Annotated in this window: 56 protein-coding genes and 1 riboswitch (2 of these 57 cut by a window edge); of the genes, 20 read left to right on the plus strand and 36 right to left on the minus strand. The window is 35.8% G+C overall.

What is annotated here, in order from left to right:
• The 5 genes from BUA89_RS12435 to BUA89_RS12455 all read right to left on the minus strand — a co-directional run.
• Window positions 1–140 carry the 5' portion of an LpxL/LpxP family acyltransferase gene (locus BUA89_RS12435; protein ID WP_072958170.1) on the minus strand. It extends 745 nt beyond the left edge of the window, so 140 of the gene's 885 nt are visible here — the first part of the coding sequence; its start codon is at window positions 138–140; its stop codon lies off the left edge, out of view.
• Window positions 141–258: 118 nt separating this feature from the next.
• Window positions 259–513: an acyl carrier protein gene (locus tag BUA89_RS12440; RefSeq protein ID WP_072958602.1), complete on the minus strand. Its 255-nt coding sequence runs from the start codon at window positions 511–513 to the stop codon at window positions 259–261.
• A gap of 4 nt (window positions 514–517) precedes the next feature.
• On the minus strand, window positions 518–1,738 hold the full coding sequence (locus BUA89_RS12445; RefSeq protein ID WP_072958173.1) for a beta-ketoacyl-[acyl-carrier-protein] synthase family protein: 1,221 nt from the start codon (window positions 1,736–1,738) through the stop codon (window positions 518–520).
• Between the two features lie 74 nt (window positions 1,739–1,812).
• The gene (fabG, locus tag BUA89_RS12450; RefSeq protein ID WP_072958176.1) at window positions 1,813–2,544 is read right to left on the minus strand and encodes a flexirubin biosynthesis SDR family reductase FlxB; all 732 of its coding nucleotides are present in this window, start codon (window positions 2,542–2,544) and stop codon (window positions 1,813–1,815) included.
• A gap of 79 nt (window positions 2,545–2,623) precedes the next feature.
• On the minus strand, window positions 2,624–4,144 hold the full coding sequence (locus BUA89_RS12455; RefSeq protein WP_072958179.1) for a flexirubin biosynthesis tyrosine ammonia-lyase FlxA: 1,521 nt from the start codon (window positions 4,142–4,144) through the stop codon (window positions 2,624–2,626).
• Window positions 4,145–4,242: 98 nt separating this feature from the next.
• Between BUA89_RS12455 and BUA89_RS12460 the strand changes: the two genes are divergently transcribed.
• Entirely contained in the window at window positions 4,243–5,490 is a 1,248-nt protein-coding gene (locus tag BUA89_RS12460; protein WP_072958182.1) for an NAD(P)/FAD-dependent oxidoreductase, read from the plus strand.
• 32 nt (window positions 5,491–5,522) lie between these two features.
• Here BUA89_RS12460 and BUA89_RS12465 read toward each other — a convergent pair whose 3' ends face one another.
• The 3 genes from BUA89_RS12465 to BUA89_RS12475 all read right to left on the minus strand — a co-directional run bounded on the left by BUA89_RS12465 (window position 5,523) and on the right by BUA89_RS12475 (window position 9,333).
• Window positions 5,523–6,128, minus strand: a complete 606-nt coding sequence (locus tag BUA89_RS12465; RefSeq protein WP_072958185.1) for a hypothetical protein — start codon at window positions 6,126–6,128, stop codon at window positions 5,523–5,525.
• Between the two features lie 96 nt (window positions 6,129–6,224).
• Entirely contained in the window at window positions 6,225–7,517 is a 1,293-nt protein-coding gene (locus tag BUA89_RS12470; RefSeq protein WP_072958188.1) for a flexirubin biosynthesis putative acyl-CoA ligase FlxY, read from the minus strand.
• Window positions 7,518–7,656: 139 nt separating this feature from the next.
• A complete protein-coding gene (locus BUA89_RS12475) occupies window positions 7,657–9,333 on the minus strand; it encodes a M23 family metallopeptidase (protein WP_072958192.1) in 1,677 nt (558 codons plus the stop codon).
• 465 nt (window positions 9,334–9,798) lie between these two features.
• Between BUA89_RS12475 and ileS the strand changes: the two genes are divergently transcribed.
• The 8 genes from ileS (at window position 9,799) to BUA89_RS12515 (ending at window position 17,176) form a co-directional block, all read left to right on the plus strand.
• Window positions 9,799–13,254, plus strand: a complete 3,456-nt coding sequence (gene ileS, locus BUA89_RS12480; protein WP_072958195.1) for an isoleucine--tRNA ligase — start codon at window positions 9,799–9,801, stop codon at window positions 13,252–13,254.
• A gap of 59 nt (window positions 13,255–13,313) precedes the next feature.
• A complete protein-coding gene (locus tag BUA89_RS12485) occupies window positions 13,314–13,694 on the plus strand; it encodes a TraR/DksA family transcriptional regulator (protein ID WP_039369928.1) in 381 nt (126 codons plus the stop codon).
• An 81-nt stretch (window positions 13,695–13,775) separates the two neighbouring features.
• Window positions 13,776–14,021, plus strand: coding sequence for a DUF6576 domain-containing protein (locus BUA89_RS12490; RefSeq protein ID WP_072958605.1), 246 nt, complete (start codon window positions 13,776–13,778; stop codon window positions 14,019–14,021).
• Between the two features lie 15 nt (window positions 14,022–14,036).
• A complete protein-coding gene (locus tag BUA89_RS12495) occupies window positions 14,037–14,228 on the plus strand; it encodes a DUF2683 family protein (RefSeq protein WP_072958197.1) in 192 nt (63 codons plus the stop codon).
• Complete coding sequence (locus BUA89_RS12500; protein WP_072958200.1) at window positions 14,228–14,869, plus strand: lipoprotein signal peptidase; 642 nt, start codon at window positions 14,228–14,230, stop codon at window positions 14,867–14,869. Before BUA89_RS12495 ends, BUA89_RS12500 begins: the two co-directional genes overlap by 1 nt.
• 15 nt (window positions 14,870–14,884) lie before the next feature.
• Window positions 14,885–15,529: a SanA/YdcF family protein gene (locus tag BUA89_RS12505; RefSeq protein WP_072958202.1), complete on the plus strand. Its 645-nt coding sequence runs from the start codon at window positions 14,885–14,887 to the stop codon at window positions 15,527–15,529.
• Between the two features lie 248 nt (window positions 15,530–15,777).
• Window positions 15,778–16,746: a tryptophan--tRNA ligase gene (gene trpS, locus BUA89_RS12510; protein WP_072958204.1), complete on the plus strand. Its 969-nt coding sequence runs from the start codon at window positions 15,778–15,780 to the stop codon at window positions 16,744–16,746.
• A gap of 67 nt (window positions 16,747–16,813) precedes the next feature.
• Window positions 16,814–17,176: a hypothetical protein gene (locus BUA89_RS12515; protein WP_072958207.1), complete on the plus strand. Its 363-nt coding sequence runs from the start codon at window positions 16,814–16,816 to the stop codon at window positions 17,174–17,176.
• On the opposite strand, the gene BUA89_RS12520 is transcribed toward BUA89_RS12515, so the two are convergent.
• The 3 genes from BUA89_RS12520 to BUA89_RS12530 all read right to left on the minus strand — a co-directional run bounded on the left by BUA89_RS12520 (window position 17,177) and on the right by BUA89_RS12530 (window position 19,647).
• Window positions 17,177–18,460 carry a sensor histidine kinase gene (locus BUA89_RS12520; RefSeq protein ID WP_072958210.1) on the minus strand — a complete coding sequence of 428 codons (1,284 nt, stop codon included), beginning with the start codon at window positions 18,458–18,460 and terminating at the stop codon, window positions 17,177–17,179.
• Window positions 18,461–19,132, minus strand: a complete 672-nt coding sequence (locus BUA89_RS12525) for a response regulator transcription factor (protein WP_072958213.1) — start codon at window positions 19,130–19,132, stop codon at window positions 18,461–18,463.
• A gap of 65 nt (window positions 19,133–19,197) precedes the next feature.
• Window positions 19,198–19,647, minus strand: a complete 450-nt coding sequence (locus BUA89_RS12530) for a PepSY-like domain-containing protein (RefSeq protein ID WP_072958218.1) — start codon at window positions 19,645–19,647, stop codon at window positions 19,198–19,200.
• Window positions 19,648–19,672: 25 nt separating this feature from the next.
• Here BUA89_RS12530 and BUA89_RS23410 point away from each other — a divergent pair, with 25 nt between their 5' ends.
• Window positions 19,673–19,804: a hypothetical protein gene (locus BUA89_RS23410; RefSeq protein WP_262487544.1), complete on the plus strand. Its 132-nt coding sequence runs from the start codon at window positions 19,673–19,675 to the stop codon at window positions 19,802–19,804.
• Window positions 19,805–19,830: 26 nt separating this feature from the next.
• On the opposite strand, the gene BUA89_RS12535 is transcribed toward BUA89_RS23410, so the two are convergent.
• The 5 genes from BUA89_RS12535 to BUA89_RS12555 form a co-directional block, all read right to left on the minus strand.
• Window positions 19,831–20,538, minus strand: a complete 708-nt coding sequence (locus BUA89_RS12535; RefSeq protein WP_072958221.1) for a YjjG family noncanonical pyrimidine nucleotidase — start codon at window positions 20,536–20,538, stop codon at window positions 19,831–19,833.
• A 204-nt stretch (window positions 20,539–20,742) separates the two neighbouring features.
• Window positions 20,743–21,333 carry an RNA polymerase sigma factor gene (locus BUA89_RS12540; protein ID WP_072958608.1) on the minus strand — a complete coding sequence of 197 codons (591 nt, stop codon included), beginning with the start codon at window positions 21,331–21,333 and terminating at the stop codon, window positions 20,743–20,745.
• A gap of 198 nt (window positions 21,334–21,531) precedes the next feature.
• Window positions 21,532–22,023: a hypothetical protein gene (locus BUA89_RS12545; protein WP_072958224.1), complete on the minus strand. Its 492-nt coding sequence runs from the start codon at window positions 22,021–22,023 to the stop codon at window positions 21,532–21,534.
• An 85-nt stretch (window positions 22,024–22,108) separates the two neighbouring features.
• Window positions 22,109–23,389: a methionine adenosyltransferase gene (metK, locus tag BUA89_RS12550; RefSeq protein WP_072958228.1), complete on the minus strand. Its 1,281-nt coding sequence runs from the start codon at window positions 23,387–23,389 to the stop codon at window positions 22,109–22,111.
• 241 nt (window positions 23,390–23,630) lie between these two features.
• Complete coding sequence (locus tag BUA89_RS12555; protein ID WP_072958231.1) at window positions 23,631–24,581, minus strand: LysR substrate-binding domain-containing protein; 951 nt, start codon at window positions 24,579–24,581, stop codon at window positions 23,631–23,633.
• A gap of 132 nt (window positions 24,582–24,713) precedes the next feature.
• Here BUA89_RS12555 and BUA89_RS12560 point away from each other — a divergent pair, with 132 nt between their 5' ends.
• The 5 genes from BUA89_RS12560 (at window position 24,714) to BUA89_RS12580 (ending at window position 28,977) form a co-directional block, all read left to right on the plus strand.
• Window positions 24,714–26,201 (plus strand): catalase, encoded by a 1,488-nt coding sequence (locus BUA89_RS12560; RefSeq protein ID WP_072958234.1) that lies wholly within the window; start codon window positions 24,714–24,716, stop codon window positions 26,199–26,201.
• Window positions 26,202–26,307: 106 nt separating this feature from the next.
• Window positions 26,308–27,075 (plus strand): enoyl-CoA hydratase-related protein, encoded by a 768-nt coding sequence (locus BUA89_RS12565; protein ID WP_072958238.1) that lies wholly within the window; start codon window positions 26,308–26,310, stop codon window positions 27,073–27,075.
• A 46-nt stretch (window positions 27,076–27,121) separates the two neighbouring features.
• Window positions 27,122–27,544 carry a deoxycytidylate deaminase gene (locus tag BUA89_RS12570; RefSeq protein WP_072958241.1) on the plus strand — a complete coding sequence of 141 codons (423 nt, stop codon included), beginning with the start codon at window positions 27,122–27,124 and terminating at the stop codon, window positions 27,542–27,544.
• A gap of 6 nt (window positions 27,545–27,550) precedes the next feature.
• A complete protein-coding gene (xerD, locus tag BUA89_RS12575; RefSeq protein ID WP_072958244.1) occupies window positions 27,551–28,465 on the plus strand; it encodes a site-specific tyrosine recombinase XerD in 915 nt (304 codons plus the stop codon).
• A complete protein-coding gene (locus tag BUA89_RS12580) occupies window positions 28,462–28,977 on the plus strand; it encodes an NUDIX hydrolase (RefSeq protein WP_072958247.1) in 516 nt (171 codons plus the stop codon). The genes xerD and BUA89_RS12580 overlap by 4 nt, the downstream gene beginning before the upstream one ends.
• A gap of 62 nt (window positions 28,978–29,039) precedes the next feature.
• Here the strand turns inward: BUA89_RS12580 and BUA89_RS12585 are convergent, their stop codons facing one another.
• The 4 genes from BUA89_RS12585 to BUA89_RS12600 all read right to left on the minus strand — a co-directional run bounded on the left by BUA89_RS12585 (window position 29,040) and on the right by BUA89_RS12600 (window position 33,601).
• On the minus strand, window positions 29,040–29,498 hold the full coding sequence (locus tag BUA89_RS12585) for a heme-binding domain-containing protein (protein ID WP_072958250.1): 459 nt from the start codon (window positions 29,496–29,498) through the stop codon (window positions 29,040–29,042).
• A 3-nt stretch (window positions 29,499–29,501) separates the two neighbouring features.
• Window positions 29,502–31,241: an Ig-like domain-containing domain gene (locus BUA89_RS12590; protein WP_072958612.1), complete on the minus strand. Its 1,740-nt coding sequence runs from the start codon at window positions 31,239–31,241 to the stop codon at window positions 29,502–29,504.
• Between the two features lie 25 nt (window positions 31,242–31,266).
• Complete coding sequence (locus tag BUA89_RS12595; RefSeq protein ID WP_072958255.1) at window positions 31,267–32,529, minus strand: serine hydrolase domain-containing protein; 1,263 nt, start codon at window positions 32,527–32,529, stop codon at window positions 31,267–31,269.
• Window positions 32,530–32,671: 142 nt separating this feature from the next.
• Window positions 32,672–33,601, minus strand: a complete 930-nt coding sequence (locus BUA89_RS12600; RefSeq protein ID WP_072958615.1) for a 2-hydroxyacid dehydrogenase — start codon at window positions 33,599–33,601, stop codon at window positions 32,672–32,674.
• 95 nt (window positions 33,602–33,696) lie between these two features.
• On the opposite strand from BUA89_RS12600, the gene BUA89_RS12605 reads away from it, so the two are divergent.
• Window positions 33,697–34,056 carry a hypothetical protein gene (locus tag BUA89_RS12605; protein WP_072958258.1) on the plus strand — a complete coding sequence of 120 codons (360 nt, stop codon included), beginning with the start codon at window positions 33,697–33,699 and terminating at the stop codon, window positions 34,054–34,056.
• Here BUA89_RS12605 and BUA89_RS12610 read toward each other — a convergent pair.
• The 4 genes from BUA89_RS12610 to BUA89_RS12625 form a co-directional block, all read right to left on the minus strand.
• Window positions 34,046–34,573, minus strand: a complete 528-nt coding sequence (locus tag BUA89_RS12610; protein ID WP_072958261.1) for an acyl-CoA thioesterase — start codon at window positions 34,571–34,573, stop codon at window positions 34,046–34,048. The two genes, BUA89_RS12605 and BUA89_RS12610, sit on opposite strands and share 11 nt — an antisense overlap.
• On the minus strand, window positions 34,573–35,328 hold the full coding sequence (locus BUA89_RS12615; protein WP_072958264.1) for a hypothetical protein: 756 nt from the start codon (window positions 35,326–35,328) through the stop codon (window positions 34,573–34,575). Before BUA89_RS12615 ends, BUA89_RS12610 begins: the two co-directional genes overlap by 1 nt.
• Before the next feature lie 341 nt (window positions 35,329–35,669).
• On the minus strand, window positions 35,670–37,775 hold the full coding sequence (locus tag BUA89_RS12620) for a TonB-dependent receptor (RefSeq protein WP_072958267.1): 2,106 nt from the start codon (window positions 37,773–37,775) through the stop codon (window positions 35,670–35,672).
• A 219-nt stretch (window positions 37,776–37,994) separates the two neighbouring features.
• A complete protein-coding gene (locus BUA89_RS12625) occupies window positions 37,995–38,765 on the minus strand; it encodes a WG repeat-containing protein (protein ID WP_072958619.1) in 771 nt (256 codons plus the stop codon).
• Between the two features lie 387 nt (window positions 38,766–39,152).
• Here BUA89_RS12625 and BUA89_RS12630 point away from each other — a divergent pair, with 387 nt between their 5' ends.
• On the plus strand, window positions 39,153–41,933 hold the full coding sequence (locus BUA89_RS12630; RefSeq protein WP_072958270.1) for a bifunctional aconitate hydratase 2/2-methylisocitrate dehydratase: 2,781 nt from the start codon (window positions 39,153–39,155) through the stop codon (window positions 41,931–41,933).
• Between the two features lie 277 nt (window positions 41,934–42,210).
• The gene (locus BUA89_RS12635) at window positions 42,211–44,481 is read left to right on the plus strand and encodes an aconitate hydratase (RefSeq protein ID WP_072958273.1); all 2,271 of its coding nucleotides are present in this window, start codon (window positions 42,211–42,213) and stop codon (window positions 44,479–44,481) included.
• A gap of 52 nt (window positions 44,482–44,533) precedes the next feature.
• Here BUA89_RS12635 and BUA89_RS12640 read toward each other — a convergent pair whose 3' ends face one another.
• Both BUA89_RS12640 and BUA89_RS12645 read right to left on the minus strand, forming a co-directional pair.
• Window positions 44,534–45,220, minus strand: a complete 687-nt coding sequence (locus tag BUA89_RS12640; RefSeq protein WP_072958276.1) for a LytR/AlgR family response regulator transcription factor — start codon at window positions 45,218–45,220, stop codon at window positions 44,534–44,536.
• Window positions 45,213–46,223, minus strand: a complete 1,011-nt coding sequence (locus BUA89_RS12645; RefSeq protein WP_072958622.1) for a sensor histidine kinase — start codon at window positions 46,221–46,223, stop codon at window positions 45,213–45,215. The genes BUA89_RS12640 and BUA89_RS12645 overlap by 8 nt, the downstream gene beginning before the upstream one ends.
• 158 nt (window positions 46,224–46,381) lie before the next feature.
• Here BUA89_RS12645 and BUA89_RS12650 point away from each other — a divergent pair, with 158 nt between their 5' ends.
• Together BUA89_RS12650 and BUA89_RS12655 are read left to right on the plus strand one after the other, a co-directional pair.
• Window positions 46,382–47,221 carry a DUF5694 domain-containing protein gene (locus BUA89_RS12650; protein WP_072958280.1) on the plus strand — a complete coding sequence of 280 codons (840 nt, stop codon included), beginning with the start codon at window positions 46,382–46,384 and terminating at the stop codon, window positions 47,219–47,221.
• Window positions 47,222–47,350: 129 nt separating this feature from the next.
• Window positions 47,351–49,546, plus strand: coding sequence for a TonB-dependent receptor domain-containing protein (locus tag BUA89_RS12655; protein WP_072958283.1), 2,196 nt, complete (start codon window positions 47,351–47,353; stop codon window positions 49,544–49,546).
• 63 nt (window positions 49,547–49,609) lie between these two features.
• Here BUA89_RS12655 and BUA89_RS12660 read toward each other — a convergent pair whose 3' ends face one another.
• The 10 genes from BUA89_RS12660 to BUA89_RS12705 all read right to left on the minus strand — a co-directional run.
• On the minus strand, window positions 49,610–50,320 hold the full coding sequence (locus BUA89_RS12660; RefSeq protein WP_072958286.1) for a HesA/MoeB/ThiF family protein: 711 nt from the start codon (window positions 50,318–50,320) through the stop codon (window positions 49,610–49,612).
• Window positions 50,321–50,331: 11 nt separating this feature from the next.
• The gene (gene thiH / locus BUA89_RS12665; RefSeq protein WP_072958290.1) at window positions 50,332–51,450 is read right to left on the minus strand and encodes a 2-iminoacetate synthase ThiH; all 1,119 of its coding nucleotides are present in this window, start codon (window positions 51,448–51,450) and stop codon (window positions 50,332–50,334) included.
• Between the two features lie 107 nt (window positions 51,451–51,557).
• A complete protein-coding gene (locus tag BUA89_RS12670) occupies window positions 51,558–52,334 on the minus strand; it encodes a thiazole synthase (RefSeq protein ID WP_072958293.1) in 777 nt (258 codons plus the stop codon).
• Window positions 52,334–52,945 carry a thiamine phosphate synthase gene (gene thiE / locus BUA89_RS12675; protein ID WP_072958297.1) on the minus strand — a complete coding sequence of 204 codons (612 nt, stop codon included), beginning with the start codon at window positions 52,943–52,945 and terminating at the stop codon, window positions 52,334–52,336. Before thiE ends, BUA89_RS12670 begins: the two co-directional genes overlap by 1 nt.
• A 3-nt stretch (window positions 52,946–52,948) precedes the next feature.
• Window positions 52,949–53,686, minus strand: a complete 738-nt coding sequence (locus tag BUA89_RS12680; protein WP_072958300.1) for a hydroxymethylpyrimidine/phosphomethylpyrimidine kinase — start codon at window positions 53,684–53,686, stop codon at window positions 52,949–52,951.
• Window positions 53,662–54,246 (minus strand): thiamine phosphate synthase, encoded by a 585-nt coding sequence (locus BUA89_RS12685; protein ID WP_072958303.1) that lies wholly within the window; start codon window positions 54,244–54,246, stop codon window positions 53,662–53,664. The genes BUA89_RS12680 and BUA89_RS12685 overlap by 25 nt, the downstream gene beginning before the upstream one ends.
• A complete protein-coding gene (thiC, locus tag BUA89_RS12690) occupies window positions 54,243–56,054 on the minus strand; it encodes a phosphomethylpyrimidine synthase ThiC (protein ID WP_072958307.1) in 1,812 nt (603 codons plus the stop codon). The genes BUA89_RS12685 and thiC overlap by 4 nt, the downstream gene beginning before the upstream one ends.
• A 21-nt stretch (window positions 56,055–56,075) precedes the next feature.
• Window positions 56,076–56,282, minus strand: a complete 207-nt coding sequence (gene thiS, locus BUA89_RS12695) for a sulfur carrier protein ThiS (RefSeq protein ID WP_072958624.1) — start codon at window positions 56,280–56,282, stop codon at window positions 56,076–56,078.
• Window positions 56,283–56,343: 61 nt separating this feature from the next.
• Window positions 56,344–56,444: riboswitch (TPP riboswitch) on the minus strand.
• Between the two features lie 123 nt (window positions 56,445–56,567).
• Window positions 56,568–57,155, minus strand: a complete 588-nt coding sequence (locus BUA89_RS12700; RefSeq protein WP_072958310.1) for a glycoside hydrolase family 19 protein — start codon at window positions 57,153–57,155, stop codon at window positions 56,568–56,570.
• A gap of 118 nt (window positions 57,156–57,273) precedes the next feature.
• Window positions 57,274–57,671: the 3' portion of an RluA family pseudouridine synthase gene (locus tag BUA89_RS12705; protein ID WP_072958313.1), read on the minus strand. It continues 283 nt past the right edge of the window; only the last 398 of its 681 coding nucleotides appear in the window; its start codon lies beyond the right edge, outside the window; its stop codon occupies window positions 57,274–57,276.

Raw genomic sequence — 57,671 nt, forward strand, 5'->3', positions numbered from 1 at the left:
TTTTTCTCGAATAGAAAATAATAAAAAGCAACAAAATAAAGCACAAAATATGAACTTCGGATCCCGATATTTCTAATGCACCAAACGAAAATCCTGTAGCCCAGTATCGTCCCTTTAGATTTACCTTTCCACTTGTTCATAGTATTAATTTAGCAATGTATCAATTTAACAGTATAACAATTATTAGACTTAAAACATTGGTAAACTGTTAAATTGGTATATTGTTATATTTAATTTAGAGTAAATTTAAGTCGATAGTTATGCATTTTTTTCAGCGATTTTGTTTTCGATAGTCGAATAGAAGTCATCAAACGTGACCATCTTTTTGAAGTCTGCTTCCCCTAATTTCACACCAAAATTAGATTCGATCACCACAACCATATCAATATAATCTAAGCTGTCTAAGCCCAGTGTCGTTTTTAAGTTGGCTTCATTGCTGATCTCATCGCCGTCTACTTCGAATTCATTTATTAAAAAGTCGTTGACGATCGCAACAATTTTTTCCCTTTCCATGTTTTTAATTAAATTTTTTAACAATTAATGCCGAATTTGTTCCTCCAAATCCAAAAGAATTCGACAAAAATACGTCAATTTTTTGACTTTTTGTTTCCGCTACCACATTTATCCTTTTCGCCTCATCGTCAGGGTTTTCCAGATTGATATTCGGTGCAACGAAATCGTTTTGCATCATCAAAATAGAGTAAATAACTTCACTTGCGCCCGCCATCCAACATTCGTGGCCTGTCATGGATTTTGTGGAGCTTACCGGAACTTCACCTCCGAAAATTTCGTAGATTGCTTTAGCTTCATTCGCATCACCAAGCGGTGTAGATGTCGCATGAGCATTAATATAATCGATATCTTTCGCCGTTAAACCAGATTGTTTCAAAGCTCGGTCCATTGCCAAAGCTGGCCCGTCGACATTTGGTGTAGAAATATGCCCTCCGTTTGAAGAAAAACCGTATCCAACGATTTCAGCGATGATACTAGCACCTCTTTTCTGTGCCGATTCTAAACTTTCAACAATTAAAGAAGCCGCTCCACCGCTGGGAATTAAGCCGTCTCTGTCTTTATCAAAAGGCCTTGATGCTTTTGCAGGTTCATTTTCTCTTACAGAAAAAACACCCAATCCGTCAAAGCTCGCCATGGAATATTTGTTGGTTTCCTGCGCTCCACCACAAACAATCATGTCCTGGAAACCGTTTTTAATCATCATATAAGCCAGTCCCAAAGAATGGGAACCACTTGCACAGGCTGCACTGATAGTTAAATTAATTCCTCTTAGTTTAAAAATCGTAGAAAGATTCATCGTCACCGTAGAGTTCATCGACTTAAAGATTGCTCCCGAACCCATTAAAGTAGTATCTTTTTTTTCTCTTGCAATGTCGATAGATTCCACAACTGCCTGAGAAACACTGTCGTTTCCGTATAAAATTCCGACTTCGTTATTGTCTAAGAAGTCTTGGTCGATATTGGCCTGTTTTAAAGCGTCTAAAGTTGCGATGTAAGCGTATTCGCTTTCTTCGCCCATACTTACGCGCTGTCTGCGGTTCAAAAGATTTTTTAAATCAGGTTTCGGAACAACGCCCGTTAATCCCGATCTGAAACCAAATTCTTTTCTTTCATCCACTAAAACAATTCCGGATTTTCCCTGAAATAAAGATTCTTTCACTTCCTCCAAAGAAGTTCCGATGCAGGAATAAATTCCCATTCCGGTAATGACAACCCTATTTTCCATGTAGTGTTTGAGGTTTTAGGTCGCAGATTTTAGGTTGCAGCTAATACCTGCTATCTTATATCTGCTACCTGATTTTATGAATAGATTCCTCCGTTAATATTAATCACTTCACCTGTAATGTACGATGATTTTTTAGACGCTAAAAACGCAACTAAATCTGCCACTTCTTCCGCCTCACCGAATCGGTTTGCAGGAATCATTGCTTTTAGTTCATCTTCATTGAACTCTTGCGTCATGTCTGTTTTAATGAATCCCGGTGCGACTGCATTTACAGTAATATTTCTTTTTGCAACTTCCTGAGCCAAGGCTTTTGTAGCTCCAACAACAGCGCCTTTTGCTGCAGAATAATTGGTTTGTCCAGCCGTTCCTTTTACTCCTGAAACCGAAACCATGTTGATAACTCTGCCGTATTTGTTACGCAACAATTTTTGAATAAAGAAATTCGTCACGTTAAAAAAACCATTTAAACTGGTATTAATCACAGCGTTCCAGTCTTCACTTGGCATCCACATAAATAATCCGTCTCTTGTGATTCCGGCATTGTTGACGATCACCTCAACGATAGATTTTGGGTTGTTTTCCTGCCATTCTGTTAAAACTTTTTGGGTTTCTTCTGCATTTCCGACATCAAATTTCAGGATTTCTCCGGTAGCACCCAATTCTTCCACTTTAGCTAAAGTTTCTTTTGCTGCAGCTTCGTTTGAAGTATAGTTGATTAAAATATGATAATTTTTCTCTTCAGCCAGTTTTATACAGATTGCTCTTCCAATTCCCCTTGAGCCGCCTGTGACGATTGCACATTTCATGTGTTGCTTATGTTAGTTTTAGTTTTCAAGTATAATTCTTTCTATCCCTTTTATTATGACAATTAATTTTAATAAAAAATTACATTGCCTTTAAATATTTTTTTACTTCCTCCAGATATGGATACATTACCATATCATTGGAGAACGCAGGAATGATCTTTCTTATTTCATTGTACAATTCTTTTGTTGACGTTGAAACTTTATCTTTAAATTCAAGATATTCAATTGCCTGAACGATGGTGATCGCTTCAATTGCCAGTACCTCGAAAGCATTTTCGATTACTTTTCTGCAAATTACGGCAGCATTGGTACCCATGCTCACAATATCCTGATTGTCATTATTATTCGGAATACTGTGTACATACATCGGATTCGATAGCATCTGGCTTTCCGCCGTTGTAGAAGTCGCTGTAAACTGAACGCCCTGCATCCCGAAATTGAAACCTAATTTACCTAAATTCACAAAAGGAGGCAAGATTTCGTTGATCTTAGCATTCAAAAGATAATTTAATTGTCTTTCAGCTAACATCGTCAGTTTTGTGACAACAATTTTCAGTTTGTCCATTTCCAGAGAAATATAATCTCCATGGAAATTTCCGCCATGGTAAACGTGCTGATCCTCAACGTTAATGATCGGATTGTCATTTGCTGAATTGATCTCGTTTTCCAACACTTTTTCAGTGTATTCCAAAGTATCTAAAACAGGTCCCAAAATCTGAGGAACACATCTTAAAGAATAATATTCCTGAACTTTTTCTTTGAAAACCTTCTCCTGCTCTTCAAAGTGAGTATATAAATGGTCGGCTCTTTTTCTGATCAATTTGCTGTCAGATAAATGAGCACGCATCTTTGCTGCAATTTTCTGCTGTCCAGCGTGAAGTTTTGTTCCGTTCAAAACTTCTGACAAATGGTCATCGTAAGCCTGAACAATTTCGTTGATAGCACAAGATAATTTAATGGAAATATCTGTCAATTGATTCGCTTTATGAGCATTGACAACACCAATTCCCGACATGACAGAAGTTCCGTTCATTAAGGCAAGGCCTTCACGGATTTCAACCTGAATAGGTTCTAAACCTTCAATTTCGAAAACTTCTTTCGTTGATTTTCTTTCACCTTTATAGAAAACCTCACCTTCACCTATTAAAACCAAAGCCAAGTGCGCCAATTGTACCAAATCTCCACTCGCTCCAACTCCACCGTGTTCAAAAATCAACGGTGTAATATCTCTGTTTATTAACTCTTTAAGTAAATTAACAACTGACTGGTGAACTCCTGATTTCCCTAATGACAATGTATTCATTCTTGCTAACATGCAAGCTTTTACCTCATCGGCAGGAAGCGGATTTCCAATACCAGAAGAGTGACTTCTGATTAAGTTATATTGTAATTGATGGGTATCTTCATCGCTGATCTTGAACTGTGCCATGGGTCCAAAACCTGTATTCACACCATATATTACTTTATTTTTGGAAAAATCTTTCAAAAACTTAAAACTTTCATCCACTCTGGCAAGAAGTGATTCATCCAGTTCTATTTTTTCATTATTAATGATGATTTTTTTAAAGTCGTTCAGTTCTAAAAAGTTATTTATTTTCATTAATTAAAAGTAATAAATAGATAATATTGTAATTATTAATTAATTGTCATTAATTTTGCGGCAAAGATAGAAGTTATTATTAAAATAAAAAATCAAAGATGAGTAAAGAATTTGTTGACGTTCTTGTAATCGGTGCCGGACCGTCCGGTTGCGTATCTTCTTCATACTTAAAGAAGAACAACGTCAACGTAAAAGTTGTTGAAAAAACAAAATTTCCAAGATTGGTTGTAGGCGAAAGTCTTATTCCGCGTGTAATGGATCATTTTGATGAAGCCGGACTCTTTCCCGCGCTTGATAAAATGGGCTTTGAAAAGAAATTGGGAGCACGTTTTTTAAGAGGCAACGAAGTCTGTATTTTTGATTTCAGCAATAAATTCGGTGATGGATGGGATTGGACTTGGCAGGTTCCAAGAGCTGATTTTGATAATGTTTTAGCCCAAGAAGTCATTAATAAAGGTATTGATCTTGAATTTGAAACCGAAGTAATCGGCATTGAATTTAATGGAACAGATTCTGTTACGACGGTAAAAAATAAAGACGGCGAAACGAAAGAAATTCATGCCAAATTCGTCATTGATTCCAGTGGTTACGGAAGAGTTTTACCAAGACTTTTAGATTTGGAAAAACCTTCAAAATTATCGCCTCATTCTGCGATTTTCTCTCATGTAGAAGATATCAACAGAGAAGAAGGAACGGAAGGAACTTTGATTTCTTTTGATATTATTGAAACTGAAGTCTGGCTTTGGGTTATTCCTTTTTCAAACGGAAATACGAGTGTAGGAATTGTCGGCCCGACCGAATATATTGATAAGCTTTCTGAAAACGGAGATACTGCTGAAGCTTTGAGAAAAGCTATTTCTCTCTCTGATTATTATGTTAAGCGTTTTGGAAACGTGGACTTCCTTTTTGAACCGAGACATTTGAAAGATTATTCTTGCTCTGTAAAAAAATTATACGGAGACGGATTTGCGTTGACAGGAAATGCCTCTGAATTCTTAGATCCGGTTTTCTCTTCAGGAATGGCATTTGCAACCGAGGGCGGAATGACCGCAGCAAAATTGGCTTTAAGACAGCTTAATGGCGAAAAAGTAGACTGGCAGACCGAATTTGCAGATTATATTTTATATGGTGTTGATGTTTTCACCACTTACGTAAAAGAATGGTATACCGGAAATCTTCAGGAATTATTTTTCCACCAACCGGAAAATCCTGATGTGAAAAGAAAAATCTGTGCAGTTTTGGCAGGCTATGTATGGAACAAGAAAAATACTTTTGTGAGAATACACGATACTGCGATAAAAAATCTTGCAGAGTTTATTAAAACAGAAAAACAACAACAAGCATAAAAAACGGTCTGAATTGTCAGACCGTTTTTGTTTTATTTTAAAGCATTTTTAATTTCTTTTCCTAATTTTTTCCCTGTCACTTCATACGCAGCAGCGATTCTTCCGTACTCCCAATTAAAATCTCTGTTCATCTGCTTTCCCTGAATTTTATCAACCTGCAATCTCATGACAACATTCGATGGATTATCTGTTTCTACAAAAGTTAAGTTTGCTGTTAATTTTGCTTCCTGCGAACCAATCATTCCACCGTACCAGCCTGCGTAAATCCATTTTGCATCAATAATTAACGTATACTTCGCTTTCACATCGTTCCTAAAAGTTACTTTCTTCGATTTCGCATTTATTCCTTTAAAAAAATACTCCAAATATTCTGTCGATTTGAATCTGTCCCACTGATAAATCCAATTTTCCCAAACTTTTTCACTTTTCTTAGCCGTGATATCTGCTTTTCTGTTTTCGATATACTGAACTTCTGTGAGGTTCTTTTCCTGATAAGTAGCATTATCAAACTTCAACTGAACATTTACTTCCGTTTGATCTTTAAGAAAATCAAAGTTTCCTGATTGAAAATTAATTTGGTTTTGAGCAATCGCCGTCGTCGCAATTACCATAAAAAGCATTAGAAATAATTTTTTCATAGTTTATTAATTAAAATAAGTTCGCAAATATATTGTAAAAAAGCAGCTCAAATGAACTGCTGTATTTTTATTTTCTGTTAAATTTTAAAAATCAATTTATCTTAAATCCGTAAACGTAATCGGCTTTCTGCTATTTGGATTAAATACGATTTTAGACAAAACATCAAAATCAATTAATTCAATTTTCGGACTTACCCTCAATTTTGCACGAAAATGATCTCTCACTTCATTCACAAAATTTTCGGAATCACTGTCTGTGCTGAGTTTAATGATAATTTCATCCAACCCAATTTCATTCGACTGAATAACGATCTGATAACACAAAATATTGTTGAAATCATTTAAAATATCGTTCATTGCAGGTGGATACAAAGTTGTTCCTTTGTATTTTATCATCTGCTGTTTTCGCCCGATCACAGGACCCAACCTCATCGTATTTCTTCCACACTGGCAAGGTTCGTAATGTGCTTTTACAATATCTCCTGTTTTGAATCTTAATAAAGGAATTGCTTCAACGCCTAAAGTTGTAATGGTTAACTCACCACTTTCTCCTTCTTTTACCAGATTTCCTTCGTCGTCCAGAATTTCCGTGATAATTAATTCAGGATGATGATGTCCTCCGATTTGCTGTTCGCATTCTGTGAAAGCTGTGCTCATTTCTGTGGAAGCATAGGTGGAAAATAATTTAATATCCCACTTTTCTTTAATCTTTTGAGATAAAATATTGTCTGTAAAATCCTGATTTTTGATACTTTCCCCAATGCAAACCGCTCCATAAACACTGGAATTTTTATAATCAATCCCATGTTTCTCAGCGTAATCGATCATTTTTAACAAAAACGACGGAACGGTAATCAAATATTTAGGTTTATATCTAAAAATTGAATCCCATTGCAGCTCCGGAATTCCGGGTCCCATCCTCACAACGCTTGCTCCCATTTTTCTTAATCCTAGAAAATAAGCAAGTCCGGCCATGAATCTTTTGTCAATCGTTGTAATCATCTGTACAACATCGCCCTTCTGTATTCCTGCACAGGCGAAAGAAATTGCTTCGTTGTAAGCCAATCTTTCCAGATCATTGTCTGATAATCCAAAAGTTACAGGATCCCCTAAAGTTCCTGAAGTGGTGCTGTAATCCACAATTTTATCGGGCGTGATACAGAAGAAATCATCGTTATTTTGCTGAATATCGTTCTTCGTTGTTGTCGGGATTTTCTTTAAATCTTCCAACATCTGAATATCCGAAATATTGATATTATTTTCTTTGAATAATCTTTGATAAAAAGGTGAATGATTTTCAAGATAAGCCAAAAGCTCCTGAAGTTTTTGCTCCTGAAACTTTTTTATTTCCTGACTTTCTGATTTTTCGATTGATGTATAGAATTCCAATGTTTTTTTTATTTTAAAGGACAAATTTATTGGTTTATTTTTTATTCTTGCTGATTTTACAGATTATGCTGATTTATTTTGCCACGAATTTTTATAAATGAATACATTTTACTTATTCGTGAATTCGTGGCAAAACAGTTTATCTTTGAAAAGTAAAAGTCTGTGTATTTGCATTTCCAGCTGTATTGGTGGTTATCACTTTCAACGTATGAGAACCCGAGCCTTTCGGGCATTTTTCATCAAAAACATACACAAAATCATCTTTTACTCTTGCAAAACGAAGCCATTTTCCATCCAATTCTGCTCTAAAAGATTCTATATCGCCTATTTTTGCAGCTCCTTTTAATCGTAATGGGCCTGAGGTTATCAATGTTCCCTCTTTCCAGCTTGGAGAAACAGATGGCAAACCATTATCCAATAATAATCTTGCTGTTCCAAGTCTGTTGAATTGTCCTTCTGCCCAATCGCCATTCCATTTTGCCTTGATGGTATTCTTATCGCTTCCGTAATTGAGTTCGATAACCGTTTTATCTTTTTCTTCGCTGGTTAATTTTCTGTTAGTTTTAATTTTTAAACTAAAAAAATCATGAATCGGAATGTAAGGGTTATTTAAAACAATCGAATTTGAAACCGCTTCTGCATCTGGCTTTTCATACATATTAAAGTTAACAACATCGTAAACCGCGTTTTTACTTAAACTGATTTCTGCATTTTCTGATTTCATTGTTTTTGATTCGTTTGGAGAAACGGTTCTATTGTTTGATGAAACTTTTTCTGATGAATTACTCAACTGAACTTTTGTTGTCAATCGACTTGTATTTCCATTGACATCTTTTAAAATAATTTCAATATTGTGAACTTCATTATCCGAAAGATTGATAATTCCGTCCGAACCGGAACTATAATTCGGCAATTTCATTCCCGGCAAATTCGATAAATGTTGAATGCTTATTTTATCGCGGACAAATTTTGTATAATCTACGCAGCCATTGATATATCGTGTATCATTATAATGAATTCTGTCAATTTTAAAACTATAAACGAGTTTTCCATCCATCAATAATTCTACGTCGTAAATTCCTAGATTAAAACCCTGATTGGCTTTATCCACCGCTTTTATCGCAAAACTTATCTGAGGAGAATTCACTTGAATTACATTTGAAGTATAAACACTTCCTGTTTTTTTAACAACAATTCCATTGGCTCCGGGTTCATAGGTGCTGAAACGACGGTCATACCAATACAATCCACTTATAATCGGAGCAATTCCGTCGAGAATATTAAATCCGAAAAGCAAAGGATTGATACATTCTTCTGTTTTTGTATCTCTTATTTCAAAATGCAAATGTGGTCCCGCCGAACCGCCTGTATTTCCGCTTAAAGCAATGAGCTGTCCTTTCGTCACAGGAAATTGGTTAGGCGAAAAACTAATATTCTGTTCCCATTTTTCGTCTTTATACTGTTGGTCTTTTACGTATTCATCGAGTTTATCGAAATATTTGTTTAAATGAGCGTAAACTGTTGTATAACCATTCGGATGAGTAACATAAACTGCATTTCCAAAACCGTATCGTTCGACCTTTATACGGCTTACATAACCATCTGCTGCGGCAACGACAGGCAAATTTTCCTGACTGTTAGTTCGGATATCTAATCCCATGTGAAAATGATTGGAGCGGACGGCTCCGAAATTGGCTGCGAGGTTGATGGGAATATTTAAAGGATTTCTGAAATAACCTTGTGGATAGTTTTGGGCAAATATTATAATGCTATTGATTAGGCAAATAAAAATAATCAGTCGGGAAAAGATTTTCATACAAATTGTTTTGCGTTTTATTTAAAATTACGAAATTTTTGTTTTATTTCCCACAGATTCTCAGATGAAATTGTTGATCTTTATTTACAAACTTTGAGAATTTATATAAGTAGAACGGCTTTGTGAAGCTTAAAAAGGTTTATTGTAAAAAATTTAGTGGACTTTGTGTTCAAAATTACAGGAAAACACAGCTTCATCAAATCAACTTGTTGATTAATTCTTTGCTCACTTAGGAAATAAATCTTTAAATAAAATCTTTGCGTTCAAATCTGCTTAATCTGTGAGAGAATATTTAAAAACTTCAAATCAAAAAAGTATTCAACAATTCATAAAAATTAATACCAATATTTATATTTCTGAAACAGAACTTTTTAATTGGAAATATCAAAATAAAACATATATTATAAACCGACAAATTTTAGTAAATTTGCCAACTTAATTAATCAACGATATTGATATATTACAATGAGCCAATTTAAAGAATACAAAAACCTCAACCTTATTGACGTAGCAGAGAATGTAGCGGAATTCTGGAAACAGAACAAAACTTTCAATAAGAGTGTTGAGATTCGTGAGGGGCAACCCGAGTTTGTTTTTTATGAAGGTCCGCCTTCAGCAAACGGTATGCCCGGAATTCACCACGTAATGGCCAGAGCGTTGAAGGATATTTTCTGTCGTTATCAGACCCAGAACGGAAAGCAGGTTTTCCGTAAAGCGGGTTGGGATACACACGGACTTCCGGTAGAGCTTGGCGTGGAAAAAGAATTAGGAATCACTAAAGAAGATATTGGCAAAAAAATTTCTATTGAAGATTACAACAAAGCGTGTCGTGAAGCAGTAATGCGTTATACAGACGTTTGGAACAACCTTACCGAAAAAATCGGTTACTGGGTTGATCTTGACGATCCGTATATCACGTACAAATCAAAATACATGGAAACGGTTTGGTGGCTGTTGAAGCAATTGTACGATAAAGGATTATTGTACAAAGGTTACACGATCCAACCCTATTCTCCAAAAGCAGGAACCGGACTTTCTTCTCACGAAGTCAACCAGCCGGGAGCTTACCGTGATGTTTCTGACACAACTGTGGTTGCGCAATTCAAGACATTACCGGAAACTTTGCCTTCATTCTTACAAGGTTTTGGAGACATACATTTCTTGGCATGGACGACAACTCCTTGGACGTTGCCTTCAAATACAGCTTTAACAGTAGGTCCGAAAATCGATTATGTTTTAGTGAAAACTTTCAATCAATATACTTTTGAACCCATTAATGTTGTTTTGGCTAAAGCTTTGGTTGGAAAACAGTTTGCTAAAAAATATACGGAGGGAACAGACGAAGATTTTGCAAATTACACTTCTGAAACGAAAGTTATTCCTTATCAGATTTTGGCAGAATTCAAAGGAGCTGATTTAGTTGGAATTAAATACGAGCAATTATTACAATATGCTCTTCCTTACCAAAACCCTGAAAATGCGTTCAGAGTAATTTCCGGAGATTTCGTAACGACAGAAGACGGAACAGGTATCGTTCACACGGCTCCGACTTTTGGTGCTGATGACGCGAAAGTAGCTAAAGAAGCCCAACCAGAAGTTCCGCCGATGTTGGTGTTAGATGAAAATGAAAACCCAATTCCATTAGTAGATTTACAGGGAAGATTTTTATCTATTGTAAATGATGAAATCTATGGTTTCGCCAATGAATATGTAAAAGGAGAATACCTTAGCGAAGACGAAAAAAATACGGAATTAAATATTCAGAAAGAAAATTTAAAGTCAATCATTGCAGATTTGAAGGCTTATCTTTCTGTAGATGAAAGAATTGCTTTAAAATTAAGAAAAGAAAACAAGGCTTTCAAAGTGGAAAAATATGTTCACTCTTATCCGCACAGCTGGAGAACAGATGAGCCGTTACTATATTATCCGTTGGATTCTTGGTTTGTGAAAATGACCGCTGTAAAAGACAGATTGGTAGATCTAAACAAAGAAATCAACTGGAAGCCAAAAGCAACAGGAGAAGGACGTTTCGCGAACTGGTTGGAAAACGTAAACGACTGGAATCTTTCCCGTTCAAGATATTGGGGAATTCCGTTGCCGATCTGGAGAACAGACGATTTGAAGGAAGAAAAAATCATCGGTTCCGTTGAAGAAATTTACAACGAGATTGAAAAGTCGATCGCAGCGGGATTCATGACAGAAAATCCATTCAAAGATTTTGTAATCGGAGATATGTCTGAGGAAAATTATGCTTTGGTTGATTTGCATAAAAATATTGTTGACCAAGTAATTTTGGTTTCGGATTCAGGAAAAGCGATGAAGCGTGAGAGCGACTTGATCGACGTTTGGTTCGATTCTGGTTCCATGCCTTATGCGCAATTGCATTATCCTTTTGAGAATAAAGAATTAATCGACAACAATAAAGCTTTCCCTGCAGATTTCATCGCGGAAGGAGTTGACCAGACTCGTGGTTGGTTCTACACTCTTCACGCGATCGGAACGGCGGTTTTCGATTCTGTTGCTTATAAAAATGTAATGAGTAACGGACTTGTTTTGGATAAAAACGGCATTAAAATGTCGAAATCCAAAGGAAATGGAATTGATCCATTTGAAACCTTAGCGGTTTACGGGCCAGATGCTACGCGTTGGTACATGGTTTCGAATGCGAATCCGTGGGAAAACCTGAAGTTCGACATCGATGGAATTGATGAAATCAGAAGAAAATTCTTCGGAACATTATACAATACGTATTCATTCTTTGCCTTATATGCGAATGTTGACGGATTCAATTATTCTGAAAAAGACGTTGAAAACAGACCGGAAATCGACAGATGGATCTTGTCTGAATTAAATTTATTAATTCAAGAAGTTAAAGCATTCTACGAAGATTACGAGCCGACAAGAGTGGCAAGAGCAATCAACACTTTTGTGAACGATAACTTATCAAACTGGTACGTAAGATTGTGTAGAAGACGTTTCTGGAAAGGAGATTATTCGGATGATAAAATTTCAGCTTACCAGACTTTATATACTTGTCTGGAAACGGTTGCTAAATTATCTGCGCCAATTGCTCCGTTCTTTATGGATCAATTGTATCAGGATTTAAATAAAGTAACAGGAAAAGAAACTGCGGAATCTATTCACTTGACAGATTTCCCAGTTGCAGATGAAAGCTTAATTGACACTGATCTGGTTGAAAAAACACATTTAGCACAAACTATTACAAGTTTAGTATTATCCATCAGACGTGCAGAAAGCTTAAAAGTAAGACAGCCGCTTCAAAGGGTATTAATTCCTGTCCTAGATTCAAAAACTGAGAAGCAAATTGCTGCGGTTTCAGAATTGATTAAGCAAGAAGTAAATGTTAAAGAAATTCAATTAATCAATGCTGAAGAAGCATCTGATTTAATTGTAAAACAGATAAAACCGAATTTCAAAGCGCTGGGTCCTAAGTTAGGAAAAGATATGAAAGTGGTTGGTGGAGAGATCGCTAATTTTAATGCAGAACAGATTTCAACATTAGAAAAAGAAGGAAAACTAGACGTTCAGGGATACGAAATTACATTGGATGACGTAGAAATTTCGACAAAAGATATTCCTGGATGGACCGTAACTTCTGATGGAAAAACAACTGTGGCATTAGATTTGACGTTAACAGACGAATTAAAATCTGAAGGTATCGCAAGAGAATTCATCAACAGAGTTCAGAATCTGCGAAAAGATAAAGAATTTGACCTGACAGACAGAATATCCATCACATTGGAAGAAAATTCTCCGTTCTTAAATGATATTAAGAAAAATGAAGAATATATTTCGTCTGAAGTCTTGTCAAATAAAATAGAAATTGTATCTTCACTTTCAAATTTTAACGAAATCGAAATAGATGAGGTTAATTTTAAGATAAATGTTGAAAAAAATTAACATATAGTTATTGTTTTTCAAATTCCATTTCATAATTTTATTAAAAAAGAGAAAAGAACATGTCAGACGAAAGAGTAAGATACAGTGATGCTGATTTACAAGAGTTTAAAGCAGTAATCAAGGAAAAAATAGAGAAAGCAGAAAACGATTTGAAACTCATCAGAGAAAGTTTCATCAACGACCAGAATAATGGGACAGATGATACCTCTCCGACATTTAAGGCGTTTGAAGAAGGTGCTGAAACTTTAAGCAAAGAGCAGAATTCTATTTTAGCCGGAAGACAGGAAAAATTCGTGCGTGACCTTAAAAATGCTTTAATAAGAATTGAAAATAAAACGTATGGTATCTGCAGAGTAACAGGAAAATTAATTCCTAAAGAAAGACTTTTGGCTGTTCCTCATGCTACATTGAGCATCGAAGCGAAAAACATGCAAAAATAACCACTAGGTTAGTTACAATAAATTTGGGTTTATATCGTATTTCAAGGAATACTTTATAAACCTAATTTTTAATATATGCCCATGAGCGAAATATTAATTTTAGGAATTATCATTATTGCAGTATTGGCGTTTTTCAATAGAGAATGGATCAAAAACAGATTCTTTCCCAATGAAAAGCGAAATTATACAATTGATGATCAATTTAATTCCGATAAACGCGACAGGGAAAAAGAAATCGATCATCTTCTCAGCAAGATGGGGAAAAACGGAATAAACGATCTGTCGGCAAAAGACAGAAAAAGACTGGATGAGCTGTCCAGAAAATAAATTTAAATTAAAGCAATGGAATCTATAATTGTACACACCAAAAATGCAATGGAACTGAACGCGCTGAAAAGTGTGCTGAAAGAAATGAATATCAAATTTGAAAAATTCCATACCAAAAACACTCACCACAACCAGAAGACGATCAAGAAAATCGTTGATCAAAAAAACGAAAAAATAGGGAAACCGACTAAACCAAAAGGATTGTAATGAAGAAGATAGCATTTGTAACCTTGCTTATTTTATTGATAGATCAGGCTTCAAAAATTTATGTAAAGACAAACTTCGAACTCAATGAAAGCATTCCTGTTATTAATGGTTTTTTCAACAAAACTTTTGTAGAGAATCCAGGGATGGCCTATGGTTTTCAGTTTGGAGGAATTATTGGTAAATATTTTCTTGTTATTGTAAGAATTTTCCTGATTGGGGGAATGGTTTACCTTTTCAGAAAATGGTTAAAACGCGGTGAATCTAATTACCTGCTTATTCCAATGGCCATGATTTTTGCAGGAGCCATCGGAAATTTAATTGACGGAATGTTTTATGGAATGATTTTCGACAGCGGTACAGTCTTCGATGAAAGTACCGGAAGATGGATCGGCTATGGAGGAGTCTCCAAATTTGTTCCTTTTGGACAGGGATATTCTACATTCATGAAAGGCTGTGTAGTGGATATGCTTCATTTTCCGTTGGTAGACTGGAACGTTCCGGAAAGCTGGCCTTTAATCGGAGGAAGACATATTGAATTTTTCAAATATATTTTCAATGTGGCAGATTCTGCGATTACAGTAGGTGCCGCTTTATTATTGATTTTCAGAAAAAAAGCTTTTCCAAACGGTCTGGAATTTTAAAGAATAACACACCCGATGAAAAAATTAATTAAAAACATTTTTAAAATTTTCCTGCTGCTTTTTGTTGCAGGAATTATTTTTATTACCTGGGCGAACTACAGCATTAAAAAAGACAGCGATCCCAAAGTCTTTTATGATATTGCAGATCTGCCAGCAACGAAAACCGCACTACTGCTTGGAACGGGTAAAAATCTAAGCAACGGGCAGCCCAATGCTTATTTTTATAATAGAATTAAGGCAACTGCAGACTTATATAAAAGCGGAAAAGTTCAGTATATCATTGTAAGTGGCGACAACAGTCAGAAAAATTACAACGAACCGGAAGACATGCAGCTCGCATTGATTCAATACGGAATTCCTAAAGATAAAATCTTCCTTGACTTTGCTGGATTCCGAACGTTGGATTCTGTTGTACGAGCGAAAGAAATTTTTGGACAGAAAAAATTGATCATTGTTTCGCAAAAGTTTCATAATGAAAGAGCAGTATTTTTAGCCAAACAGAACGGAATGGAAGCTTTCGGTTACAATGCTCCCGATGTTAATAAATACGCAGGTTTTAAAACCAATATAAGAGAATATCTGGCTAAGGCAAAGGCTTATTTGGATTTGATTTTAGGTGTGAAGCCAAAATTTGGAGGAGACAAGGTTTTGATTCCTTGATTTTCACTCGCTGATTTTGCAGATTATGCAGATTTTTTTCATTTAGAATAATTTAAAATTTGGGCTAAAGCCTAATCTGTGTGCTTATTTTAAAAGCGGACTAAAATCTACTCCTATTGATACACGGATATCAAATTTCTTCCGTAATTAAAAATTACCATGTAAACATCTGTGTAAATTCGTGAAATCTGTGGGAGAATTAACTAAATTTGCAATTCATTAATTTTTTTAAATATAAATTTTAAACAATGTCAAGAATTCTTACCGGCATTCAAGCCACCGGAACACCACACTTGGGAAACCTTTTGGGTGCAATTATTCCTGCAATTGAGCTATCAAAGCAAGAAGGAAACGAATCATTTTTATTTATTGCAAATCTGCATTCTCTTACGCAAATCAAAGATGCGAAAGAACTGAAACAAAACACCTACGAGATTGCTGCGGCTTGGCTTGCTTGTGGGCTAGATACCGAAAAAACATTTTTTTACAGACAAAGCGACATCCCTGAAACCTGTGAACTTTCTTGGCATTTATCATGTTTTTTTCCTTATCAGAGATTGACGCTGGCGCATTCTTTTAAAGATAAAGCAGACCGTTTGCAGGATGTAAATGCAGGGTTATTTACCTATCCGATCTTGATGGCTGCCGATATTTTATTGTATGATGCTGAAATCGTTCCTGTAGGAAAAGATCAGCTTCAGCACTTGGAAATTGCGCGTGATGTAGCTTCAAGATTCAACAATCAGATGGGTGAAGTTTTTGTTTTGCCACAATCGGAGCTTCAGGAAGACACTAAATATGTTCCCGGAGTGGATGGACACAAAATGTCTAAATCCAGAGGAAATATCATCAATATTTTCTTACCTGAGAAAGAGCTGAAAAAGCAGGTCATGAGCATCGAATCCGATTCTAAAACATTGGAAGAGCCTAAAGATCCTGAAAATGATAAAACATTTGCCATCTATCAACTGATTGCAACGCCTGAACAAACTGAAGAGTTAAGAGCGAAATATTTAGCAGGAAACTTCGGTTATGGTCATGCGAAAAAAGAGCTTTTGGATTTAATTTTAGTAAGGTTTGAAAAAGAAAGAGAATTATTTTCTTATTATATGAACAATCTTGAGGAACTGGAAGCTAAGCTTCAGGAAGGAGCGGCAAAAACGAGAGTGATTGCTACGGAAACGATTAAAAGAGTGAGAGAAAGTTTGGGAATTTAATTCAAATTTTTAAAAATATTAAGAAAGCCTTTCAGATTGAAGGGCTTTTGTTTTCTATTTTTATTTAATGAAAAATTTTTGCTTAGTAATTATTCTAATTTTGTCTTCTTGTAAAAAAGAAGATCAGTATTTTAATGTAAAGGATGATTTAATTTATAAATATAAAAATGAATTATTTTTAAAACACACAATAATTCTTAAAAATAGAAATCCTAAAAATTCAGGTAAAGTAATACGCTTTTTTAACGATGTTGCTCACAAGAACAAGGTTCTTAAATTAAAAGATTTTATTGATACAAAGACCTTTCATCAAATAAAAAACAATTATCAAGACAGATTTATTAAAGATGTATATGAAGATTCTAAATATCAATATATTTTCAGGGACCACCCAGCTTCTTCACCATATATTTTAATAAAAAGTAGATAATTACTTATTGTCTTTTGAAAGAATAAAATAATGCATTTCATCCCCAAATTCATACGAAATATTCCAATTTGGATATTGTTTGATGATCGACATAATAATTGAAAGTCCTAATCCTGTAGAAGTATGATCCGAGCTTTGCTTATAAAAACGGCTGAAAATTTTCGATGAATCCAAAGCTGTTTTAGAACCTGAATTTTGGAAAATCATTCTTTCTTTTTCAATAATGATATTAATATTTCCGTTTTGATGATTGTATTTCACCGCATTTTTCAACAAATTTGATAGTAAAACATTCGCCAGATCCGGATTAAAATCTGTGACGAAATTTTCCTTTTCGAAGACATTTACTTTAATATTTTTGAACTCAATAAAATCTTCATATTCTTTCAGTAAATCATGGATCATGTCATTGAAATTAACGATCTGAATTTTATTGAACTGACTGTTTTCAATTTTAGAAAGCATCAACAAAGATTTATTAATGGCGACCATTCTTCGCAAATCATTCTTTACTTCCACGAAAGAATTCATGCTTTTTTCTTCCAAATCTTCGTTCTGAATCATTAAATCAATTTTATTAATGACAATCGCCAAAGGGGTCTGCAACTCATGCGAAGCATTTTCTATAAATTGCTTCTGTTGATGAAAAGCCAATTCGTTTCTTTCGATCATTTCATCAATTTCAACATTCAATTCTTCAAATTCCTTGATTTTATACTCTTGCGGAACTGCTGTTGTAGCAACCCCAAACTGGTATTTTTTAAGTTTATCTAAAATCTTATAAAACGGTCGCATCGCCTTGCTCAACAAAAATCCGTTGACGAAAAGAATACTTACCACCAAGAAAAAATAAAGCACAACCAAAGCAATACTTAAGTCATAAATCAGTTCATCCTCTTCTACCGTCGATGTCCTGACCGTTAATTTTCTGTATCCGCCAAATTGGTCTTTAAATCCTGTTTCCAACACACGATACGGTTCATCATCATCGTCGTACTCCATGTAATATGTTCGGTTGTAAAACTTATTTCTGTTGTTGTATTCTGCTTCCGAAACAGGAACTATCTTAAATTCATTGAAAGCAAAATCAGTATTATTAAGCAATTTTTCATCCTGATAAACCGCCTTGATCAACTGTATTTTTCTGTTTTTCAGTCCGTCATCCACATTATCATACACTTCATCCAAAATAAAGGCATAAAACAAAGCCGCCCAAACCGCAATAATCAGCAGCAAGGCAACAATAAGGTATTTTATCGTGTAATATTTTAACGAACTTTTCATTTAAATCAATTTATAACCAATTCCGTAAACCGCCTGAAAATCGGCTTCTGAATTGGAATTCTTTAATTTTTTTCTAAGATTTTTAATTTGAGAATAAATAAAATCCAGACTGTCCGCCTGATCGATATAATCTCCCCAAATTGCTTCCGCCAAAGTAGTTTTCTGCAACGTTTTTTCAGGCTGAATCACAAAATAATACAACAAATCATATTCTTTACGATTCAAAACCAATTCTTTATTATTGATTAAAACTTTTCTGTTTTCCGGATCGATGTTGATATTTTTATAAGAAATTGTATTTTCTCCGTCCTGTTTTTTCCTTCTGATAACAGATTTTATTCTCGCCAATAATTCAGCCAAATGGAAAGGTTTAGCCAAATAATCATCTGCACCAATCTCCAGACCGGCAACTTTATCATCCACAGAATCTTTTGCCGACAAAATAATCACTGGATCTTTTTTGTGCATGGCTTTTATTTCTTTCAGTAAATTAATTCCGCTTCCGTCGGGAAGCATGATATCTAAAAGAATGCAGTCATATTCATAAGAAATGATTTTTTCCAGTCCGGAACTGTAATCTTCGGCATATTCTACAATAAATTGTTCTGCTTCCAGAAAATTTTGGACAATATTTTTCAGTTCAGGTTCGTCTTCTATAATTAAAATTTTCATGCGTTTTAAATATGAAGTTCTATCAAAGATATAAAATTAAAACCTCCTGCTTTAGGAGGCTATGATCAATCATCAATTTTTGTAAAGTTTCCGTTTCTGTCGAATTCCACTTCAACTCCGTTAGAAAGTTCGGCTTCATAAGACCATCTTCCTTTTTTAATCTGAGTAATAAAGGTTTGGGGAAAGCTTCTCGTTACATAGTTTCTGATATTGACAGGAATGAAATTGTAAGGAATTTTCTGATGTTTTCCATCGACTTCTTTCCAGTTTCCATTTCTATCAAATTCAATTTTTACGCCATTTGCCAAATACACATTGTATTCATCGACACCATAAATTTCTCTGTCTTCAACTGCAGAACCAATTCCGACACCTTTAAAATTCGTAAAAAGAAAAGTTTTTGCTGCTTTGGGTAATTGATTGGGATTAATCGCTCTGTCTTGTCCGTAAACAAAACCCGCAATTAAGATAAGAAGGACTGCTAATGCAATTGTTATTTTTGTTCTTGTTTCCATAATTTTCTACTTTTTGTTAATTATTATGGAACAAATATCTATATCAAATTGGGAAAGAATTGGGAAAAATCCAGAATTGGATTTAGATGATGATTTTTTTGCTGATATCACCTTTTTTCTTCTTAAGAAAAATGCTTGTCAAGGTTTTGAACCTTGACAAGCATTAAATATAATTCAAAACTTTTAATTAAAATTTAAAAAAAATTCTTTAATCTGCAACAAATGTTTAATTGATTTCAAACCTTCCTGTTGTGGATTTTCATTTAAAACATCAAAGAAAATAACATCCATTCCGAAGTTTTGGGCTCCGACAACATCCGCGATCCAATCATCTCCGATTAAAATACTGTTTTCTTTTGTGGCATCAGAAAGATTTAAAGAATATTCAAAAATTTCAGGACGCGGTTTTCTTACTCCAACTGTATCCGCACTTGTAATGGTCTGGAAATATGTATCAATTCCGGATAAAATACATTTTCTTTCCGTCACTTCTTTAAATCCGTTGGAAATAATATGCAATGTGTAGTTTTTGGCTTTAAGATATTCTAAAATATACTCTGCGCCTTCTACCAGTTCATTATGATTGAGGATTTTATCTAAAAAATGTTCTTCAAAAAACATTGATAGTTCTAAATCATCTACAGTAAAACGTTTAAAAGTATCATAAAAACGATGTTTCCTCAGATATTCTTTATCGATAATTCCATCACGAATGTCTTCCCAAAGTTTTTCATTGATTTCGTGATAAACCGAATGGAATTCATCAAAATTGATATTATATTTTAACCCGATTTCTTCTTTTTCGAAAAGGTCTTTTATCGTTAAATAGGCATTTCTGCGGTGATCCCAAAGTGTATTGTCGAGATCAAAAAAAATGTGCTGAATTTTCATACAGCACAAAATTAATAATTTTAATTTTTGGAAATCGGATAATTCTTGCTCTTGGTTTTTACAACCTCGACACTCTTTGAAAAGTTGAGCAAAAAGTCAATCGTTTGTTTCTTAGGTTTCAAAGCTTTCACTTTTAAGGAATCATTTTTTCTCATAGGCGATTAAATGTTTTTCCTTAGAACGAGAATTTTCCGAATTTATTATCTATCTTGTCAAGACAATATTATTTTCTTCCATGATTTTTCTCAGGTTGATCAACGCGTACCGTACTCTCCCTAATGTAGTATTGATGCTCATGTCTGTATGGTCAGCGATTTCTTTAAAGCTTAAACCATCAAAAAATCTAAGTTTAATTACCTCTTGCTGGTTTTGCGGCAGGAATTGGAGCATCTTCAAAAGATCTTCCTGAATCTGGTTGGTTACCAATTGGTCCTCAATATTTTCAGAAGGTTCTCTTAATAAATCAAAAATAGAATATTCGTCGGTTTCAAAAGTAGTTTCGGAAACTTTGATGTTTTTTGCTTTTGATCTGAAATGGTCGATAATAAGATTGTGAGCAATTCTTTTTGCCCAAAGAATGAACTTTCCTTCTTCGTTATAGCGTCCTTCTTTTAGCATCACGATAATCTTCATGAATGTATCCTGAAATACATCGTTTGCTAAATCTTCATCATTAATTTTGTAAAAAATGAATGTAAACAGTTCTCTCTGATGACGGTGAATAAGGGTTGACAACGCCTCTTCGTCTCCTTTTTGGTAAAGGGAAATTAGTAAACTATCCGATTTTGATTTCATAACTTCTTTCTCAATAAATATTTTGCTGATGAAAATTTTCCCAGATATTTTATCTGGCTTCAGCTGTAAATACAAAACAATTCTTCAGAGTAAAGTCGAATCAATAGGCGGATACAATTTTTCTATGGTGTAAATATAATAAATTTTTAATAACTGTTAACCATTTATTAATTTTTTACGAGAAAAATTTAAAAAAAATCATTTAAACATGTCGTGAATGAACACAGTTGGGATATTTAGTGTAAAATTTACATTCACCCCCTTTAACTCTTTGCCGTTTATTCCGCTATTTCCTATCGGAAAAGCATACCCTCCGGTTACATCAAGGATCCCAAAAATCGTAACGCCAACTTTCGGGGCAACATATTTGTTCGTTCCTTCCGCACCAATCAGGAAATAATAGGAATGCGTAAAGTCAACATTTTTTTCAAAATTTAACAAAACATCGGCAGAAATTTTAGGCATGATGGCAAATTGAGAGTTTGCAGAACCCATCATTGCGGATGCTCCCAAACGGTAAATAACATCATCATTTTTCAGGAAAAGCAACTTCCCTCCTATCTCCCCGAAACTTTGATTTTGATAGGTGTATCCTACACTCACCATTTTATGCACTGTATACTGCGCTTTTGTAAATATACTCAGGAAAAATACGGAAAGGATCGTGATTGCAAATCTGGCGTTTATCATCTTCAATTTATTTTCATGTAAAATTAAAAAAAACTGCCTTATCGGAAAGATAAAGCAGTCATTTATTCTTATTAAGTTTAAAAAATTAAATTCCGAAAGAAGCTTTAATTTCGTCTACTTTGTCTAGTTTTTCCCAAGTAAAGAACTCTAAACCTGTTAAAGTAAGTTCGTTTTTATGTCCTTTATTGAACGTTTTATCAGCCACGTAATGCTCTCTTCCCATATGTCCGTAAGAAGCTGTATCCTGATAAATTGGGTTTCTCAATTTCAGGTTTTGCTCGATTGCATAAGGTCTAAGATCAAAAATTGTAGAAACTTTTTTAGCGATTTCACCATCGTGAAGATCAACTTTAGCCGTTCCGTACGTGTTGATGTATAAACCACAAGGTTCAGCAACACCGATTGCGTAAGAAACCTGTACCAGAACCTCGTCAGCAACACCTGCAGCAACTAAATTCTTAGCGATGTGTCTTGTTGCATAAGCCGCACTTCTGTCTACTTTTGAAGGATCTTTTCCAGAGAATGCACCACCACCGTGCGCTCCTTTTCCGCCGTAAGTATCAACGATAATTTTTCTTCCTGTAAGACCTGTATCTCCGTGAGGACCACCGATTACGAATTTACCAGTTGGGTTGATGTGATATTTGATCTGATCATTAAATAAAGCCTTGATCTCCTCAGTTTGTAAAGCAACAACTCTTGGAATCAAAATATTTTTAATGTCTTCTCTGATTTTGTTTAACATTTCTTCCTCTGATCCGAAATCGTCGTGCTGAGTAGAAACTACAATAGAATCTATTCTGATTGGTTTGTGATCATCAGAATATTCGATGGTAACCTGAGATTTTGCGTCAGGACGAAGATATTTAATTTCAGAATCTTCTCTTCTGATCGCAGAAAGTTCTTTAAGAATAGTATGTGCCAAATCCAAAGCCAAAGGCATATAGTTTGCCGTTTCATTCGTTGCATACCCAAACATCATCCCCTGATCTCCGGCTCCCTGCGCGTTTGCTTTAGCTTCAAAAGACTCATCTGTTACCGCTCTGTCTACACCCTGATTGATATCCGGAGATTGCTCGTGAATGGCTGAAATAACACCACAAGAATCACCATTAAACATATATTCTCCTTTTGTATATCCGATTCCGTTGATTACGTCTCTTGCAATCGTCTGTACATCAAGATAAGCATCAGATTTTACTTCACCAGCCAAAACAACCTGTCCTGTTGTAACAAGAGTTTCGCAAGCTACTTTTGAAGATTTATCATATGCTAAAAAGTGGTCGATTAATGCATCGGAAATCTGATCGGCAATTTTATCCGGATGTCCTTCTGAAACTGATTCAGATGTAAATAAATAAGACATATTATTCTCTTTGTTTTTTTAGATTAAAAAATTCACGAAGAAAAGTAAGAATAAATTGCCAGAATGTCTAAAAAAAGTAATACTGTTTTAGCATTTTTTTATAGAGGTTGCAATCAGGTCAAATTTTTCCTCGTTCGTAAACGTTGGCAAATTTAAGTACTATTTTGCGAATACTCAAAATTTTTGTTTACTAATTATAATTTTCTTTAAGTTAATGATCTGTCAAGCTTTAACAATAAAACTATTGTGGTTTTATGCTTACGAATTCTTTCGGATTTTCATGATAATGAAGTTTGTTCTCTAACGAAGTTCTGATAGAATGCGATAATTCGTCAATAATTTTCTGTTTAAACGTTGGCTTATAGTAAATTATACTGATCTCTCTGTAAGGAAAAGGCTTTTTGAATCTGAAAACATTGTCCTTTTGCACATCAGAAAGTTGGTTTAAGGCTAATTCAGGTAAAATACTGATTCCACCTACTTTATCTACCATGTGGACCAAAGTCTGGATATTGGAAGCCAGGAAATCCAAATTCTTAGGCTTCAAAGTATTTTCCTTTAAATGACAGATATTTTCAAATTGATTTCTCAAACAGTTTCCTTCTTCAAGCAGCCAAACTTTTTCTACATTCAGATCTTCAGGAACAACATAAGAGTTCTTTTTATTGGTCTCTGTATTCGAACTGTAGATCATTAATTCTTCATTAAATAAGAAGTCCTGATAAAACTCGTCTGCCGCATCATAAGGCGTAGAAATAATTCCGGCATCCAATTCTCCGGCTTTCAAAGCCTTGATGATATTGTCCGTTGTCATTTCCTTCACATTCATCTGAATTTTCGGATTATCTTCCAAAAATTTGAAAATTTCAGTCGGCAAAATAAAAGAAGAAACCGTTGGAATTATTCCTAAGTTAATTGTCCCTCCCAAAATATTATTCAAAAGATTGGCCTTATTCTTCAGTTCATTGACAGACTCTATGATAACCTTCGCCTGATCGATGATCTGAAGTCCTACATCTGTGGTACGTATCGGGTGCGTTGTTCTATCGAAGACTTTCACATCCAGTTCGTCCTCAAATTTCTGTATCATTGCACTTAACGTAGGTTGCGTAATGAAGCACGCTTGCGCTGCCTTACCAAAATGTTTGTACTTATCTACAGCGATAAGATACTCCAGTTGCTGAATGTTCATCTGATTAATATTATCTATTACAAAGATAAAATGTTTTTGCTATCGGCAATTAAAAATTCTTGTAATTTTGATATTTACTACCTTTACATAATTAACTACAATTAAGAAATCATTCGCAAAAATCATAACTCTATGGATTCTAAAAAATTAACATTAAGCAACGGCTCTCCTTATTTTGAGCATCAGGATTCGCAGACAGTGGGACCGAGAGGCCCGGTATTATTACAGGATTTTATTTTACAGGAAAATCTTGCCCATTTTGTAAGAGAAAGGATCCCGGAAAGGGTGGTACATGCAAAAGGGAGTGGAGCTTATGGAACTTTTACAGTTACACACGATATTACACAATATACCAAAGCAAAATTATTTTCAAAAGTCGGCAATTCCTGCAGAATGTTTGCCCGTTTTTCTACTGTTGGAGGTGAAAAAGGAAGTGCAGATACAGCAAGAGATCCAAGAGGTTTTGCCCTAAAATTTTATACAGAAGACGGAAATTGGGATCTGGTAGGAAACAATACACCAGTATTCTTTATTAAGGATGCTAAAAAATTTCCGGATTTTATCCATACTCAAAAAAGAGTTCCGAAAACGAATCTGAAAAGCGCTACAATGATGTGGGATTTCTGGAGTTTAAATCCAGAATCTCTTCATCAGGTTTTAATTTTAATGTCAGACAGGGGAACGCCTTATGGCTACCGACACATGCATGGTTTCGGGTCACATACTTTCGCCATGATCAATGATAAAAATGAGCGCGTTTGGGTAAAATTTCATTTTAAAACAAAACAGGGGATCAAAAACTTCACAAATGAAGATGCTGTAAAAATGGCAGGAGAAAATCCTGATTTTGCACAGGAAGATCTTTGCAATGCCATTGAAAACGGAGATTTCCCGAAATGGACGATGTACATCCAGGTGATGACGGAAGAGCAGGCAAGAGATTTCAGATGGAATCCTTTTGACGTTACTAAAGTTTGGTTCCAAAGCGATTTTCCGCTAATTGAAGTGGGAGAAATGGAACTGAATGAAGTTCCTGTCAATTACTTTGCCCATGTTGAACAATCGATTTTTTCACCGAGTAATCTCATCAACGGAATCAGTTTTTCGCCCGACAAAATGCTTCAGGGAAGATTATTTTCCTATCCGGATGCACACAGGTACAGAGTTGGTGTCAACGCTCATCAGCTGGAAGTGAACAGATGTCCCTTTGCAGTCAATAATTATCAGAGAGACGGTTTTATGGCAGATTCCAGCGAGTATCAGGATAAACCAAACTATCACCCGAATAGTTTTGATGATATTAAAGCCGATTCATCTTATAAAAATTTTGAATATGAGTTAGACAGCGCTCATGTTGCAAGCTATAACAGAAATGAAAACGACGACGATCATTACACCCAGTCGGGCTTACTCTACTCAAAAGCAATGACACCGGAAGACAGACAAAATCTCGTTAATAATATTGTCGGAAGTATGAAAGGGATCGACGGACCAAAGAAAGACGAAATCATCAACCGCCAGCTTTGTCATTTTTTCAGAGCCAACATAGAACTTGGCATGAAAGTAGCTACACAGTTAAACGTCACCATTGATGGAAATATGATGAATCATAACAAATAACGTTATTCTCCAACAATAATCACATTAAAAGGAAAAAAAGTCAATATTTTTTCCTTTTTTTTACAAAAAATTTATAATTTGCACAGAATAATATTTCAAAGTGAAAATGAGTTACGATAATATATTATTGCATCAAGAAGATAATGTATCAACTATTACTATAAACCGACCTGAGAGTTTGAATGCATTAAATGCAAAAACGATCAGCGAAATAAGTTCAGCTTTAGACGAACTTAGCAATGATTCTTCCTGCAGGGTAATTATTCTTACCGGAAGCGGAGAAAAATCTTTCGTTGCAGGAGCTGATATTAAAGAGTTTAGTGATTTTGGACAGGAAAAAGCTGAAGAGCTGGCCAGAAACGGACAAAACTCTTTATTCAATAAAATTGAAAATATGACCAAACCTGTCATCGCAGCCGTGAATGGTTTTGCATTAGGTGGAGGTCTGGAGCTTGCTATGGCATGCCACATCAGATATGCTTCGGAAAATGCCAAATTAGGGCTTCCGGAAGTAACATTAGGGTTAATCCCTGGTTACGGAGGAACTCAGAGGCTTCCGAAACTTGTAGGTAAAGGTATTGCCAACGAAATGATCTTCTCTGCCAAAATGGTTCCTGCTGCAAGAGCAAAAGAAATCGGACTGGTAAATGAGGTATATCCTATCGAAGATTTATTGAACAAGACAAAAGAACTGGCAGATACTATAGCGCGCAACTCGCCAATGGCGATTTCCAGAGCTATACATGCTGTTAATTTATCGGATACGGATAAAGGTTATGAAACCGAGATTAATTATTTCGGAGAGCTTTTTGATTTAGACGATAAAAAGGAAGGAGTTTCCGCATTCTTAGAAAAAAGAAAACCGAACTTCTAAACCTTATCCTTAATACAAATTATTTCGAAAAAATCAATGCTGCTGTATGAATAAGTTTGATAAAGCTTATCTAAAAATGGCTCAGGAATGGGCAAAACTATCCTACTGTAAACGAAAGCAGGTAGGAGCTCTTATCGTAAAAGATAGGATGATTATTTCAGATGGTTATAATGGTACTCCTTCGGGGTTCGAGAACTGCTGTGAGGACAGTGAAGGCAAAACGCATTGGTATGTGCTGCATGCCGAGGCCAATGCAATTCTAAAATTGTCGGCTTCCACACAGTCTGCCAAAGGTGCCACTTTGTATTTAACACTTTCTCCGTGTAAAGAATGCAGTAAGCTTATTCTTCAGGCGGGAATTACAAGGCTGGTATACATCAACGAGTATTCGGACGATGACGGAATATCATTTTTAAGAAACCATAACATTGAAATAGAGCAAATTTCGGATTGTGAACTAAAAAAATAACACAACATGACTTGGGATGAAAAAATTAAGGATTTTGAGATCTTTCTTCGTTTCGAACGAAATTTTTCAGAAAACACACTCGACGCCTACATTCGAGACATCAAAAAATTAAAAGAGTACGCAGAAGAAGATCTGGAAAACGTCGGTCCGGACAGTATAGGCTATGAAAATCTGCAGGAATACATCTTTAACCTTTCAAAACAAAAATTCAGCGAAAGATCTCAGGCCAGATGGATTTCTTCTATTAAAGCATTTTTTAAATTTTTAATAGAGGATGAATACCGTGAAGATAATCCTGCTTCTTTGCTGGAAGGCCCAAAGCTTGGTCTTTATCTGCCGGATACATTAAGCCTGCCGGATATCAACAAAATTATCGGTGCCATTGAAGCCAATTCAGATCTTGGAAAAAGAAACCAGTGTATTATTGAGGTTCTTTATGGCTGTGGTTTACGTGTGTCGGAGCTTATTGATCTTAAGATTTCCAATATCAATTTTAAAGAACATTATATAAAGGTACACGGAAAAGGGAATAAAACCCGATTTGTTCCTTTGGCAGATTATACCGCAGAATTGCTGAAAGATTATATCCGCCATACCCGTTCTAAAAATAAGATCAATAAGAAATATGAAGATACGCTCTTCTTAAACAGCAGAGGTACTTCAATGTCTCGCGTGATCGTATTTTTAATCATCAAAGAACTGACAGATAAAGCAGGGGTAAACAAGAAAATCTCGCCTCATACTTTCAGACATTCTTTTGCAACACATTTGCTGCAAAACGGTGCAGATCTTAGATATATTCAGGAAATGCTGGGTCATTCGAGCATTACAACGACCGAGATCTATACCCATCTGAAAACGGAGGAATTAAGAGATGTTATCTTAAGCTACCATCCGCGAAATATGAATACTACTCAATGAAAATATTGAAATATTGCCCCAACTGCGGCAAAGAATCTCTAAACTGGGACGGCGAAAAAAAATGGAGCTGTCCTGAATGTGGTTTCTCTTTGTATAATAATGTTGCAGGAGCTGTAGCTGTTGTCATTCGGCATGAAGATGAAATTTACCTTACCAGAAGGAACAGAGACCCTAAAAAAGGTAAACTGGATCTTGCCGGAGGTTTTGTAGATCCCAAAGAAAGTGCAGAAGAAACATGTAAAAGAGAGCTTTTTGAAGAACTGCAGATTGATATCGATATTTCAAATTTAAAGTATTTAACGAGCCTTCCGAATGTTTATCAGTATAAAGAGATTGATTACAATACGATTGATCTTTTTTACGAATATCATGTTCCGGAAAAGTTTGAGGTCAGCTTAGAACTGTCTGAAATCTCAGAGGCTGTCTGGATTCCTTTAAAAGATCTAAATCTTGAAGATTTAGCTTTTGATTCTCAAAAGAAATTTTTTGAAGGCTATTTAAAAAATATTTAATTTCTTATTTAAAATAAAAAATTCCCACCGATCTCAGGATTTGTGGGAATTTTGTATGTAAACTAATAAGTTTTTAATTTCAATATTTCTTCGAAATACTTTACCAACAAGGTTCTTTCTGCTTCGGAAAGATTGGCTTCTTTGTGATACACGATATATCCGGGCATCGGCATCGTTTTGTTCTGAATGGTTTGAATGGATTTATTCAGCATGTTTTCCTTCAGATCTTTGTTATAACTTCCCCATACAGAAAAATTGAGATGTTCTCTTCCTTCGTTGATGTGGCTTTTAACCGACCACGATATCGGTGCAATATATGCGTATTTAGGATATACCGTTTCGTTGGAATGGCAGTCGTAACAGGCATTTTTGATCAATCCCTGTATCTTTTCAGGAGTTTTTTGAATATCAAAAAAATTAGCTTTATGATCAACTGGCGGATTTACTTTATCTGTTGGAATAAACTGTATTAAAGCAAAGCCGAGTAAGCTCCAGAAAAGTATTTTTTTAAACGTTTTCATGTTTTACCTCGTTGGTGTCAGCAGTGCATCATTGCTTTTCAAATCCATTTTCTTTGCATCTTTGGGAGGTTCGGTATTTTTAGGGAAGCTTAATTTTGAAGTATCCAACACTCTCGTGTCATTAAGATCCCATTCTACATTACTTTCCCATAAAGGTCTTACCACCGCTGTCTGGTAGAATATATAAGAATCCTCCGCAAAAATATTATTCTGGAAATCGGCTTCATCCCAAAACTTATTCTCATTATTATCCACAAGAATTTTCACGATATACTCAGCGGGTTTCAGGATATCAAACTTCACTTCGCTCCCTTTTGTGTATTTCTGATACAGAACTTTATCCGACGAATCCACCAACTGAAGCCAATAGCTTGTAGTAGGAGCATTTTTCAAAATAAATGTAAGACTTCCATAATTTTCAATCTTGTCTGCCGTAAAATCAAAACGTTTTGACTGATAATTTTTAGCATAAAAGGAGGAAACCGTTTCTTTTGGTACTGTCAATTGATATTTTTTTCCTGCAATAAAATCTGCTTTTACGAGGATCTGATAAGGATTTGTCTCAGATATTTTCGCTGTAAACGGAACTGTATTTAAACTGTCACCAGCAACTCTGAACGTCCATTTATCCGGACTGATCTTATCTATGTAATAATTTGAACTGATTTTAAAATCTGATTTCGGGGCAAGCAATTCTCCGTTATTATCACTATTAACATCCATTACATTTTTCGGATTGTACTTGTAAAACAGAGAGGCATTATACAGCGTATCTTTTTTGGGTCCTCCGGCATTATAACCAAATTTAAGATTCTCGGTTACTGTTTGCCCGACATCACTTTTAACGGCATCAAACCAGATTCTTACCGTATCTGATTTTGGTTTATGAGTGATCTGATATTCCTTAATTTTTTCATTCAGCGGCTGAACTTTTACCTCATCCGGCTTTCCTTCAAAAGTCATGATGGCACCTCCCGCAATTTCTTTCATTTCAAGATATTTCACAGGTTTTCTGGAAGGATATAATTTCAAATTCAATCCTGAGACAGATTTTTCAACTGTAACAGGATCTTTCTGGAATCCCACTTTTTCTTTTCCGGGATCGTATATGGAATTTCCGTTTTCGTCTTCGAAAGCAATGATTTTATAACGTCCCGGAGCCAGATAATTCAGCTCATAATATCCGTCATCATCTACCTTTGTGATGTAATAAGGTTTCTGTTTATAATTGATCGTATCTTTTACCTGATATAATCCTACAACAAATTTGTTTTCTCCCGCTTTCTTGATGGACAATGCATCCCTTACATCTCCGCTGATATACAGATCGTCCAGTTTTTCCCCTGTTGAAAATGCAAAATTGAAATACCTCAGCACGTTCGCTTCGTTATTATCGGCAATGGCATTTCCAAAATTAAAATTATAAGTTGTATTAGCTTGTAGGGTATCCGTCCATTGAATCAGGACAAATTTATTGGCAATATTTGCAGGAATAATGCGCTTGATATTTTTAATCGGCGGCGAAATATTCAGATTCTTGTTGATGTCTTTTAACGTTACATATTCATCAAAATCAATACGGAGCTCTTTAATATCTCTCGGAACATTGATTCTTGACGTATCAATATTGGAACTTAAAAACTTTGGAGCCAATGTATCTTTTAATCCGCCAACTGGCGAACCCACTCTTGCACATGAGTGCAACAGAAAACCGATAACGAATAAAAAAAGGAATCTTTTCATGAACATGTTTACGCAAAAATAAACATTATTCTCCATAAACTTCACTATGCCCGTTCAATGTATCTTTCTCATCACTCATGATGCTGTGGAGCTTATCTTTCTGAGGCGGAAAATCTTCGAACAAACCTGATAAAGCAAGTGCTGTATACACTCTGTTTGAATATTTGTTTCCGATTGCAACAATTGTAACTTTTGATTTCAGCAAATGCGCAAAAACAGAATTTGTCCCGTGCCACCAGCCGTTATGATAGGTCAGCTTTTCACCGTTATCAAAAATTTTCATTCTGAAGCCGAATCCGTAATTGTTCATCCCGAACTTTTCGTTGCTGTAAGGTGTAAATACCTGCTCCATCAGCTCAGGCTTTAAAAAATCTTTAGAAAACATGGCTTTAGAAAAATTATATAAATCCCGTGGAGTTGTATATACATTTTTATCGCCATAAATAAGATCCAGCCTGTCTAAAGGGTATAACCTATTTCCTCCATAATAAAATGATTGAGAAGCCGTCGGAATATCTTTCTCCTGAAAAATATAACTGTTTTTCATTTTTAACGGAACAAAAACCATCTCTTTCATCGCCTGTGGAAAAGGCATTTTCGTTACTTTCTCAATCAATAAAGCTAATAATGCGAAATTGGTATTGCAATACATAAATCCGGTATCGGTTTCTCTTGCCAGATCCGGCTTGTATTTAATGATCATATTCAGCACATCCTCATTGGTGATAAAAGTTTTGGAAAGTTCTGCCGGAGCCGGCTGAATTTTCGTAATAAAGTATTCGTATTTCGGAAGTCCGCTTCTCTGGTCCAATAATGTCTTAACCGTAACATTCGGATATGGGAAACCCGGAAAAAACTGTGTCAAATGATCCGTTAACTTTATTTTCCCGGCTTCAACCAATTTAAGCATCGCCATCGCCGTCAATGTTTTTGAAACCGAGGCTACATGAAGCGGTGTATTTCTGTCTATCGGCTTTTGATTTCCTTCTCTTGCAAAGCCTCTGTAGTTTTCATACAGAATATCATCTCCTTTTGCCACCAGAATTCCTCCGCTCAGGTCACTGCCTTCCCATACTCTTTTATAATACTGATCGATATAACGAACTAAAGACGCCTTATCGGGAACCTGACTGTCTTCTCTGGTAAAGACAGAAGACAAATCAACATTTCCGTAATTCGGAAGGCTGGTTGTACTTTCTGCAACAGCTGCTTTGTTTTCAGATTTATTTTTACAGGAAAAAAGGGCTAAAAAGACAGTTAAAATAAGTACAAAATTACGCATCCTCATGAATTTCAAAATGAGCGGCAATTTAATAAAACTCAAAATAAATAATAAATATTGAATAGAAATTATGAATTATTTAACATAAAAAAGTAAACTGTAAATCAGATCAAATTGGATTATTATTTACAGTTTTACATTTTAAACTTTATGCAAAGGAAGCTACAATTTTATCTACAATTACCTGAGCCAGCTTTTCTTTGCTTTGATGCGTCCAGCCTGCGATATGAGGAGTAACTATCACTTTTTCGGATTCTAAAAGGTATTTTAAATCTTCATTTTCGGTTTCTAAATTTTCAAAAGATGATTTTTCGTATTCTAAAACATCAAGACATGCTCCTTTTACTTTACCCGCTTTTAAGGCCTCTACTAAACTTTTAGTTTCAATATTTTTCCCTCTCGCCGTATTTACAAAATAGAAGTCATTTTTCATGTCGGAAATAAATGGTCCGTCGACCAGATAATAAGATTGTTCCGTTAATGGAATATGTAAGCTTAAAACTTCAGCCTGGTCTTTCAATTCCTGAAGGGAAACCTGTGTTGCATATTCATCAGAAAGATTGGGGAGAATATCATGAAAGATTACTTTACATCCAAAACCTGAAAGTCTTTTAGCCGTAGCTTTTCCCATATTTCCGTAACCAATTAACCCGACTGTTTTTCCTAATAATTCATCTCCTCGGTTTTCTTCACGAAGCCAGATCCCGTTTTTTACTTCCTGAGAAGCAATGAAAAGTCGGTTCATTAAAATCAACAACATTCCGACAACGTGTTCTGCTACAGAATCTCTGTTTCCTTCAGGAGAATTAATCAGTTGAATTCCTAATTTTTCAGCCACCGGAATATCAATATTTTCCATCCCTGCTCCTACTCTTGCGATAAACTTTACATTTTTAGCTTTCTCTAAAAAGTTTTTATCTAAAGGAATCCTGCTTCTGATAATCACCCCATCATAATTTTCAATCTTATCACAAACCTCATTATACGAAGACGTAAAATCTTCCTCCAGAATAAAGTTTTTGGCTAAAAGCTGTTCGGTAATTAAAGGATGGTTTTTATCTAAGAGTAATATTCTCATGGAAGGCATAATTCTTTATATTTGTTGATGCAAAGGTAAGTCTCAAAAAAGTAGAAATTGCCTTTACAAGATAGAATTTTTCAATTTTGATCCTGATGAAATCAGCTAAAATCATTTTCAGTATTTCCGTATTGTTACTTTTACTTTATATCATTGCATTAAGCTTAAAATTTTCTTCCATACAGGAAACCGTTCCTATTCATTATTCTTCAGAAGGTGCGGATGGTTTTGGGAATAAAATATTTCTGTGGCTGGAAGTTGGACTGAATGCAATTCTTTTAATGCTTATCAGTTTGCCCATATTTTTCCCTAAGAAAATGTTCAGAAAGGAAGAAGGTTACCTGGAGACATCTTTTGAGATAGCAATAAAAAACCGACAAATATTTTTGTCGGTTGTATCTGTAATGGTAACTTTAGTTTTCTGTATACCTTCTCTGATAAAATTTATTCTGTAGGTTCTTCCTGAAAAAGCTTTTTAAGCTCGATAGATTCCGTAGGCTTCATTCTTCCGGAAAGAATCAGGGAAAGTTCTTTTCTTCTTAAAGCTGCGGCATATCTTTCTTTTTCAAGGTCTGTTTCCGGCTCCATATCAGGAATTGGAATGGGCCTGTTGAATTCGTCCACTGCCACGAAGGTATAAATTCCTTTGTTGGTCTGTATTTTTTTATGATTAATCGGATCATCCAGCCAGACATCCACATAAATTTCCATAGATGTTGAAAATGCACGGGAAACTTTGGACTCCATGACCACAATTCCACCTTCCGGAATCGGATGATCGAAGGAAACGTGATTTACGGATGCTGTCACGACTCTTCTTTCGCAATGTCTTGTTGCCGATATCGAAGCACATCTGTCCATTCTTGCCAACAATTCTCCACCGAAAAGATTTCTCAGCTGGTTGGTATCATTGGGAAGTACAATATTTGTCATCACCGTCAGGGAATCTGACGCTTTTTTTATTTTTGCCATTATTTCTTAGTGTTGTTTGGGGTTGCCGGAGTTTTTACTATTTCTTTAACTACAGGCTGAATTGGCTTCTGCACCACAGAGTCTTTCTTCAGCGAATCTGCAACCGACGGATTATGTACCCGTACTTTTACCGTATCTTTTGCTATTCTGTGCGTTTTGGTCTGTACGGAAATATTTGTTTTATCAAAGGATTTTTTCCCGAAAAGAAGTTCTTGTTGAGTATAACCTACATAAAGAATACCCAGCACCGGAATAATAATCAGAAAAGCCCAAAGAATTGACTTGTTGAATTTATAATCTTTTTCGGAAGGAACAGCCACTTTGAATTTGATTTCCTTATTATTGATGTCTGAAATTTTAATTTCTTCCAGACCATAAAAATCCGGATGATCCGATTCTAATCTGTTTCCTTTGAAATGAGTTTTGCCATCTTCAATAAAAATGGTTCCCAGGCCCTGAATTTCCAGTATTTGCTCTGCCTGTAGTTTCTTCTTCCAGAAATCTGTCTGAATCTGCAGATCTGTTTTGGACGCTTCCAGGTGCATTTGCTTCTGGCTTCCTATGAAAGCCGCCAGATCATCCGACTTTGCTTCATAGTCCGGAGCATAAACAATTTTACTGGCAGGAGGAAGAATACTTCCGTTTTCGGAATTGATAATTGCCTTAGAGTTTTCCAGAGAAAACACTCCAAAACCAGGAACTGTTGCAGTCCCAAATTGTTTCAAATATTCTAAAATATAAGCTGAAATATTCATTTGGTGGCAAATTTATGACTTTTTCGTGACTTTTTGAGAGATTTATTTTTTATGAACAAGAGTTTAAAGGAGTTTTAATTTTATAAATTTTAAAATTGCCTTCATAAGTTCGCCATTTGCTGAATCCATTTTCTTTTCAGAATAAAAAGCCGTTTTTTTAGTTGATTAATGATTCAATTTTACAGATTTTGGATAAAGCGAATTGACCGATTTTTTTTGAAAAAAGGCTGAAGCTTGCTCCTACTGATTCAAAAACCGAAAACAAAAAAGGCCGCCGAAGCAGCCTCAAAAATCTAACTTTTACTTTTTACTATAATTAAGTTTAAATATAGCCTGATTGATTACTGGATTTTCCAGCTGATCCCAAACATGAAATTGGTTCCTGCCTGAGAAAAATAGTACGGCTCGCTATCCCAGACAGCACCGTTATTGGCATACTTTTTATTGAAAATATTGTTCACCAATAATTTCAAAGCGATATCGTTGTTTTTAATTTTAAACTGATATTGGGCATTGAAATCCGTCAGAAAATAATCTTTCAGCTGCAGATTTTTATCTTCGGAATTATCCAGATACTGTTTTCCAACATACTGATTGGTTAAAGCAAACTGGAAATTTTTATTCGGATTGAATCTGATTCCCAAATTGGCAATAACGTCCGGCGAAAAAGAAATCTGTGTATTTCCAAGATCTTGTATACCTTCTTCGTTTTCGATTTTAAAGTCTAAATTCCTGTTGTTGCTGAAACTTACATTTCCCGTAAGCTCCCATTGTTTTGAAAGCTTTGCCAACGCTCCCAACTCGATTCCGCTTCTAAAACTTTTTCCGGAATTGGTTCTGATAAAAGCACCAACGTTATTCAGTTCGCCGTTTAAAACCAATTGATTAACATAATACATGTAATATAAGTTCGCCGTAAAAGATACGACTCCGAATTGCTTTTCAATCCCTGCTTCAAAATCGTGTAGCTTTTCTGCCTTTACATCATTATTAGCCAATAAATCATCTCTGTTGGGCTCACGGTGGGCGTGTGCATAGGAGATAAATATTTTTCCCGTCGGAATTCTGTAATTAATTCCAGCTTTTGGATTGAAGAACAGCCAGTTTTTATCAAGATCGGCTCCTTCTCCGTCACCTGAAGTAATTATTTTAGTATCATAATCAACATTTCTAAGCTGTAAATCTCCAAAGAATTCAAAATCATTTACCCTTATCAAAGCCTTTGCAAATCCCGAAACTTCATTTTTTACAGAACGGTTCCTGTAATATTCGTGCTCGTTAATCTGTGGCAAGAAAACGCCGGTTACATTTCCGAAATGTCTGCCGTAATATTGGTTGGCAACGGCACCGAAATTAACGTCTACGCTTCCAAATTTTCCGTAAAGTGTTGAAACGATCCCGTAGAAATCATTATTCAGCCATTTTTTTCTGATAAAGTCTGAATATCCTTCCCCATTTACATCAGGTAAATTATAATCCACGAAAGGATCGCCCTGCTTGTAATTTTCGTAATATCCTTTTCCTTTTGTATAGTGTAAGGTGGTTTCTAAATTCCATTTATCATTAAACTTCTGCTCCCAAAGCAACTGGTAATGATTTTGTCTGTAATTATCGGTTTCATTATCATAAAAACCAACAATATTTTCCCAATTCGAATCGTAAATTGCTCCCGAGTAATTGAACTTCGGATCTGTTTCCCATGTTTTTCTGTCGATTCCGTTCCATGCCTGATACGTTTTTTCCTTACCTCCGAAAGCCATCAGACGGATTCTTGTTTTTCCTTCCTCATACAAAGCGGTAAAGTTGTAAGAATGCAGTTTTGATGATGCCCTGTCGATATAACCATCCGAACTGATATGCGTATATCTTCCCATTACAGAAAGACGGTTTCCCCAGAATTTTCCGGAGCCTATTTCCGCAGAATATTTGTAGGTATTAAACGAACCGTAACTGTCATCTGTTTTAAAATACATTTTTTCTTCCGGATCTTTGGAAAGAACATTGATGCTTGCTCCGAATGCCGCCGCTCCATTGTTGGACGTTCCGGCCCCTCTCTGGATTAAGATCTGAGATGCAGAGCTTGTAAGATCAGGCACATTCACAAAGAAAGTCCCCTGACTTTCGGAATCGTTGTACGGAACACCATTCATCATCACATTGATAGCACTTCCTGAAACGCCACGGATTCTGAAACCTGTATAACCAACACCATTACCGGCATCGGAAGTCGAAATTATTGAGGTTTGATTTTTAAGTAATATTGGCAGGTCCTGTCCGAGGTTTTTGCTGTCTAAATCTTTCTGAACATTAATGATTTCTTTAGCAACAGGAAGTCTTTTGGTAAAGTTAACGGCTTCTATTTCCTTTATTTTTAAGGAATCGGAATTTTGTGCCTGTACAAAAGCGAAAGAGCCAACGGTAAGCCCTAAAAAAAATAATCCTTTCATTCTATAAATCTTTAAAATTTAATGAATAAAAGGGGCGGATTATGATGAGTAATTAGAAATCGTAATAAATAATATTTGAAAATTATTCATTCCTCCTGCTCATTTTTAATTTCCCTAAACAGCATTATCTGTTCCAGGTTCATTGGGTATAATCTCAGCTTGCTACAGCACCCCTTTATTTCAGCCGCGAAATTACGAAAAATATATCAGCCCAACAATTTAATATGTTTTGTTCTTAGAATCAACATAATAATAATTTTTGCCGTCTTTAGATACATCAAACATTCTCCCCAATTTCCAGCTGAAGTTTCTCTTAATATCCGCATATTCAAACGGAATGATAATATTGCCATCCACATTAATCACACCAAAAACATTATTTTTAGAAGCAATAATCATAGGATTTGCCACATCATCACCTTCCAGAATATACAAATACTCATATTGAGGATAAATTTTAAAATGTCTGTAATCCTGTGGATTTTTAAATACCGATTTTTCTATAATCCCGTAAAACCCATTCATCACGTAAGCCTGAAAAAGCTGCTGAACATATTCTTTATAAACACATTTTCCAAGATCCGATTGCCTGAACTGATACACTCTTTTTCCTGTTTTATCAATTCTATAGGATATCTCATTTTTTTCAACCGTTGCATAGTCCGCGGTTCCGAATTTTCTTAATTTTTCATTCGGGGAATTAAGCAGGTTGCAGTCTTCATAAAAAAATAAAGCAATATGATATTCTGGTTGAATAATGTATTTTCCTTTCTGATTGACATAGCCAAAGTTGTTGTCTTTTTTCTTAGGGATTAAAAGAGGAAGATCCGGATTAATAACGGGAAGGTCCGGATCGGATTTTGCTTTTGGGGTAGTGTTTTTAACCGCAGTTTTAGATATATTTTTTACGGGTAATTTCTTCACAGTTTTGGACTGGGAAAAAATGGAAATCGAAATAAAAACACATAAAATCTGAACTGCATTTTTCATAATCATCATTTGTTTGCAAAAATACAATTAAAAATAGAAAATATAAAATTCATATTTATAAAGAATCTAAATAATTTCAAGCAGAAAAAATAGTAAAAATCCGTAAATTTGGGAACATTTTTTAAATGTTTGATAATCCGAAGAGATTTTAAATGATTCAGGCACTGATATTTTCATTTTCATGAATTCATCCCTGTTAAAACTAAAGCAAATCGCAATATTATCCGGCATTTTAAAAGGAGGTAGATTATGTTGTTATTACTACAGTCGTTGTGTTGCGGCAGCTTTTAATGATTTTATTGTAATGAAAACATCCTGTTAATCAAAATGACAGTACGATGACAATTGTGTACAATCTACATTTAAATTGAAAAGACTTCTATTATTATGAGCATTTATAACGATTACATCCAAGAAATCGAGGAAAGAAAAACACAGGGGCTTCACCCAAAACCAATCGACGGTGCAGAATTGCTAAGCGCAATCATCGAACAGATTAAAGACACATCTAACGAGCACAGAGCAGACTCTCTTAAATTTTTTATTTACAATACATTGCCGGGTACAACAAGTGCGGCAGGTGTAAAAGCTAAATTTTTAAAAGAAATCATTCTTGGTGAATCTGTGGTTGAAGAAATCACTCCTACGTTTGCATTTGAGCTTTTGTCTCACATGAAAGGAGGCCCGTCAATCGAAGTTTTGCTTGATTTGGCTTTAGGAAATGATGAAGCTACAGCAAAACAGGCTGCTGAAGTTCTTAAAACTCAGGTTTACTTGTATGATGCTGATACAGCACGTTTAAAAGAAGCTTACGAATTAGGAAGCAAAATCGCTAAAGATATTTTGGAAAGTTATGCCAAAGCAGAATTTTTCACTAAACTTCCTGAAGTTCCAGAAGAAATTAAAGTGGTGACTTACATCGCTGCAGAAGGTGATATTTCAACAGATTTATTATCTCCGGGAAATCAGGCACACTCTCGTTCAGACCGTGAATTGCACGGAAAATGTATGATGTCTCCTGCTCAACAGGAAGAAATAAAGGCTTTACAGGCTCAACATCCTGATGCAAGCGTAATGCTAATCGCAGAAAAAGGAACAATGGGAGTTGGTTCTTCCCGTATGTCGGGGGTAAACAACGTTGCACTTTGGACAGGTAAACAAGCAAGTCCTTATGTACCTTTCGTAAACATCGCTCCGATTGTAGCCGGGACAAACGGCATTTCTCCGATCTTCTTAACAACAGTTGACGTAACCGGAGGTATCGGAATCGATCTTCAAAACTGGGTTAAGAAAACCGACGAGAACGGACATCCTGTTCGTAATGAAAATGGAGATATTGTTTTGGAAGAAAAATATTCTGTTGCTACGGGAACTGTTTTGACCATCAATACGAAAGAGAAAAAATTATACAACGGAGAAACTGAATTGAAAGATATTTCAAAATCATTTACTCCACAAAAATTAGAATTTATCAGAGCGGGTGGTTCTTATGCCATCGTTTTTGGTAAAAAAATCCAGACGTTTGCTGCTAAAACTTTAGGAATTACAGCTCCTGCAGTTTTCGCTCCTTCTAAAGAAATTTCTATTGAAGGACAAGGTTTGACTGCGGTTGAAAAAATCTTCAACCGAAATGCCGTGGGTGTTACTGAAGGTAAATTATTACACGCAGGTTCTGATGTTAGAGTTGAAGTTAATATCGTTGGATCTCAGGATACTACTGGTTTAATGACTGCTCAGGAATTGGAATCGATGGCTGCAACGGTAATTTCTCCCATCGTAGACGGAGCTTACCAGTCGGGATGTCACACAGCTTCAGTTTGGGATAAAAAAGCGCAGGCTAATATTCCTAAATTAATGAAATTTATGAACGATTTCGGGGTAATCACAGCTCGTGACCCGAAAGGTGAATACCACGCAATGACAGACGTTATTCACAAAGTTCTTAACGATATTACGGTTGACGAATGGGCCATCATCATCGGAGGTGACTCTCACACAAGGATGTCTAAAGGGGTTGCTTTCGGAGCTGATTCAGGAACAGTAGCTTTGGCTTTGGCAACAGGTGAAGCTTCAATGCCGATTCCTGAATCGGTAAAAGTAACTTTCAAAGGCGAGATGAAGGAGCATATGGATTTCCGTGATGTGGTTCACGCGACTCAGGCTCAGATGCTGAAGCAATTCGACGGAGAAAACGTTTTCCAAGGAAGAATTATTGAGGTTCACATCGGAACTCTTCCAGCTGACCAGGCATTTACATTCACAGACTGGACTGCAGAGATGAAAGCTAAAGCTTCTATCTGTATTTCTGAAGACGATACTTTGATCCAATCATTGGAAATTGCAAAAAGCAGAATCCAGATTATGATTGACAAAGGAATGGATAACAAAAACCACGTTCTTCAAGGTTTAATTAACAAAGCAAACAAGAGAATCGAGGAAATCAGAACTGGTGATAAACCTGCCTTGACTCCGGATGCTAATGCAAAATATTATGCTGAAGTTGTTGTAGACCTTGACGTAATCGTTGAGCCAATGATTGCTGATCCGGATGTAAACAACGAAGATGTTTCTAAAAGATATACGCACGACACCATCAGAGATCTTACGTTCTACGGAGGTGAGAAAAAAGTTGACCTTGGTTTCGTAGGTTCTTGTATGGTTCACAAAGGTGACTTGAAGATTGTTTCTCAGATGTTGAGAAATCTTGAAAAACAAAATGGTAAAGTAGAATTCCAGGCTCCATTAGTAGTTGCCGCTCCAACTTATAATATCATTGACGAATTAAAGGCTGAAGGCGACTGGGAATTATTAGAGAAATATTCAGGTTTTGAATTCAACGATGCTGCTCCGAAAGGCGAAGCGCGTACTCAATATGAAAATATGATGTACCTTGAGCGTCCTGGCTGTAACCTTTGTATGGGGAATCAGGAAAAAGCCGAAAAAGGAGATACTGTTTTGGCAACTTCTACCCGTCTTTTCCAGGGAAGAGTGGTTGAGGATTCTGAACGTAAAAAAGGAGAATCTTTATTGGCTTCGACTCCGGTAGTTGTTTTATCAGCTGTCATGGGAAGAATTCCGAGCATTGACGAATACAAAACAGCTGTTGAAGGAATTGATTTAACAACTTTCGTCCCATCGATCAAAGAATTGGTAACGGTTGGCCACTAATCAATTTTTGAATTAAAGTCGAAAGGCTTTTTAAATAAAAATGGAAGATTTCTTTTTGAAGTCTTCCATTTTTATTTAGAATCTTTCTATTTAACGACCATTCAAATTATTTTACCTTAAATCAATATTAAAAATTTTATTTTTTCTTAACTTGATAGTTAGAAATAATCTCAGGCATTTATCCTATTTATTCCCTTTTACAGGCCTCAGGAATAGAATTTGATGATCATGAGTAAACAAATTTTAAATAATTAAATAGAAAAAAAATAAATCAGATATGACTTTTGATATTGATATGATCAAAAAAGTGTATGAGCGTTACCCTGAAAGAATTGCTGCGGCAAGACAAGTCGTGGGAAAACCTCTTACCCTTTCAGAAAAAATCCTTTACACCCACCTTTGGGAAGGAAATGCTACTCAGGCACACGAAAGAGGAAATTCTTATGTAGATTTCGCACCGGACAGAGTTGCTATGCAGGATGCTACTGCACAGATGGCGCTTTTGCAGTTCATGCAGGCAGGAAAAGCTAAAGTCGCTGTTCCGTCAACCGCTCACGCCGATCACCTTATTCAGGCGAGAGTAGGTGCACAGGCAGACTTACAGGAAGGGCTCAATAAAAACTCAGAAGTTTTTAATTTTTTAGGTTCTGTTTGCGACAAATACGGAATCGGCTTCTGGAAACCGGGAGCGGGAATTATTCACCAGGTTGTATTGGAAAACTATGCTTTCCCGGGAGGTATGATGATCGGTACCGACTCTCACACAGTAAATGCTGGTGGTTTAGGAATGGTTGCCATCGGCGTTGGTGGAGCTGACGCCGTAGACGTAATGGCAGGAATGGCTTGGGAATTAAAAATGCCAAAATTAATCGGTGTAAAATTAACCGGTAAAATGTCCGGCTGGACTTCCGCAAAAGATGTTATCTTAAAAGTTGCAGGAATTCTTACCGTAAAAGGAGGAACGGGATGCATCGTAGAATATTTCGGTGAAGGTGCCGAATCTCTTTCAGCGACAGGAAAAGGAACCATCTGTAACATGGGTGCTGAGATCGGGGCTACCACTTCCACCTTCGGATACGATGATTCTATGAGAAGATATCTAGCTTCTACAGGCAGACAGGATGTTGTAGATGCTGCTGATGTAATTGCTGAACATTTAACCGGTGATCCGGAAGTATATGCAAACCCTGAACAATATTTCGATCAGGTAATTGAAATCAACCTTTCTGAATTGGCTCCTCACCTGAACGGGCCTTTCACTCCGGATTTGGCAACGCCAGTTTCTGAATTCAGAGCTAAAGCTGAAGCCAACGGCTGGCCACTTGAAGTAGAATGGGCATTGATTGGTTCTTGTACCAACTCTTCTTATGAAGATTTATCAAGAGCAGCTTCTATCGTTGAAGATGCCGTTGCTAAAGGAGTAAAACCTAAAGCAATTTTAGGAATCAACCCAGGTTCTGAACAGGTGAAATTTACAGCTGAAAGAGACGGTTTCTTAAATTCTTTCAGAAAATTTGAAAATGCCAGAATCTTTACTAACGCCTGCGGACCATGTATCGGACAATGGGACAGAGAAGGCGCTGAAAAAGGCGAGAAAAACTCAATTATTCACTCTTTCAACAGAAACTTTGCGAAAAGAGCGGATGGTAACCCAAATACTCATGCTTTTGTAGCATCACCGGAAATGGTAGCTGCTGTTGCCATTTCAGGTAGATTAGATTTTAATCCAATTACAGATACTTTAACGAATGAAGCCGGAGAGCAGATCAAATTAGATGAGCCTAAAGGTTTTGAATTGCCTGCAAAAGGTTTTGCTGTTGGAGACAACGGTTACCAGGCTCCATCTGAAGACGGATCAAAGGTTGTTGTTAATGTAAACCCAACTTCAGACAGACTTCAGTTATTGGAAGAGTTCCCTGCATGGGATGGGAAAAACATTACCGGAGCAAGACTTTTAATTAAGGCTTTCGGAAAATGCACAACCGACCACATTTCAATGGCGGGACCATGGCTGAAATACAGAGGTCACTTAGATAATATTTCAAACAATATGTTGATCGGAGCTGTAAATGCTTTCAACATGGAAACCAACAAAGTAAAAAATGTATTGACTGCGGAATACGGTGAAGTTCCTGCTGTACAGAGAGCCTACAAAGCCGCTGGTGTTCCTTCCATCGTTGTGGGAGACCAGAACTACGGTGAAGGTTCTTCAAGAGAGCATGCTGCCATGGAACCAAGACATTTAGGCGTAAAAGCGGTATTGGTAAAATCATTCGCAAGAATCCATGAAACAAACCTTAAAAAACAAGGAATGCTGGGATTAACTTTCGCTAATGAAGCAGACTATGATAAAATCCTGGAAGACGATGTGATCAACTTCTTAGATCTTGATCAGTTTGCTCCAGGAAAACAACTTACTTTAGAGTTTATCCACTCCGATGGGACTAAAGATATTGTTATGGCAAACCATACGTACAACGACCAGCAAATTGATTGGTTTAAAGCGGGTTCTGCTTTGAATCTGATCAAACAACAAGAGAAAAATTAATTGTTAGATTTAATTAATCATAGAAAAAGCAACTTCAGATGAAGTTGCTTTTTCACTTTATTTTAGCCAGAAGATTCATTCTGTAGCTCTCTCCTATCGGGATCTCCTGCTCAGAAAGCAGGGTCACTTTTTTACTGCCTAAATTTTTAATCTGATATAAATTAAGAATAAAAGATTTATGAATTCTTACAAAAGAATTTTCAGGAAGCTGTAGCTCCATAGATTTCAACGTATCCAAAACAATATATTCCTGTTCTGATGTTCTGATATTGACATAATCTTTGATGCTTTCCACATACAAAATATCTTCAAAATTGATTCTGTGCTGCTGTCCGGATGATTTTACAAAGAAATAGGCATTTTCCTTATTTTGATTGATAACAAAACGCTCCTGCGCCTTTAAAGCACTTTTATAAAACCGTTCAAAGGAAATCGGTTTTAGAAGATAATCAACAATGTTGTGCTCATATCCTTCCAGAGCATATTCGGAGTAAGCCGTTGTTAAAATATATTTCAGCTTATCTCCTAAGATTTTCATGAAATTGATTCCCGTAAGCTCAGGCATTTGAATGTCAAGGAAAACCAAATCAGATTCATTTTTTTGAATATAGTCAAGCGCCTCAATCGGATTTTCAGTAGAGAAAACTAATTCCAAAAAAGGAATTTTCTGCACATAACTTTCCAGCAGCGAAATCGCTAAAGGTTCATCATCTACAACAATACATTTTATTTTATTCATTCCGTAAATCAATTTTTAAATCTACGACAAATTCTGTTTGCGAATTGTTTATATTCAATTCATATTTTTTAGGATAGAGAATTTCCAGCCTCTTTTTTACATTCGCAATTCCGATTCCTGAAACTGAATCCTTCATTCTTTCTTTTTTATAATTTAAAAGATAAAAATGCAGTATATGTTGTTCATCCGAGACTTTCATATAGAAGCCTTTATCACGAAAATCACCATGTTTAAAAGCATTCTCCACAAAAGGAACTAAAATCATCGGTGAGATATTCAACTTGGGATGGTTGATGTTTTTTTCGAAGACTAATAATTCAGGATTTTTAATTCTTAATTTTTCAAGAGCAGTCAAGCTATCAATATAACCGATTTCTTTATCTAAAGTAATAGCATCCTCACCCAAATCTTTTGTACTATATCTCAATAGCTGACTCAATTCTTCGAGCGCAGGCAGTGCCTTATCCGACTTTTGGTACACCAGGGAATAAATATTATTTAAAGAATTAAAAATAAAATGCGGATTGATTTGTGTTTTTAAAGCCTGTAATTCTGCTGTTTTTCTAGCTTCAATGAGTTCAGATTTTTCCTGTTCAGCTTTCATGGAATATTTAAAAAACCAAAAGGTCGTACTGATGAAAATTGTGGTACTGCTGTAAAAAATATTATCAAAAAAGTAAAATCCGAAACTTACTCCTTCTGCATAATTTCTGATACCGAAAAAATGAGGTAAAAATATTTCTTCAGCTAAATACCTTACCATTACAAACGAAGCAACGCTGAGGAAAAAGGCAAAAAAAGATTTGTACAACTTATCCGCATCAAAGAACTTCGGAACTACAATAAAATAGTTGACATAAAAACAAATACTGCTCGTGATAAAAAAAGTAATGTTAAATACCGTATTCTTCGAGTGAAACACAAAATAAGGAACGAGAACGGCGCCCGTTATATAAATTGTCCAAAAGAATATATGCAGATAAAGGAGTTTATTGATTTTCATATAACAAAAATAGATTTTCCATGAAATTCTGCCTTGTTTTTTCGACAAACGATTCATTTTTTCCGATGAAAACAGATTGATCCGATGTATATTCTGTTGATCGAAATACTCTTTTATACGATAATCAACACTTATAAATTTGTGAGAAAATTAATCTTATGAAAACATTAATATATACCATTTTACTTTGCTTAGCTACATTTACATTCGCTCAAAAAAAACCATCAGAATATTTCCCAAATCCCAAAACGAAAGTTCTAGTGGTGGGTTCATTCCATTTTGATTACCCCAATCTTGATGCTCACAAAACGGAAAAAAACGATCAGGTCGATGTTTTATCACCCAAGACCTCACAGGAAGTGACTGAGCTTGTCAATTACATCAAAAAATTTAAGCCCACTAAGATTGCGATTGAAGCATTTCCAAGTTGGAATGCCAATCAGAAATTAAACGAATATAAAGAAGGTAAACACACAAATAAAAGAGATGAAAGATACCAAATTGCGATGCGTACAGCGAAAGAATGTAACCTAAATGAATTGTACAGCATAGATGCCGAATCTGTTTTGGACGACTTGCAGGAAAGATTCGGAAAGACAGATTCATTATATTTTAAAAATCTAAGTGCGGATTATGATTTCTTAAGTGGTGATGTCATTTCAAAACAGTATAATAGTTTTTTTAAAAGTACAGAACCTAAAAACTTCAAATCTCTTCTTGAAATGTTCAAATTCATGAATAGTAAAGAATATCATCAGTATGAATATGGTGCTTATCTGAATGGAGACTTTAAGCTGAGAGAACATTACGGTGCTGATATGCTGGCTTTGTACTGGTATAACAGAAACCTGAGAATGTTCAGAAACATACAGAATATTCCGCATAATTCTGAAGACAGGATTTTGGTGGTGGTTGGCAATGGTCATGCTTCCGTTTTAAGACAACTTTTTACCTCATCACCAGAATTTGACTATATAGAATTTGATTCATTAAAGTAAAAATACAGCATCTGATGGAAAAATATCGTACAATAAACCTGACAATATATTTAATTACTTAAAATAGCTATTGCAATTTGTAACAAAAAATATTTTTCTACGTCTAACCCTGTAGTAGAAAAAAACATTATGAAAAAAACAATTATTGTTTTATCTTTATTAGGGAATATATTCATATACGCCCAGGAAAAAACTAATAACCAGGTAAAAGAAAAACAAATTGAAGGGGTAACCATAACCCAAACTAAAAAAGCCGTTGAACAAAAAGCTGACCGCACTATCTTCGATTTTTCAGAACAACCGGCTTTAAATTCCGGGTCATCTTTAGAAGGCATTAAAAAACTTCCGGGCATGGTAGTGACCGACATCGCAGGAATGATGTACCAGGGAAAATCTTTACAGGTATATATGGATGGCAGACCTTTGAATATTTCCACCAACGACCTCACTGCATTTTTAGAAGGAATGCCTGCTTCATCTATCGAAAGAATTGAGGTAGTGACTCAACCGGGCGCAGAGTTTCCGGCAACTTCGGGAGGTGCAATTTTGAATATTATTACTTCTAAATCAGCCAAAAGTTATCTTACGGCTACCTATTCCGGAGGATATCGTTTTTCGGATTATGATAAATTCAGAAATAAGTTTAACAACAGTATTGCTTTAAACTCTAAAAACAAGTGGTTTGGCTGGCAATTCAGTGCAGGACAGAATTATAATGAGTCTTTCGGCAGTAATGAACTGGATGATGTATCGAAAGGATTTAATGATAAGTATAGCCGTTCTTATTTTGCAAAAGCAGCTACCACTTTTGAACTGGGAATGGACAGGCTATTGTTGAATTATGATTTCTTCAATTCCAATAATGATTCTTATAATACTTCCGAAGGTGTTACTTTGCGTAAAAACCCTGAGAATTTAAACATTCCTGAAAAGACGCAATATTTAAATGAGGGTAAAAGTAAAAACAAAAACTATAGAAATGAGTTTACAGCAACCTACCAGAAAAGATTTGATAATAAAAACCAAAAACTAGATTTTAAATTCAATTATTCTAATTTCAGAAACAATTTTGATCAAAATGCGATCAATACCTATTATTATCTTTCTGGAAATTCTTTAGGGGAGATTTCCGATTTTGGAAATACTTCAACTCAAAATGCTTACAATATGAGAGTGGATTATTCTCAACCGATCAAGCTTTTGGAAGAAGGAAAGATCAGTATTGGAGGGATGTATGATAAATTGAATTTTAGGACCGATTTTATGGGTATTGAAAATCTCGATTACCAAAGACAGACCGCCTCCATGTATACCGAGTTGAACACAAAGTTTAAAAAATTCAGCTTCATCGCAGGTTTAAGGGCGGAAGATTATGATATTTCCGGGAAATCCTTAAACTTAGAGAGTGAAAAGTGGGATGATTTAAGAGCGTTTAAAAAGTTTCAATTGTTCCCTAACGCAAGCATCCAATATGATATTGCTAAATTAGTCTACTTTAATTTAAATTATAGCCGAAAAATTACACTCCCAAGTACCGGACAATTAAACCCGAACAATACTACTTTCCAAAATCCGAATGTAAATATTTCAGGGAACCCCAATGTTCAGCCTACTATTTTTAATAATTTCGAAGCCAAGCTAAGCGCGTTTAATTACGGATTCATTAGCTATAATGTAAGCAAAGTAAACGATCAGGTAATGATGTATGTGGAAAAAGACGGATTTAATATCACCCAAACGAATGTAAACATCAGCTCTTTAACACAACATAGCTTCAATATTGCCATACCTGTTCCATTGATGATATTCAGCAAGCCTTTGAGTGAAGTGATGAAGTTCGACTTCAATCCTGACAAAATTAATTTCCTTTATTTCTATGCAGGATACCAGTTTCAGAATATTAAAGAAATTACCGATCAGAAAGGCATGTGGTTCTTTAATGTTACCGGGCAGTTTCTCCTTCCGAAGGGCATTAAATTTGCACCCACCTTTTCCTATTCCACAAAAGGGAACTATTACTTCTTTCAGTCTACCCAGCCGATCATGAATCGTGTTAATGTAAACTTGAGCAAGAAATTTGACGGTGACCGATTAACCGTAAGTTTGTTTGCCGACGACATTTTCAACAGCAGCAGAATGAATTTCAAAACGGTAAATACTCCCACTCCTATCTATCTGAGTAACCGATGGGACAGCCGAACTTTCGGAATTTCTGTAAATTATAAAATTCCTACAAAGAATAAATTAGCTAAAGTTGATCAAAATATCCTCAATACTGAAACTCCAAAAGATGACAATGGAGGAGTACTGAATCAGGGGCAGTAAGATCTACAATCAAAAAAACGAGTCAGCAAATATTTGCTGACTCGTTTTCTTTAACAATATAATTTAGAAATCAACCGTCTGAAATCTCCATTCCAGCGTATCAATTAATGTGAGTTGATTCAATTGTAAAGGTAAATCCGTTATTATTTTTAAGGTCAGATTGGCCATCATGCTTCCTACTATTCCGGGCAAAGATCCGAGAACTCCGAGACTGTCACAATCCGGAAGATTTTCATCGAAAGGAGGCTCCGGAAAAATATCTCTTAAGTTCTTACTTCCATTGTAATTGAAAATCGCAACCTGTCCTGAAAAACCAAGAATACTTCCATACACTAAAGGCTTTTTCAGTTTCACACAAACATCATTAACTAAATATCTCGTTTTAAAATTATCTGATCCGTCGATAATAATATCAAATCCGGAAATAATTTCTTCTGCATTAGCCTCATCGAGCTTTTGCTCAATTCCAATAAATTTAACCTGATGATTGAGACTTTTCACAAATTTTTCAGCACTTTTCACTTTAGAAACTCCGACAGAATTTTCATTATGGATAATCTGTCTGTTTAAATTATGCATTTCCACTTTGTCAAAATCTGCAACCCCCAATATTCCGACTCCAGCTGCCGCCAAATACTGAATAACCGGACTGCCCAGTCCTCCTGCTCCAATGACAAGCACTTTAGCATTCCTGATTTTCCGCTGACCTTCCAAACCAATTTCTTCAATAAAAATCTGGCGGCTGTATCTTGCAAAAACATCTTCGTTTTTCATTACAATTTTATTTAAACTCCACTATAAACAGCATCCCAATCTTTCATAATCGGGTCATAGCCTGCTTTTTTAATGATTTTTTTTATTTCGTCCATACTTCTTTCATCACTGGTCTCAAATTGCTCTAAAGATTCTTTATCCACCGCATAACCTCCGGGATTTGTTTTTGAAGCAGCACTCATCGCTGTTGCTCCCAATGAAATAATATTATTCCTGAATTTTTCATTTTCCCGCGTTGAAATTGAAATTTCCAAGTCTTCATTCCAGATTCTGTAAGCGCAGATTAATTGCAGTAAATCTTTATCAGACATAATAAAATTAGGTTCGATAATTCCTTCTGCTGGTCGAAGTCTTGGAAATGAAACCGAAAACTTAGATTTCCAATACGTTTTTTGAAGATAATCGATGTGAAGCGCATTAAAAAAACTGTCGACGCGCCAATCTTCCAAACCAAGCAAAACTCCCAATCCCATTTTATGAATTCCGGCATTGCCAATTCTGTCAGGTGTTTCCAGACGAAAATTAAAATTTGATTTTTTTCCTTTCGGATGATATTCTTTATAGACTTCCTTGTGATAGGTTTCCTGATACACTAAAACTGCGTTCACTCCCGCTTCATGAAGCTGCCCATATTCTTCGTCAGACAAAGGCTGGACTTCAATTGAGATGTTAGCAAAATGAGGTTTTAATAATTTCACAGCATTCAAAAAGTAATCGATTCCTACTGTTTTATTAGCCTCTCCGCTTACCAGCAGCACATGATTTACCCCCATTGATTTTAAAACGGTGGCTTCAATCATCAATTCGGTATCAGTCAGTGTTTTTCTCTTGATGGAATTATCTAAACTAAAACCACAATACGTACAAATGTTCTGACATTCATTACTCAAATACAACGGAGCATACAGCTGAATGGTCTTTCCAAAGCGTTTTTGGGTAAGCTGCTGAGCCATTTTTGCCATAGCCTCTAATTTTTGAGAAGCGACAGGAGACAGTAAATTCAGGAAATCTTCTATTGTTTTAGAACTTTTTCGGAGACTTTTTTCGACATCGGAGAGCGTCACTTTCTCAAGCTTTTCTCTTACCTCTTCCCATTGGTATTTTTCAAAAAATCCTTTAAAACTCTTCATAAATTTAGTTTTAATCAAAATAAATTGCAAACCGTATTTGATAAGATTGATAGGATTGCATCCTATCCTTTATTAAATCGTCCCTTTGGACTCTTCCGTCCTGTGTATTATTCAAATAAAAAAGAAGTCAACGGACTTGAAGCTTCTGCATAATTTCCAATGGCTCCCAGTCCGGATTCAAAAGCTCTTCTTCCGGCAATAACACCTTCTTTAAAAGCCAGTGCCATATGTACAGGATTTTGCGCTACTGCAATGGCAGTATTCACCAAAACTGCATCAGCGCCCATTTCCATTGCTTTCGCTGCGTCTGAAGGAGCGCCAATTCCTGCATCTACCACGACCGGTACATTGCTTTGACTGATAATGATTTCCAAAAAGTCTAATGTTTTTAATCCTTTATTTGTTCCGATAGGTGCTCCCAAAGGCATCACCACCGCCGTTCCTGCATCTTCAAGACGTTTACATAAAACCGGATCTGCGTGAATGTAAGGCATTACGACGAATCCTAATTTTGCCAGCTCTTCCGTTGCATATAAAGTCTCTATTGGGTCGGGTAATAAGTATTTTGGATCGGGATGAATTTCCAGTTTCACCCAGTTGGTTTCCAAAGCTTCTCTTGCCAGTTGTGCTGCTAAAACCGCTTCTTTAGCCGTTCTCGCGCCTGAAGTGTTGGGTAAAAGATGAGATTTTGTCGGCTTTAAGGCATTTAAAATATCATCTTCTGAAGAATTGGCATCAATTCTTTTCAAGGCCATTGTTACAAGTTCACTTTCTGAAGCGATGATGGAATCCGTCATCTCGGAAAGGCTTCCGAATTTTCCTGTCCCTAAAAACAATCTCGATTCGAAAGTCCTGTCTGCTATTTTTAATTGTTGATTTTTCATTAGATAACTTTTTTAAATTCTTTGATAATAGAAGGTCGATCAGTAATTTGCCCTGAAACTGCAACTCCATAAATTCCAATTTGTTGCAACAAATCAATATCTTCCAATAGAACTCCGCCAATGGCAAATATTTTGGGAATTTCAATTGCTTTTTCTTTTAAACCTTTAATGATTTCCTGATAACCTTCAAATCCCAAGATCGGACTTAGTTGTTCTTTGGTCGAAGTAAACCGCAATGGTCCTAAACCGATATAATCACAAGGCTCATTTATTCTTTGAAGAACATCTGAAATTGTATTTGCTGTTCCTCCAATGATTTTATTTTTGCCTAAAATATGTCTCGCAATTTCTATGGAAGTATCTTTTAACCCCAGATGAACACCATCTGCATCCAAATCTTTCGCAATCTGAACATGGTCGTTGATAATACAAACAGTATCATTGTCTGCACATAGTTTTTTTGAAATTTCACAAAGTCTTATGAATTCGTGCTCAGGAGCATTCTTCCAACGAACCTGAATCCATTCGATTCCGTTATCAAGAGCTTTTCGTATATTCAGTTCCTGATCTTCTATGGTAAATCCCTGAGAGATGTATTGTAATTTTTCCATTTTTTAATTTGAATGAAATCCTAATAAAGTTGGATTGCTTGTTAAAAATTTTTCAATGTATAATTTTCCTTTTCTACAGGCCATTTCTAAATTTTCGCCTTTTACTAAATGACTTACAATGGCAGAAGAAAGCACGCAACCCGAACCATGTTTTGGATAAAAGCCGGAAACCACATTATTGGGTTCAATAGATATTTCTTTCCCGTTTTGAATTAAAATATCTGTTCCTATTTTATCTTCTCTATGCCCCCCTTTTACCAAGACCGAACAAGAGTTTTCTAAAAGACTCGCCCCCTTCAATACTTTGTATTCATTATAATTCGGAGTGATTAAATCAATTTGATTCACCACATTTTTCAAATCTGTAATTGTATTGATATCAAAAAAAGAAAATTCCGAAGTACTTTTTAACACAGAATCCCAAACAATTTTGGCTTCAGAATTATTATTTTTAATCGCTTTAATAATTTCGCTTAAAAAATCAGCATCTTTTACCACTCCGATTTTCACCGATTCCACATGATAATTTTTCATTAAAACATCAATTGCTGATAAAATTGTTTCTAAAGACTGCCATTCCAGACTTAGACATTGTGATTCCGTCTGAATCGTCATTGCCGTACAAACGCCTAATCCCTGAACTTTTAACTCTTCAAATGTTTTAATGTCCGCCAGTAAACCAGCCCCGCCACTTGGATCGAAACCTGCTACACTAATTACAAAGGGACGTTTTGTCTGCATTTTTTGAATACATTTAAAGGTTCATTACTTTCCCAAATTGCACCTAGTAAAGCCACTCCATCAATATCACTCTCGAAAACTTCCTGAATATTATTTTCATTAATTCCTCCCAAAGCCATCAGTTTTACATTTGAATTATTTCGCTTTTTAATATCATTTAAAATATTCGAATTTTCACCGTATCCTTTTTTAGAGATACTTGGAAAAACCGGACTGATAAAAGCATACTCCCAACTTTCATTCAATTCATTAAAGGTTTCAATTTCATGAACCGATGTTGAAATGATTTTATTTTTAAAAAATTGATGCAGTCCATTCTGCCTGTCAATTTCCCTGAAATGAAGTCTTGAAATATCAAAATCTTCAGCCAAATGATGATGACTGTGCAAAACCAGTTGATGATGAAATTCAGGATTTATCTTGTGAATAAAATCCGCAATTTCCTTTGAATTAACGAAAGGTTTCCGAATATGAAGCAAATCCAATCCCTCGAGAAATAATTCATTAATGATTTCAGATTCTTGCTGAACGAATTCTTCGGGAGTGATTACGATGATCATATATAAATTTCTTTCCCTTTTTCGATGAATTCCTGAGATTTGTCGAGCATTCCTTTTTCTGCAGATTCACGGATTTCCTGCGTAATTTTCATTGAACAGAATTTCGGTCCGCACATCGAACAGAAATGCGCAATTTTTGCTCCGTCTGCCGGAAGTGTTTCATCATGATAAGATCTTGCCGTTTCGGGATCCAAAGAAAGATTGAACTGATCTTCCCAACGGAATTCAAATCTGGCTTTACTTAAAGCATTGTCTCTGTACTGTGCTCCGGGATGGCCTTTTGCCAAATCTGCAGCATGAGCTGCTAATTTATAAGTAATAACTCCAACTTTTACGTCATCTTTATTGGGAAGTCCCAAATGTTCTTTCGGAGTTACATAACATAGCATTGCGCAGCCAAACCAGCCAATCATCGCAGCCCCGATTCCGGAAGTGATGTGATCGTAACCCGGCGCAATATCTGTTGTTAAAGGCCCTAAAGTATAAAACGGAGCTTCATCACAAACTTCCAGCTGCTTGTCCATATTTTCTTTGATCATATGCATCGGAACGTGACCGGGACCTTCGATCATGACCTGAACGTTGTGTTTCCATGCGATTTTCGTTAATTCACCTAAAGTTTCCAATTCTGCAAATTGCGCTTCGTCATTAGCATCAGCAATTGAACCCGGACGAAGACCGTCTCCTAACGAAAATGCGACATCATATTTTTTCATGATTTCACAAATCTCCTCGAAATGCGTGTACAAAAAGTTTTCTTTATGATGAAACAGACACCATTTTGCCATAATCGATCCACCTCTGGAAACAATCCCCGTCACACGTTTTGCCGTCAAATGAATATATCTCAACAAAACTCCGGCGTGAATTGTGAAATAAGAAACGCCCTGTTCAGCCTGTTCAATCAAGGTATCTTTAAAAATTCCCCAAGTTAAGTCTTCTGCAACGCCTTTTACTTTTTCCAATGCCTGATAAATTGGAACCGTCCCAATCGGAACCGGACTGTTTCTGATAATCCATTCTCTAGTTTCATGGATATTTTTTCCTGTTGATAAATCCATAATGGTATCCGCTCCCCATCGACAAGCCCAGACTGCTTTCTCAACTTCTTCCTCGATACTTGATGAAACCGCACTGTTTCCGATGTTGGCATTAATTTTAACCAAAAAGTTTCGTCCGATAATCATCGGTTCGCTTTCTGGATGATTGATATTGTTCGGAATAATTGCTCTTCCCGCTGCAATTTCGTCTCTTACAAATTCGGGAGTGATCTTATTTTTCGGAGTTTTCGCTCCAAAACTATTTCCTTGATGCTGAAAGGCCATATCTTTTGAAACAGAATCCAACTGCTCAATTCTTTGGTTTTCTCTGATGGCAATGTATTCCATTTCAGGAGTTATGATTCCCTGTTTTGCATAATATAACTGCGTAACTTCGTGTCCTTCCTTCGCAACTTTCGGTTTGTGATTATAAGAAAAACGCAATGTATCTAATTTTGAATCAGCAAGACGGGTTTTCCCGTATTCTGAGGTAATTCCATCGAGAATTTCTACGTCATTTCTGTCTAAAATCCATTGTTCACGGATTCTTGGAAGACCTTTTTCAATATTAATTTCAGAATTTTCATCCGTGTAAGGTCCTGATGTATCGTAAACGGTAACAGGAGGATTATGTTCTAAAGTACCGTTGGATAACTTGGTCGGACTTAATTCTATTTCGCGCATCGCTACACTGATCGGGTGAATTTTCCCTTCAATATAGATTTTCTTTGAGTTCGGAAACGGCGAACGGGTGATGTTATGAGCCATATAATTTTGTTTTTATAGAGATTAACCGCCTTGGGTAGCAGTGATAATTAAAATTGAATCTTTGTTCTTGAGAAATGTTTCCGCCCAGAATGACTGCGGAATAATGCGATTGTTGAGTGCCACGGCAATACCTTTTTTCTTTTCGGGTAATTCCATAGCAATGAGTGCTTCCAGATTTTCGGGAAGTACTTCAAAATTTCTTGTCGTGTGGTTGATTGTGAGTTCCATTCCTAACATTTTTTAAAAATGCACCTCAGGAATGGCCGTTATTGTACAATAGAATGTACAGCAAAAGTCATCTACTTTTCCCTACGCTAGTATGATCTAGAAATCAGGTTCAAAGGGTAAAATCTCAGCCCGTTTGTTTAACAGACACCCCTAAAGTGTGGGACGAATTTAGACATTTTTTTAGAATGGGCAAAATTTTTAATTTTAAATGATATAAAAAAGATTACCTCAAAATCGAGATAATCCTTTAAATTCAGTCAAGTTTTATTAATTGATTTGTATTGATTACAGAAAATAATGCAATCCGGCTTTGTAACGATTCAGCCTGTCCGGTAAACCGTTGTAACCGCCATTGATCATTTTTGTGATTTTTTTGAACACCACCAAATTATTTCCGGTATCGATACTTTTGGTGATATCAATCTGGTCTGCCAAGGCATTCAGTTTCCTGCTGTTCCAGAACCAGCCTGCGCTTTCGGCTGCGTTTTTTAATTGAATATCATTACATTTTGTGACGTTTTTCCCGCCCAGAAATGAAGGATTTACGGTAAAGTCCGTTCCTAAGGCAAGAGAAACCGATTTATAATTCGCTCTTCCCGTAATCTGGATCAGGCCTCTCCCTTTAAATCTTACGCCATCCCCTTTTTGAGTATTTCCTAAGTCTGCTCTATTTTCATACGCACTTCCGCTCGCCAATTCTTCGGTATAAAAAAGACCGCCGCTTTCGTGACCGACCTGTGCTAAAAAATTCAACATTCTTGAAGGAGTATTAATAGAAAACTTATCACATGTTGCTACAACATATGGTAAAAATTTTGAAGCATACGTCGATTTGGAACATGTTGCTTCTTTCAGTTGTCCAAGTGTAAGCATGGTTATTGCTCTTTAAAATTGATAGTGTAAAGCTATTTTTAAAAAACAAATACCGATACGGGGAAATTACTATTTTATGTTAAGTATTTTTACGGAATTTAATTTAGAATTCAAAAAACTAATCTTCACAAGCCCTCCAAACCACATCATTTTGTGGAACCGGAGCAATAATTTCAATATTTTCTTTAGTTACCGGATGAATAAATTCCAGCTTTCTGGCGTGAAGACTGATCCCGCCGTCTGAATTAGACCGTGGTGCGCCGTATTTTAAATCTCCTTTAATCGGAACTCCGGTTTTTGATAATTGTGCTCTGATCTGGTGATGTCTTCCTGTTTCAAGATCAATTTCCAGCAAAAGATAATTATCCAGCGATTTAATCACGTTATATGTAAGAATGGCTTCTTTCGCTCCATCCGTTGCTTTAGGGAAAACAATGGCTTTATTATTTTTTTCGTTTTTCTTTAAATAATGAACCAGTCTTTGCGTCTTTGGAATCATTTCCTTGGCTACAACAG

It is taken from the genome of Chryseobacterium arachidis, from assembly GCF_900129245.1.
GTDB classification, from domain to species: Bacteria; Bacteroidota; Bacteroidia; order Flavobacteriales; family Weeksellaceae; genus Chryseobacterium; species Chryseobacterium arachidis.

Coding starts and splice junctions, on each gene's coding strand:
- BUA89_RS12645 (WP_072958622.1), bottom strand. CDS start 46,223: ATGAAAATCAATAAACTCCTTTATCTGCATATATTCTTTTGGACAATT.
- BUA89_RS12620 (WP_072958267.1), bottom strand. CDS start 37,775: ATGAAAGGATTATTTTTTTTAGGGCTTACCGTTGGCTCTTTCGCTTTT.
- BUA89_RS12595 (WP_072958255.1), bottom strand. CDS start 32,529: ATGAGGATGCGTAATTTTGTACTTATTTTAACTGTCTTTTTAGCCCTT.
- BUA89_RS12540 (WP_072958608.1), bottom strand. CDS start 21,333: ATGAAATCAAAATCGGATAGTTTACTAATTTCCCTTTACCAAAAAGGA.
- BUA89_RS12445 (WP_072958173.1), bottom strand. CDS start 1,738: ATGGAAAATAGGGTTGTCATTACCGGAATGGGAATTTATTCCTGCATC.
- BUA89_RS12580 (WP_072958247.1), top strand. CDS start 28,462: ATGAAAATATTGAAATATTGCCCCAACTGCGGCAAAGAATCTCTAAAC.
- BUA89_RS12525 (WP_072958213.1), bottom strand. CDS start 19,132: ATGAAAATTTTAATTATAGAAGACGAACCTGAACTGAAAAATATTGTC.
- BUA89_RS12465 (WP_072958185.1), bottom strand. CDS start 6,128: ATGAAAAAATTATTTCTAATGCTTTTTATGGTAATTGCGACGACGGCG.
- trpS (WP_072958204.1), top strand. CDS start 15,778: ATGTCAAGAATTCTTACCGGCATTCAAGCCACCGGAACACCACACTTG.
- BUA89_RS23410 (WP_262487544.1), top strand. CDS start 19,673: ATGGAACAAATATCTATATCAAATTGGGAAAGAATTGGGAAAAATCCA.
- BUA89_RS12555 (WP_072958231.1), bottom strand. CDS start 24,581: ATGAACATTCAGCAACTGGAGTATCTTATCGCTGTAGATAAGTACAAA.
- BUA89_RS12585 (WP_072958250.1), bottom strand. CDS start 29,498: ATGAAAACGTTTAAAAAAATACTTTTCTGGAGCTTACTCGGCTTTGCT.
- ileS (WP_072958195.1), top strand. CDS start 9,799: ATGAGCCAATTTAAAGAATACAAAAACCTCAACCTTATTGACGTAGCA.
- BUA89_RS12505 (WP_072958202.1), top strand. CDS start 14,885: ATGAAAAAATTAATTAAAAACATTTTTAAAATTTTCCTGCTGCTTTTT.
- BUA89_RS12640 (WP_072958276.1), bottom strand. CDS start 45,220: ATGAATAAAATAAAATGTATTGTTGTAGATGATGAACCTTTAGCGATT.
- BUA89_RS12460 (WP_072958182.1), top strand. CDS start 4,243: ATGAGTAAAGAATTTGTTGACGTTCTTGTAATCGGTGCCGGACCGTCC.
- BUA89_RS12625 (WP_072958619.1), bottom strand. CDS start 38,765: ATGAAAAATGCAGTTCAGATTTTATGTGTTTTTATTTCGATTTCCATT.
- BUA89_RS12650 (WP_072958280.1), top strand. CDS start 46,382: ATGAAAACATTAATATATACCATTTTACTTTGCTTAGCTACATTTACA.
- BUA89_RS12680 (WP_072958300.1), bottom strand. CDS start 53,686: ATGCAGACAAAACGTCCCTTTGTAATTAGTGTAGCAGGTTTCGATCCA.
- BUA89_RS12605 (WP_072958258.1), top strand. CDS start 33,697: ATGAAATCAGCTAAAATCATTTTCAGTATTTCCGTATTGTTACTTTTA.
- BUA89_RS12565 (WP_072958238.1), top strand. CDS start 26,308: ATGAGTTACGATAATATATTATTGCATCAAGAAGATAATGTATCAACT.
- BUA89_RS12615 (WP_072958264.1), bottom strand. CDS start 35,328: ATGAATATTTCAGCTTATATTTTAGAATATTTGAAACAATTTGGGACT.
- BUA89_RS12570 (WP_072958241.1), top strand. CDS start 27,122: ATGAATAAGTTTGATAAAGCTTATCTAAAAATGGCTCAGGAATGGGCA.
- xerD (WP_072958244.1), top strand. CDS start 27,551: ATGACTTGGGATGAAAAAATTAAGGATTTTGAGATCTTTCTTCGTTTC.
- BUA89_RS12610 (WP_072958261.1), bottom strand. CDS start 34,573: ATGGCAAAAATAAAAAAAGCGTCAGATTCCCTGACGGTGATGACAAAT.
- thiE (WP_072958297.1), bottom strand. CDS start 52,945: ATGGAAAAATTACAATACATCTCTCAGGGATTTACCATAGAAGATCAG.
- BUA89_RS12635 (WP_072958273.1), top strand. CDS start 42,211: ATGACTTTTGATATTGATATGATCAAAAAAGTGTATGAGCGTTACCCT.
- fabG (WP_072958176.1), bottom strand. CDS start 2,544: ATGAAATGTGCAATCGTCACAGGCGGCTCAAGGGGAATTGGAAGAGCA.
- BUA89_RS12530 (WP_072958218.1), bottom strand. CDS start 19,647: ATGGAAACAAGAACAAAAATAACAATTGCATTAGCAGTCCTTCTTATC.
- thiS (WP_072958624.1), bottom strand. CDS start 56,282: ATGGAACTCACAATCAACCACACGACAAGAAATTTTGAAGTACTTCCC.
- BUA89_RS12700 (WP_072958310.1), bottom strand. CDS start 57,155: ATGCTTACACTTGGACAACTGAAAGAAGCAACATGTTCCAAATCGACG.
- BUA89_RS12655 (WP_072958283.1), top strand. CDS start 47,351: ATGAAAAAAACAATTATTGTTTTATCTTTATTAGGGAATATATTCATA.
- BUA89_RS12600 (WP_072958615.1), bottom strand. CDS start 33,601: ATGAGAATATTACTCTTAGATAAAAACCATCCTTTAATTACCGAACAG.
- BUA89_RS12545 (WP_072958224.1), bottom strand. CDS start 22,023: ATGATAAACGCCAGATTTGCAATCACGATCCTTTCCGTATTTTTCCTG.
- thiH (WP_072958290.1), bottom strand. CDS start 51,450: ATGAAGAGTTTTAAAGGATTTTTTGAAAAATACCAATGGGAAGAGGTA.
- metK (WP_072958228.1), bottom strand. CDS start 23,389: ATGTCTTATTTATTTACATCTGAATCAGTTTCAGAAGGACATCCGGAT.
- thiC (WP_072958307.1), bottom strand. CDS start 56,054: ATGGCTCATAACATCACCCGTTCGCCGTTTCCGAACTCAAAGAAAATC.
- BUA89_RS12515 (WP_072958207.1), top strand. CDS start 16,814: ATGAAAAATTTTTGCTTAGTAATTATTCTAATTTTGTCTTCTTGTAAA.
- BUA89_RS12520 (WP_072958210.1), bottom strand. CDS start 18,460: ATGAAAAGTTCGTTAAAATATTACACGATAAAATACCTTATTGTTGCC.
- BUA89_RS12660 (WP_072958286.1), bottom strand. CDS start 50,320: ATGAAAAACGAAGATGTTTTTGCAAGATACAGCCGCCAGATTTTTATT.
- BUA89_RS12670 (WP_072958293.1), bottom strand. CDS start 52,334: ATGAAAAATCAACAATTAAAAATAGCAGACAGGACTTTCGAATCGAGA.
- BUA89_RS12500 (WP_072958200.1), top strand. CDS start 14,228: ATGAAGAAGATAGCATTTGTAACCTTGCTTATTTTATTGATAGATCAG.
- BUA89_RS12590 (WP_072958612.1), bottom strand. CDS start 31,241: ATGAAAAGATTCCTTTTTTTATTCGTTATCGGTTTTCTGTTGCACTCA.
- BUA89_RS12490 (WP_072958605.1), top strand. CDS start 13,776: ATGAGCGAAATATTAATTTTAGGAATTATCATTATTGCAGTATTGGCG.
- BUA89_RS12475 (WP_072958192.1), bottom strand. CDS start 9,333: ATGAAAATCTTTTCCCGACTGATTATTTTTATTTGCCTAATCAATAGC.
- BUA89_RS12440 (WP_072958602.1), bottom strand. CDS start 513: ATGGAAAGGGAAAAAATTGTTGCGATCGTCAACGACTTTTTAATAAAT.
- BUA89_RS12495 (WP_072958197.1), top strand. CDS start 14,037: ATGGAATCTATAATTGTACACACCAAAAATGCAATGGAACTGAACGCG.
- BUA89_RS12535 (WP_072958221.1), bottom strand. CDS start 20,538: ATGAAAATTCAGCACATTTTTTTTGATCTCGACAATACACTTTGGGAT.
- BUA89_RS12630 (WP_072958270.1), top strand. CDS start 39,153: ATGAGCATTTATAACGATTACATCCAAGAAATCGAGGAAAGAAAAACA.
- BUA89_RS12485 (WP_039369928.1), top strand. CDS start 13,314: ATGTCAGACGAAAGAGTAAGATACAGTGATGCTGATTTACAAGAGTTT.
- BUA89_RS12685 (WP_072958303.1), bottom strand. CDS start 54,246: ATGATCATCGTAATCACTCCCGAAGAATTCGTTCAGCAAGAATCTGAA.
- BUA89_RS12455 (WP_072958179.1), bottom strand. CDS start 4,144: ATGAAAATAAATAACTTTTTAGAACTGAACGACTTTAAAAAAATCATC.
- BUA89_RS12560 (WP_072958234.1), top strand. CDS start 24,714: ATGGATTCTAAAAAATTAACATTAAGCAACGGCTCTCCTTATTTTGAG.